Origin of the sequence: Kitasatospora sp. NPDC058243 (assembly GCF_042882025.1) — a bacterium.
Lineage (GTDB): Bacteria > Actinomycetota > Actinomycetes > Streptomycetales > Streptomycetaceae > Kitasatospora.
In genome coordinates this window covers 3,985-61,655 of the sequence record NZ_JBHVWW010000051.1, presented here as the reverse complement: position 1 = coordinate 61,655, position 57,671 = coordinate 3,985, and the positions used below count along the sequence as shown (strand labels likewise).

The 57,671-nt window shown below is 74.7% G+C and carries 13 protein-coding genes and 1 pseudogene (1 of these 14 running past the window's edge); 9 read left to right on the top strand and 5 right to left on the bottom strand.

Translation table 11 applies throughout. The features are described 5' to 3' along the window. Positions 1–1,487: the start of a LamG-like jellyroll fold domain-containing protein gene (locus ACFVX9_RS27775; RefSeq protein WP_387984114.1), read on the bottom strand. The gene continues 2,953 nt to the left of window position 1, outside the view; the window shows 1,487 of its 4,440 coding nt (coding positions 1–1,487); its start codon is at positions 1,485–1,487; its stop codon lies off the left edge, out of view. A gap of 713 nt (positions 1,488–2,200) precedes the next feature. Here ACFVX9_RS27775 and ACFVX9_RS27770 point away from each other — a divergent pair. Then, positions 2,201–9,115, top strand: coding sequence for an RHS repeat-associated core domain-containing protein (locus tag ACFVX9_RS27770; protein ID WP_387984112.1), 6,915 nt, complete (start codon positions 2,201–2,203; stop codon positions 9,113–9,115). Between the two features lie 15 nt (positions 9,116–9,130). Then, positions 9,131–9,535 (top strand): hypothetical protein, encoded by a 405-nt coding sequence (locus ACFVX9_RS27765; RefSeq protein ID WP_380485914.1) that lies wholly within the window; start codon positions 9,131–9,133, stop codon positions 9,533–9,535. Between the two features lie 430 nt (positions 9,536–9,965). On the opposite strand, the gene ACFVX9_RS27760 is transcribed toward ACFVX9_RS27765, so the two are convergent. Beyond that, complete coding sequence (locus tag ACFVX9_RS27760) at positions 9,966–10,088, bottom strand: hypothetical protein (RefSeq protein WP_380485916.1); 123 nt, start codon at positions 10,086–10,088, stop codon at positions 9,966–9,968. Positions 10,089–10,173: 85 nt separating this feature from the next. Continuing rightward, complete coding sequence (locus ACFVX9_RS27755) at positions 10,174–10,473, bottom strand: replication initiator (RefSeq protein ID WP_380485918.1); 300 nt, start codon at positions 10,471–10,473, stop codon at positions 10,174–10,176. A gap of 634 nt (positions 10,474–11,107) precedes the next feature. On the opposite strand from ACFVX9_RS27755, the gene ACFVX9_RS27750 reads away from it, so the two are divergent. Then, complete coding sequence (locus ACFVX9_RS27750) at positions 11,108–11,653, top strand: hypothetical protein (protein WP_387984109.1); 546 nt, start codon at positions 11,108–11,110, stop codon at positions 11,651–11,653. Between the two features lie 112 nt (positions 11,654–11,765). Here ACFVX9_RS27750 and ACFVX9_RS27745 read toward each other — a convergent pair whose 3' ends face one another. Then, on the bottom strand, positions 11,766–13,898 hold the full coding sequence (locus tag ACFVX9_RS27745) for an alkyl/aryl-sulfatase (protein ID WP_387984107.1): 2,133 nt from the start codon (positions 13,896–13,898) through the stop codon (positions 11,766–11,768). A 283-nt stretch (positions 13,899–14,181) separates the two neighbouring features. On the opposite strand from ACFVX9_RS27745, the gene ACFVX9_RS27740 reads away from it, so the two are divergent. From ACFVX9_RS27740 to ACFVX9_RS27715, 6 genes are all read left to right on the top strand, one after another. Further along, positions 14,182–14,781 carry a hypothetical protein gene (locus ACFVX9_RS27740; protein ID WP_387984105.1) on the top strand — a complete coding sequence of 200 codons (600 nt, stop codon included), beginning with the start codon at positions 14,182–14,184 and terminating at the stop codon, positions 14,779–14,781. Positions 14,782–15,804: 1,023 nt separating this feature from the next. Beyond that, positions 15,805–17,154 (top strand): serine hydrolase domain-containing protein, encoded by a 1,350-nt coding sequence (locus ACFVX9_RS27735; protein WP_387984104.1) that lies wholly within the window; start codon positions 15,805–15,807, stop codon positions 17,152–17,154. Positions 17,155–17,325: 171 nt separating this feature from the next. After that, positions 17,326–36,216, top strand: coding sequence for a non-ribosomal peptide synthase/polyketide synthase (locus tag ACFVX9_RS27730; RefSeq protein ID WP_387984102.1), 18,891 nt, complete (start codon positions 17,326–17,328; stop codon positions 36,214–36,216). A gap of 23 nt (positions 36,217–36,239) precedes the next feature. Continuing rightward, entirely contained in the window at positions 36,240–56,456 is a 20,217-nt protein-coding gene (locus ACFVX9_RS27725) for a non-ribosomal peptide synthase/polyketide synthase (protein ID WP_387984100.1), read from the top strand. A 92-nt stretch (positions 56,457–56,548) separates the two neighbouring features. Continuing rightward, a complete protein-coding gene (locus tag ACFVX9_RS27720) occupies positions 56,549–56,752 on the top strand; it encodes an MbtH family NRPS accessory protein (protein WP_063350451.1) in 204 nt (67 codons plus the stop codon). A gap of 45 nt (positions 56,753–56,797) precedes the next feature. After that, positions 56,798–57,310: a GNAT family N-acetyltransferase gene (locus ACFVX9_RS27715; protein ID WP_380377005.1), complete on the top strand. Its 513-nt coding sequence runs from the start codon at positions 56,798–56,800 to the stop codon at positions 57,308–57,310. A 142-nt stretch (positions 57,311–57,452) separates the two neighbouring features. On the opposite strand, the pseudogene ACFVX9_RS27710 reads toward ACFVX9_RS27715, so the two are convergent. Beyond that, positions 57,453–57,671: pseudogene (locus ACFVX9_RS27710) on the bottom strand (hypothetical protein); the annotation flags it as partial.

Sequence of the window (57,671 nt, the reverse complement as noted above, 5' to 3'; positions counted from 1 at the left end):
TTGTCATGGCAGGCGCCGCGGCCGGAACCGGCGACCTGGGCGGTCTCGATCGGGCCGCCGACCGGCTGGGGCCGGTTGCTCCAGTTCGTGCCCGTGTTGATGGGGCGGTCGACGAGGTAGAGGTCGACGCCGTAGGTCTTGTTGCAGTCCCAGTCGGCGGAGATGTACTCGGCGAAGTCCAGCCGCGCGGAGTTGATCGCCGCGCCGTTCAGACCGCGGGTGTCGATCTGGAAGTAGGCCCGCTCGATGTCGGCCGGGTTGCAGCTGGGCGCGCTCGGGTAGCTGCCGCACTTGCCGACGCCCAGGTGGTCGCTGTCCGCCGGGCCGTTGACGTTGTAGTGCGTAGCGCCGGGGTGCGCGGACTGGACGAAGGTGGAGCCGTAACTGCCGTTGACCCAGGGGATCCAGGCCGGGTCGATGAAGTACGGCGCGGTGCCCGTGGCAAGGATGTCCTGGTCCGGGGTGACGTCGATGCCAGAGGACGTGGTGGCCACCGGCATCGTCGCGACCTTCGCGCCGGCGCCGGGGCTCTCCGGGGTGCTCACCGAGGGGACCACCTCGCGGCCGCCCGCGCCGGAGGAGGCGCTGGGGGCCGGTGACGGCGAGTGCGTCGTGTCGGCTGCGGGCATGGCCGCGGCCGCAGCGCGGAAGCTCGCGGCCTTGACACCCGGAGTGCTCGTCCGGGTGGCGTCGGCGGAGGCCGTCGGCGCGCCGGCGGCGGGGGTACTGTCCCACATCCGGGGCGCGGGTGCGTGCCAGCGGGGACCGTCGGCGGCGGAGGCCGTCAGGTCGTGGTTCTCGTCGGACGTGATGGTGACCCCGTCCGTGACGGTGCCGAAGTGGAGGTTCTTCAGCGCCGGGTCCGCCGCTGCCTTGGCGGTCTTGACGATCAGTACCGTGCTGACGCTGCCGGCCTTTCCGACCGTGACCTTCAGATCGGTGTCGGCTCCGAGGACCGCCGGGTAGAGCAGGCTGTCGCCCTGGACCTGGGGTGCGGGCAGCGGGAACGGTGCGGTCAGCGCCAGCCTCTTCCCGTCCGTGCTGGTCATGGTGGCCAGCGGCCCGTCACCGCCGCCGGACAGGACCACACCGGACGGGGTGGCCTTGGGGGCGAAGCCGCCGCCCGGTCGCGCGGTCAGGGTGGCGTCCAGCGGGCGCCATTGGCCGTCGGCCTTCATCCGCTGCTGCTGCGGGTGGCGCGACTCCTGCAGCCGGCCGTCCGGGGTGGCGTAGGTCTCGGTGAACTCGGTGGTCAGACGGTCGATCAGGACGCTCTTGCCGGTCGCCTTGGCCTGGGCGAACGCGGTGTCATCCGCCGGCCGGTCCTTCGGGCGGTCCTTGGCGTGTGCGGCATCTGCGGCCGCCATGAGCTCGGTCAGGGTCTTGCTGTCGGTCCCGCTCGGCGTGGTGCCGGCGAAGGCGGGCATGGCGGAGGACAGGGCGAGGACGAATCCGGTTGCGGCGGCGGCGAAGCGCAGCCGAGACACGGCTCGCCCCCGGGTTCTCGAGTGTTCTCTTGGTGGGCGTTCGGGCATGACGGGGCCTCCCCCGGAAGTGATGGTTGGTGCGGACACCGCCGGGATCGGGCAATGCGCACAGGACATGCGGAATTTCGCCCAGGAAGTGAAGGTTCGTCAAATCATTAACAGGGCGGTATGTCCCTTTAGCGGGGCTGGCTGGCGATTTGTCGGTCAACGTGATGTATGCCACTTACAAAAAATTGATCTTGGGCTCGACGGTGATGTGAACGAGTTCGTAGTGTCGCCGACGTTAATTTCGGCTGTTCCATGCCCAGAGGCATGGTCAATTCCCTTAGGGGGCAGTGGTGGCGTCCACCCGTCGTGCTCGATCAACCAGGGGAAGAACCGCCCAGCGGGCGAGAAAACCCAGAACAGCACTGCTCAGCGCACTGGCTATGATGGCGGGACTCGTCGTGCCGGCGGCTGGGGTTCCCGCATTCGCCGTCGGTTCGGACGAGAACAGGATCTGGTCCCCGACGACCACTCAACTTCCTTCCACGCCATCCGTTCCCGGGCAGGACGCGAAGCCCGGATCTCAGGTTCCGGTACGAATTGCGACTCCTGACTGGGTGCCGCCAAAATCCCCGGCGGTCCCCCCTCATGGTGCGTCCACTGTCGAGCTGGCGGCTGCACCGTCGGCCGGCAGTCGGGCGGCCCGGCTGGACGAGGCCGGCCAGACCGTGATCGAGCCCTCCGCCGGCGCCTCCACCAAGGCAGGCGCCCTCCCGGTGTGGCTGGCGCCCGTGGCCGCCGACGGCCGGGCGGCTACACAGAAGGACGCGCCCGTCGAGCCCGGCGCCAAGTCCTCGGTGCACGTCGAGGTCACCGACGCGAAGACCGCCGCGTCCGCGGGATCGCGCACCAACCTGGTGGCGCTCACGCCGACCGACCCGTCGAACGCGTCCAAGCTGCGGGTCAGCCTGGACGCCTCCGCCTTCGGAGCCGGGCTCGGCGGCGACTGGTCCCAGCGCGCCCGCCTCTACACCCTGCCGGCCTGCTCCCTGACCACCCCCCAGGCTGAGGGCTGCCTGGAGCGCAAGCCCGTCGAGTCGCACTACGACGCCCAGACCGGGAAGCTGGTCGCCGACGTCGATCTGCCAGCCGCCGTTGCCGGCCCGGCCTCCACGGCCGCGGCCGCCCCGAAGGCAGGCGTGACGCAGGCCGTGTTCCGCACCGGGCTCACCGCCGGCGCGGCCGCACCGACCGTGCTCGCCGCCGACGCGCCCGCCACCGGCGGGGCCGGCACCTACAGCGCCACCAACCTGGCACCCAGCCAGTCCTGGACGGCCGGCGAGGCCTCGGGCGCGTTCAGCTACAGCTATCCCGTGCAGGCGCCCCCGAGCATCGGTGGCGGCGCGCCGAATGTCGCCCTGGGATACAGCTCGACCGCGGTGGACGGCAAGACCTCCTCGACGAACTCCCAGGCCTCCTGGATCGGCGACGGCTGGGACTACAGCCCGGGCTTCGTCGAGCGCTCCTTCCGCCCGTGCGCGAAGGACGGCATCACCGGTTCCGGCGACCAGTGCTGGGGCGAGGCCAACCTCACCCTGTCCCTGGCCGGCCACTCCGGCGAACTGGTGCCCGACGACGCCTCGTGCCCGAAGACGGCCGGCCCGGACGAGTGGTCCAGGTGCACCTGGCGGCTCAAGACCGATGACGGCAGCAGGATCGAGTTCCTGACCGGCGCCACCAACGGCACCTGGAACGGCTCGTACATCAAGCTGACCGACGCCGCCGGTGCCGCCTACTACTTCGGCTTGAACCACCTTCCCTCCGCCACCGGCAAGCCCACCACGATCGGCCCGGACACCAACTCCGCCTGGACCGTTCCGGTGTACTCGCCCAACAGCGGCGACCCCTGCTACGACGCGGGCAAGGGCAAGGACTCCTGGTGCCAGACCGCCTGGCGCTGGAACCTCGACTCGGAGGTGGACGTCTACGGCAATCTGACCACCTACAGCTACACGCCCGAGACCAACTACTACGCGCGCGGCGGCGGCCAGAACCGGGGCAAGGGCACCAACACCGCCTACACCCGCGGTGGCGTCGTGGCCTCGATCGGCTACGGGCAGCTGCTGTCCGACCAGCTGAACGCCAACGGTGGCTACCAGCCCGCCGCCCGGATCGACTTCGACTCCGGCGAGCGCTGCGTCACCGGCGCCGCGGCCTGCGACCCGGCCCAGCGCACCGCCGCCAACGCGGCGAACTGGCCCGACGTCCCGCTGGACAAGCAGTGCGCGCAGAACGACGTGTGCGCCAACTACGGGCCCAGCTACTTCACCACGAAGTGGCTGAACACCATCACCACCCGGATCCGCTCCGGCAACGGCTACCGCGACGTCGACTCCTACGCGCTCAACCACGTCCTGAAGCTGGTCCAGAACAGCACCGAGAACACCGCGGTCCCGTGGCTGGCCTCCGTCCAGCGCACCGCCAAGGACGAGTTCAACGGCCAGAAGCCGTTCACCCTCCCGGCCGTCACCTTCGCCGACGTCCTGCTACCCAACCGGGTGGACGGCGCGGGCCCCTCCCGCCCCGCCTACAACCGGCCGCGCATCGCCTCGGTGACCACCGAGACCGGCGGCGCCATCAACGTCGACTACTACCAGGCGTCCTGCTCCCGCACCGCCGGGGTGATGCCGACGTCGGCGGACGACAACAAGCTCGGCTGCTTCAACGTCAAGTGGTACCAGCCCAACTCCACCGCCGACAGCAACCCGGTGGACGACTGGTTCCTGCGCTACCCGGTCAAGACGATCACCGTCGACCCGCGCTCCGACCTCGTCAAGGGCGCGCTCCCGCAGACCACCACGTACACCTACGGCGACGCCGCCTGGCACCGCAACGACGGCCGGTTCGTCGAGGCGAAGGACCGCACCTGGGATGACTTCCGGGGCTTCGCCACGGTGACGACCGTGATCGGAACCGGCAAGGACGGCGTCCAGGGCCAGAAGTCGACCACCTACCACCAGGGCATGGACGGTGACCTCACCGCCTCCGGCGCCAAGCGCTCCCGGACGGTCGCCGGCCCGATGAGTGGACCGGTCACCGACAGCGACTGGCTCTCCGGCCAGGTCCTGGAATCGGACACCTACGCCCAGGCGGGTGCGACCGAACCGGTCGCCTTCAGCGTCAGCACCAGCTCCGGACCGGCCACCACCGCGACCCACGTGCGCGGTGACGGCCTGCCCGACCTCGTCGCCCGCTACACCTCCACCAGCAGCGTCGTCACCGCCAAGGCCCGTAAGACCGACGGCACCTGGCGCACCACCACCGACACCACCACCACCGACCCGGCGCACGCCAACCGGCCCGTCACCGTGCTCAACCAGGCCGAGGGCACCCCGGACGTCTGCGCCCGCACCACGTACGCCACGGGCACCGACCCGATCATGACCGTGCTGGTCTCGGAGGCCATCTCGGTCTCCGGCCCGAACGCCTGCACCGCCGCCCCCACGGCCGCCAACACCCTCACGGGTTCGCGGACCGTCTTCGACGGTGCCGCCTTCGGCAGCGCCGGCGCCAAGGGCGAAGCGAGCAGCATCCAGGTCCTGGAGAAGTTCGACGACTCCGGCAAGGCCCAGTGGACCACCACCGGCCTCAGCACCTACGACACCTACGGGCGCCCGGTCACCGTGACCGACCCCACCACCACCGACTCCGCCCACCCGGGCGGCGCGGCCACCACCACGGTCTACAACTCCGCCAACCCCGGCGAGCTGCCCAACGGGACGACGATCACCTCGCCGGCCCCTGTCGGGGCTCCCGACGCGGCCTCCGGCCGGATCTCCACCGCGACCCTCAACCCCGCCCGGGCCCTGCCGATCACCGGCACCGACGCCAACGGGCGCACCGTCACCCAGGCCTACGACGCCCTGGGCCGCCTCACCGCCGTCTGGCTCGCGGGCCGGACGACCAGCGACAAGGCGAACTACACCTACAGCTACGCGGTCGGCAACGGTGCTCCCAGCAGCGTCACCTCCGGCCGCCTGCGCGCCAACAGCAGCTACGCCCAGTCCGTCCAGATCATGGACGGGCTCGCCCGCGTGGTGCAGACCCAGGCCGACCCGGCGATCTCCGCCTACCACGGCCGGATGATCACCGACACCTACTACGACTCCCAGGGCCGCGCCAACCGCGTCAACAACACCTACTACAACGACCAGGCCGGCCCCGCGACCACGCGGTTCGAGCCCGAGGACGCCAAGGTCCCGAACCAGACCTACAGCGTCTTCGACGGCCAGGGCCGTACCACCAGCGTCCAGTTCCGCGCCTACGGTGTCGCGCAGAACGCCACCACCACGTCCTACCCGGGCGCGGACCGCACCGACGTCACCCCGCCCGCCGGCGCCACCCCGACCACCACGGTCAACGACGCCCGCGGCCGCACGACCCAGCTGTGGCAGTACCGGACGCCCGTCGCCACCGGCAACAGCGCCGACGCGGACGTCACCAGCTACGCCTTCAACCCGGGGGGCCAGGAAGCCTCCCGCACCGACGCCGCCGGCAACACCTGGTCCTACACCTACGACCAGCGCGGCCGCCAGACCGGCGCCAGCGACCCGGACGCGGGCAACAGCTCCACCACGTACAACGCCGCGGGGCGCGTGGCCTCCAGCACCAACGCCGGCGGCCAGACCATCGCCACCGCCTACGACCTGCTCGGTCGCAGGACCGGTACGTACCAGGGCACGGTCAGCCCGGAGAACCAGCTGACCGGCTACGCGTACGACACCGTCGCGAAGGGGCAGCAGGACAGCTCCACCCGCTACGTGGGCGGGGCGAAGGGTGCCGCGTACACCAACGCGGTCGTGTCCATGGACATCGGCTACCGGCCGACCAAGACCACCCTGACGATCCCCGGCAGCGAGGTCGGACAGACCAGCCCGGTCACCTACACCACCAGCGCCAAGTACGACCCGATCACCGGGGCCAAGACCGAGGAGACCCGCCCGACCGTCGGCGACGTCTACTCCGAGACCATCGTGTACACCTACGAGGTCTACGGTCTGCTCTCGAAGTTCGGGGCGTACGGCGGCAAGATGTACGACCTCCAGTCGGACTACGACGCCTACGGCCGCAACATCCGCTCCACGATGAACCCGTGGGGCACCCAGGTCGTCACCACCGCCACCTACGACGAGCCGACCGGCCGCACCCTCAACCAGTACGTCGACAAGCAGACCTCGACCACCGGCACCGTCCAGAACACCACCTACGCCTACAACCAGGTCGGCCGCATCACCGCGATCCGGGCCATCCCCGACAACACACCGAGCGCCACCGACCTGCAGTGCTTCAGCTACGACCACCTCGGTCGGCTGAGCACCGCGTGGTCCGACACCGGACGCCTCGACCAGGCGCCCGACCCGGCGGTGGGCGGCCAGGGGGCCTGCACCAACTCCACGCCCACCAGCGGCGCCCAGGCGCCCACCCGCACCACCGTCGGCGGCTTCGCGCCCTACTGGCAGAGCTACCAGTACGACCTGACGGGCAACCGCACCCAGCTCGTCGTGCACGACGCCGGCGGCGACACTGCCAAGGACACCACGGTCACCCAGACCTTCCCGTCCACCGGCACCCGCAACGCCCCGACCAGCGCGCCCAACAGCGGTGGCGGCACCGGCGGGCCGCACGCCCTGCTGAGCTCCACCAGCAGGACGGGCAACAACGCGCCCACCACCAGCACCACCCAGTACGACGCGGCCGGGCGCACCACCGCCATCACCGACACCAACGGCACTGCCAAGCTCACCTGGAACGGTGAGGACCGGCTGGAGTCGCTGGCCAAGACCGACGGCGGCACCACCACCTACCTGTACGACGCCGAGGGCAACCAGCTCATCCGCCGCAACCCCGGCAAGACCACCATCAACATGGGGGCCGACGAGCTCACCGTCGACACCAGCACCACCACCAAGCAACTCGCCGGCGCCCGCTACTACGACATACCCGGCGGCACCACCCTGGTCCGCCAGGGCGGCGGCAGGCTGACCTACCAGATCGCCGACCACCACGGCACCGGCGTCCTGGGCATCGACTCGGCAACTCTGACCGAGACCCGACGGCCCAATGACCCGTTCGGCAACCCCCGGGGCACCCAGCCGAGTACCTGGGCCGGAGACAAGGGTTTCGTCGGCGGTACCAAGGACGACGTCACTGGACTCACGAACCTCGGGGCCCGGCAGTACCAACCGACCACCGGGCGGTTCCTGAGCCTCGATCCCATCCTCGACCGGGCCGATCCCCAGCAGTGGAACGGCTACGCGTACGGCGACAACGATCCCGTCAACCGTGCGGACCCCAGCGGTCTGTTCTCCATCGTCGACTTCATCAAGCCGCTCATCATCGCGGTCGCCACTGCGGTCGCCTCGGCCATGGGCTGGGCCATCCCGAGCGCTAAACCCGTCTCCCCGAACGTCGTCTCCGTCCCGGCGGTCGACCAGGCGGAAGAGAGCGCACAGCGGGCCGAAGCCGCGAAGCAGAAGGTCGAAGCGGCGCACCACAAGGAGAACCAGGCCAAGCAGAAGGTGATGGGCGCCGGCAAGCAGCTGGCCAAGATCGCCGCCGACGAACTCGGCATCACGGACGCCTTCGACTGCGTCACCAAGGGCGACCTCGGCGCCTGCGGCGAGACCGTGCTCAACGTCGCCACCAGCCTGATCGGCGGCGGTCCGCTCGCCAAGCTCGCCAAGAAGTACGCGTTCCATTGGGGCAAGGCCTACGAGCTCGCCAAGACGATCAAGCGCCTCGCCAACGAGCTCTACGACGGCTTCAAGGCCTGGCGCACGGAGTCCAAGGCCGCCCGCGAGGCCGAGCAGGCGGCCGAAAGCTGCCTCACCGGAGGGAAGAAGCACAGCTTCAAACCCGACACACCCGTCCTACTCGCCGACGGCAGCAGCAAACCCATCAAGGACGTGAAACCGGGCGACGAAGTCCTGTCGACCGACCCGCAGACCGACAGCACCAAGGCCGAGGCCGTCGCCGCCACCATCGTCACTCCTGACGACCGGCAGTTCACCGACCTCAGCCTCAGCACGGACGCGAAGCCGGCCGTCACCCTCACCTCGACCCAGCACCACCCCTTCTGGGACGAGACCACCCAGCGCTGGACCAATGCCTCCGACCTCCACGCCGGCGACCGGGTCCGCGCGGCCGACGGCACTTTCCTCACCGTCCAGGCCATCCGCAACTACGAGACCGATCCGCAGGAAGCTCGCGACCTGAGCGTCGCCGAACTCCACACGTACTATGTGCTCGCGGGGGCCACTCCGGTCCTGGTACACAACTGCGATATTTCGATGGATGAGGCCGTCAACCGTGCCGTTGCACATGTTGGTGACGATGCAACAGTGGTGCGGTCTGGAAGCGGCGGAGTTCAGTTCATGAGCGTGACGACCGGCGAGGACGGGAACGCGATCAGGAAGATTGCGCGGTTCGATGTGAACCCCGATAGTGCTCATGTCCAGAAACTTGGACCACATCTTAATCTGGAAACCCAGATCAATGGAAAGACGGTTACGAGTGGTCCGCTCAAGGATCCCCATACTCCTATCGATCCATCTACGATCCGGCCGGGTGACTACTGGCGGTAGACAACTTACGGAGGTGTGGCGTTGAAGGTCTTGCGCGAAGATTCGACCGGGGAAATGGAGCTCTCTGGAACTCGCTCCGAGCTGCTGGCCTTGGGCCGGGAGCTGCGGAGCGGTCGAGGAGAAATCCGCATTCCGAAAGCATCGAATCCATTCCCGTACGATAGGGCGTTGTCGCGGATCGAATTTCAGCAAGCGAGAGGGAAGGTTCGTATTTCTTCTTCGGGAGACGGCGAAGCTATGGAGGTTCAAGGCGAGCTAGATTCTCTTGCTATTCTTGCCGATAATATCGAAGCGTTCGCCTTGGGGGCGGATCAAGACGACCACCTCCATGTGGATTACTTTCCAGACCATGATTATCTGGTCGAGGGATCAGAGTCGCTGGTTGTCGGCATCGCTGGTGATGCACTCAAGTTGTCGTGAAGCGACTTTGGTGCAACTAATCCGGCAGTGAAATCGCTAAATTTCCGCGGCTTATGCAGCGGCCCCACCGGATCCATCCGGTGGGGCCGCTGTGGCGTCTGACGACAGTAGCTGACGGCAACGTCAGCGGACGGGCACCTCACGAAGCGATGGATCGTTGCCGTCTCCGGGCACGTTGGAGGTCTCGTTGGGGTTGTGGAGGGCGTTGCTAAGGGTGTCGCTGGCTTGGCGCTGGAGGAGGAGCCGGAGCCCCGGAAGCCGAGCATGTGCGCCCACTTCCAGAGCTTGGGGCCGGCAAAAACTCCTAGCGCTGGCCCAGGTTTCAGCAGGTGCGGATCATCTGCCGCACGTGCCGTTCTACGGCCAGGCGGGGCGGCGGGCGGGACTGGCTGGTACCCGGGCAGGTCCGGCACTCCACTGGCGCGCCGGTCTATGCGGACGGGGCCATTCCGTGCCCCTTGCGGTGGCGGCAGAGCAGGGCGCGGTCGAACCCGCCGGGTGATTCGGCGGACTTGGTGGCGTACTTGGCCGCGTAGGCGGCGGTCTCGCGCACGTCGAGCTGTTCGCTCCAGGTGAGTTCGCGTTCTCCCCCGCGACATCGGAGGTGGCGGTCAGGGTGACGTGCTCGGTAGCGGCTTCTATAGCACTGTGAGGACTTCGGCGGTCGCGTACCTGGGCGGCGGGGGGGGCTCGCTGCTATCTTCAGAGCCATCGAATCGGATCACGGTGTGGAAATGGACTGGGCTGCGCTTCTGGTAATCGGCCAGCTTCGCGAAGGAGACCCGCAGCACTGTGTGGGTAGCCTTCTGCGGGTGGCCGAACCGGACCGCGATCTCGCGTCGCAGGTAGATGTGAAGTGCACCTATAGTGTGGAGGCATGGGAGTCGAATATTATGCGCCCGCGTAGTTGTGTATCTTTGGGTCGAGCGGGGTGTCACGCGGCGCGTCTGTGAGTTTCCGTAACGGCAAGGAGGGCACTATGTGCAGAATGGCGCCAGTCGTACGAGAAAACCACCCGGACCATCGTTCGCGTCGAGCCCTGAGCATTGCAGTAAGGCCAGTCGTAAAGTCGGCAAAAGGGGCGATTGGCCTACGCAACTGGCGGCAGTGGCGACGGCAAAAACCACGGACTTAATCTCAAATTCAAGGGATTTGACGGGCTGTCAAATAATTAACGTCGACCCAAAAGTCCGGTAGAGGGGTTTCGTATAGCATGCATACTATATGCCAGAAGGTGTCGATCTGATCCTGGTGTACAACTGTCCGGCGGGCAGTGGTGAAGCACAGGCGCCAACATGGGCGGGCAGAAGATCTTTGGTCGAATGAGGATTCAACTGGCGACCGCGCCGTTTTCGGATGGGGTGAGGATGGCAAGGTCGTGCGCATCAGGCCTGGATCAAGGATGGATGGGCTTTCAGCGGTTGGCGTAAGGGGCTGAGGTTCCGCGGCACCGGAGGCGAGCATTCTGGAATCACACCACCGATCTACTACCCGAAGGGTGGCGGTCGCGGAGTGCCAGGTGCAGACGTTCCGGAGAGCATTCCTCCGGGCTATCTTCCGTAGGGAGTCCACATGAGTCGGAACGAACTATCCCGGCGAATCCTTCACGAGGCATTCCCTGAAGTGGATTCCAGCGATCCGGTCTCGTACTTCAGCGAGACGGGCGATGCGGTGCAGGCCTTGATGTACTCATGGCTCTACTGGCCGAACCTGGTGGAGATCCGCGGCGCCGTCTTTTTTGCGCTCTACGGGAATGACGAAGTTGAGATTGCGAACTGTCTGGCGACTCCGTCGGCCGACGGGCATCCGGATTGGCCTGCCATGGCATGGGGTCAAATGGTGGACAGCTACAACATCTTCGAGATCCCGCACCTCTTCCGGATGATGAAGGGGCCGTCCGAACTCGCTGCGGATGCTTGTCGGCAGCTCGGTGACGCTCTGGTCCAGACGTGGCAGGGGCGACTCCTGGCGGCGTATCCAGAGCGCCGCCTCACGGTGCGGATGATCGAGGGTGATGACTCGATGGACCTGAGGATCGAGGTCTCTCAGCTGACCCCGAGTCTCGTTCCACCGAAGGGCTGGGACGGGCAGCGAAGGGGAATCACTGTGACGTCGTGAAAAGGTCTCCGAACAACCCGTAGCCGGGTGTTCGGATCGATTCGGAAGATCGAAGGCGCCCCCCTTGCCCGGCACGTGAGTGCCGGGCAAGGGGGGCGCTGTTTTGCAAGGTTTACCGGGTGGGCGGGGTGACGATGGGGAACTTCGGGTCGGGGAGGGTCAGGGTGGCGAAGACGGCGTCGGCCGCCTGCTGGGCGTTCGCACCCGTCAGCGCGATGTGCCGGTCCTCGACGGCTTGGTCGAAGTTGTGCCGGAAGCCGGGGGTCTGGGCGAGGTCGTCGAGGGTTTGGCGGCTGAGGGTGATGGTGGCGTCCGGCACGTCGACGAGGCGGTCGCCGCCGGCCACGTAGACCAGGACGCCGTTGCGCAGGGTCGTGGTGCAGGTGTCGCCGGTGTCGGTGAACACCCAGTTCAGGGTGATCGGGAGGCGGTTCCGCTCGGCGGCCGTCGGCCCGTCCACGCTGCGGGCGAGGGCGGAGAAGTACTGGTCCAGGGTGGTGCTGCGGATCAGGTCGGCGGAGGTCTGGCTGGTGATCAGCGGCTGCGGGCCGTCGACGACCTCCCGGGCGCCGGTCAGGTAGGCGTTGCGCCAGGTCCCGTTGGCGCTGCCGTAGCCGAGTTGGGTGAAGTCCTTGGCCTGGAGCTCCTTGGCCCGGGTGACCTGCGGCTCGGCGAGCGGGCTGCCCGAGTCGGCGGCGGCGCCGAAGATGACGTGGTCGAGGAGTTCGGCGGCCCAGCGGAAGCCGTCCGGGGTGTCGGTGTCGTAGGCCCGCTGGGCCGCCGTGACGACGGCCTCGGCGCCGCCCATCGCCTCGACGTACGCCGCGCCGGCCTTGACGGGCGGGAGCTGCCACAGGTGGGCCGGGTTGCCGTCGTACCAGCCCATGTACCGCTGGTGGACCGCCTTGAGGTTGTGGCTCAGCGAGCCGTAGTAGCCCTGGTTGTACCAGTGGTCGTCCAGGCCCGGCGGGAGGGTCTCCAGCTCCTCGGCGATCTCTATGCCGGTGCGGCCGGCGTTGATCAGCCGCAGCGCCTGGTCGTTGAGGTAGCCGTACATGTCGCGCTGGGTGTTGAGGAATTCGAGGATGCGGGCGTTGCCGGGCGCGCTGCCCTCGCCCGCCTCGCTCCACATCGGCCAGTGGTGCGAGGCGAACAGGACGTCGGTCTCCTTGCCGAAGGTCTGGATCGCCTCGGTCAGGTACTTCGACCACGCGTGCGCGTCCCGCACCTGCGCGCCCCGCAGGCTGAGGATGTTGTGCATGGTGTGCGTGGCGTTCTCCGCGATGCACAGGGTGCGGGCGGCCGGGAAGTAGATGTTCATCTCCGCCGGGGCCTCGGTGCCCGGGGTGAGCTGGAACAGCATCTGCACGCCGGCCAGGTCGAACTGGTACAGCCCCGGCCGCCAGGGGATGGCGTAGGCGTCGCTCCACTGGTCCCTGGGGACCGCGGGGTGGGCGGGCCCGCCGATGTAGTCGGTCGGCGGGATGAGGGTCACCTCGCCGGTGGAGATGGTCGTGCCCAGGCCCGAACCGACCTGCCCCGTCGGGCTCTTGTCCAGCTGCGCCGCGTACATGTACTGCGCGCGCCGCGCCATCGCGGGGCCCGCGTAGACGTTCTCGCTGATCGCGTGCTCCAGGAAGCCCTCCGGCGCGACCACGGGGACGCCCGGCTCCAGCGGGTCGCCCTGCTCGGCGAACAGGCCCCGGGAACCGCCGAAGTGGTCGACGTGGCAGTGGGTGTAGACGACGCCCAGGACGGGTCGCTGCTCCCGGGTGAGCTCGGTCCTGTCCCGGAACAGCCGGAGCGCGGCCTGCGCGGTCTCGTAGCAGGCCAGCGGGTCGATGATGACCAGGCCCGCGTCGCTCTCGATGATCGTCATGTTCGACAGGTCGTAGCCGCGTACCTGGTAGATCCGGTACGCGGGACAGCTCGTGACGTGGAACAGCCCGGCGATGGCGGTGAGTTCGCCCTGCCGGTGCAGGCTGCCGTTGACCGTGGGCATCTCGGTGCGCAGGTCCGGCTGGAGGAACTCGTACGCGGTGAAGTCCCAGACCGCCTCCGACGGGTTCTTGCGGGACATGATGACGGGCACGTCCGGCGGGGCGATCATGAACCGGCTGGCGTCGGCGAAGTCCCGGCCGTCCTTCTCGTCGGCGATCCTGGCCGCCTCGGCGGCCTTCCGGTTCGCTTCGGCGATGGCGGGCGTGGGCTCGATGGGCTCGGTGTACTCGGGCGTTCCGGACATGGCGAAACCACCTCCATGGGTAGGTGAGGGAACCGCCGCACTGCGGCGGGGCAGTCGCGCTATGTGTGTATACGACTACGAACAAGGGGGTGATCGAGCCATTTCCTTGACCTGAACCTGTCGACAAATCGTTCGACGGTCGCGCCGTCCCAGGGCGCACGCACCCCCTGACGTGCGCTGTCGTGCCCGCCGTTCGAACCCGGGAGGGGGCGCCGGCCGTGATACCGGCGGAGGCCGGTCGGCGGTCGGCGGTCGGCGCGAGGACGGATGTGGGAGGACAGCGATGGCCTGGTACCAGGGGCAGAGCCGGATCACGGTGACGGCGGTGGAGGGGCAGTGGCCGCAGCGGGCGGTGGTGACGGTGCGCGGCGGCCGTCCGGTCGAGATTCCCGGGACGGTCGGGGCGAGCCACCTGGTGGACGCCGAGCGCTGGGAGCTCGACCTGGAGCACCGGCGCGAGGGCGAGTGGTGCCCCAACATCCGCGCGGTGCAGGGGCGCTGGCAGGAAGTCCGGGGCGTGCTGACGCAGCTGGTGCACAGCCGCAACCGGGACGGGGGCGGTGACCGCAGCGACCGGAACCTGGTGCTGCGGATCGAGCGCGTCGAACCGGGCGACGGCGCGCCCGTGGACGTGGCCGCGCAGGGCCGCGCCACCGCGCCGCGCACCTCGGCGGGCCAGTCGGCGGCGTCCGGGGCGTCGGCCCCGCGGACTTCGGCCGCGCCGGTGGGCAGGACGTCGACCACCTCGTCGGCGCCGACCGTGCGGACCAGCGGTTCGGGGGCCGGGTCCTCCGGGCCGGGCCCGGCCGCTCCGTCGCGCGCGGTGACGTCCACCGGTGTCACGGCGACCAGGCCCTCTACCGGCAGCTCCTGGCAGGGCTGACGGGCGTTCTGAGCTGACGGATGTCCTGAGTCCTGAGTCCGCCCGCGTTCCGGCGCGTGGCGGATCCGCTCGGCCGCCCCGCGCCCCGGGGCGGCCGATGTGAACCAGAGCATGCGTGAAACAGGGCACACGCGCACCACGGCACAAGCGCATCGGGGCACACGCGCATCAGAGCCCTCATTGATTCACTCACAACGCACCTGATCTATTCCGTCGCATTCCTGCACAACCGCCCCAGGCGTCAGGGGAATCACTCGGCTATTCCCCGCGGAAACCCGGCCGGGTGGCCGGGGGGATCGGGGTGTCACAGTTTCGGCCAAAGAATTCACACCCGTCATCAGGCGTTCCGGGCGTGGCCGTGAGTCACACCAGCGATTTTGCGGTTCCGATTCCGGGGAGAGTTGCTTTCCGTTCAATCGCCAGGGGTTGCGAGCGGGTGACCCGCCGTGAAGACTGTTCCGCGTTCGTCGTTCCGAGCGTTCGGGCCGTCAAGGTATTGCCCGGTCCTCGCGACGGTTGTGGCAGGTTCCGCACGGTGGCTGCGGGGAGGGATCGCAGGGGGGACAGGCATGCCGGGCGCAACGATCGCGCAGGTCAGGGCCGTCGGAGCGGCCGACTGGAGCGTTCGGGATTCCTGTCCGGCCCCGCCTGCGGGGTGAGGGCATTCGGCGGTCGGCCGTTCGCCGCGCACCGTTCCCGCCCGCCGTTCCCCCGTTCGCCGTTCCGGGGCGGCGTGGAATTCGGGTCGCATTCGCACCGTCCGGTCGGGGAGCGCCGAAGCGGCCGGGAACGGTTCCCCTCGGGTGGGTGCGGCGCCCTGGCAGGAGCCGTCGGGGATTCCCGTTCACACCCCGCCGGCCGTCATCGGCAGGGCTTCCGTCGATTCCCGTTGTTCCCGCGAGTCTTGAGTCGAGGAGCGCAGGTGGCAGGAAATTTCACGGCGTGCTCCACAGTAATCAGGAATTCATCCGCGGACGCTTGCCGCGCCCGCATCTGAGAACCAGTCAACGGGAGCTTCCGCCCATGCCGTACCCCAGTTCCGCGCCCGTCCGCGAGCGCGCGCCGTTCCTCTTACGCCGCGAACTGCAGCACCGGCTCGACACGCTCGCGCGCACCCACCGGGTGCCCGGCGCCCAGGTGGTGCTGGACACCGGCTCGGAGGTCGTGGCCCTGCACACCGGTGTGGCCGACGCCGCCACCGGTGCGCCCTTCACCGGGGACACCGTGGTGCCGGTGGGGTCGCTCACCAAGCCCTACACGGCCGCCCTGGTGATGCTCCTCGCCGACGACGGCGACCTCGACCTCGACGACCGGGTCGCCGATCACCTGCCCGAGCTCCGCCGGATGCCAGCAGTAACGATTCGCCAACTCCTCAGCCACACCGGCGGACTGCCCACCGGGCCGGACTCCGACGCCGCCGCCCGGACCACCGCGGCGCACTACCTGTCGTCCGTGTGCACGGCCGGGGACGCGCTCTTCCCGCCCGGGACGGACTTCTCCTACTCCAACGCCGGCTACGTCGCCGCCGGGCGCCTGGTGGAGACGGTGACCGGGATGCCCTGGCACGAGGCCGTGGCCGCCCTGCTGCTCGAACCGCTCGGCACCGTGCCCGTGTTCGTCGACGCGAGCGCACCCGCACGCCCGGTCGCCGCCGGGCACGCGCTCAACGCCGCGACCGGCCGGGCCCGGCCGGTCCGGCAGAACCTGGCCCCGCTGGAGGCCCCGGCCGGCGCCCTGCTGGCGAGCGCCGCGGACCTCGCCGCGCTCGGCGGCGCCCTGGTCGGCCGGGCCAAGGCCCTGCCCCCCGCCGTCGCCGAGGAGATGCGCCGCCCGCAGCCCGGCGCCCGGCCGGGTGCGCTCGCGGACGGCTGGGGCCCGGGGCTCGCCCTCTACCAGCAGGACGGCCGGTTGTGGTGCGGCCACGACGGCAACGCCATGGGGACCTCCTGCCACCTGCGGGCCGACCCGGACAGCGGCGTGGTGGTCGCCTTCGCGGGCAACTCCGGCACGGCCACCGCGCTCTGGCGCGAGCTCGCGGCCGATCTGGCCGAGCTGGCGGGTGTCCGGGTGCCCGCCGCGATCGCGCCCGTGGGCGCGGGCGAGCCCGCCCCCCTGCCCGAGTGCGCGGGCACCTACCGCAACGGTTCGATCCGGTACCGCGTCGAGCCCGCGGGCGACGGATCGTCCACGCTCTCCGTGGACGGCGACCTGCCGCTGCCCCTGCGCTGTTTCGCCGACCTCTCCTACGACCTGCTCGCCCCCGACACCGGCCGCCCCGAGCCGGGCGGGCGCTTCCACCGCGATCCCGCCACGGGCGTGATCGACCGGGTGCAGGTGTCCGGGCGCACGGCGCGTCGCGCCGACCCCGCCTGAGGCGCCCGGCCTCGTCCTGGCCGCCTGCGGCCCTCCCGCCGGCGCCGCTCCACCGGGCTCACCCCCGGCTCGTTCCGTTCCCCCGGCCCGGTTCCCCCCGGGCCCGAGGGCCGGCCCCCGCCTGCCCCGGCGCCCGCATCGCCTCCTCCCCGTCCGGAAGGACCTTCCGCCATGACCGACCGGCCTGCCCAGCCCGTGCGTTCGTCCGCTCCGCCGCAGGCCGGCGACACCCCTGGCGCCCCGGGGACCGGTGCCGCCCCGGGGAGCGATGCCGCCCCGCCGCCGGCGCACCGGACGCTCGACGCGCTGTTCGCCGCCCAGGTGGACCGCGCGCCGCACGCGCCTGCGGTGACCGACGGCCGGCGCAGCTGGACGTACCGGGAACTGGCCGACCGGGTCGAGCGCCTGGCCCGCGACCTCGCACGGCGCGGCGCAGGGACGGACCGGACGGTGGCGCTGGTCCTGCCGCGCTCCATGGAACTGGTCGCGGCGGAGCTGGCGGTCGCCCGGACGGGCGCCGCCTTCCTGCCCGTGGATCCGGCCTACCCCGCCGGGAGACGGGCGCTGATGCTCGCCGACGCCGCCCCCGCCGTCGTCCTGGACGATCCGGCCCGGGTCCGCGCGCTGCTGGAGACGGACCCGGCCGGCGCCGCAGACACGCCCGACACCGGCCTGGCGGGCCCGACCGGTACCGCGCTGCCGGGCCCGAGCGGGACCGACCACGCGGCGTACGTGATCTACACCTCGGGCTCCACCGGGACGCCCAAGGGCGTGGTCGTCACCCACCGGGGCATCGGCGGCTTCGCGGAGGCGGCCCGCGCGCACTACGCCGTGCGCCCCGGCGACCGGGTGCTGCAGTTCTCCTCGCCCAGCTTCGACGCCTCCGTCCTCGAACTGTTCATCTCCGTCCTGGCCGGCGCCACGCTGGTGATCCCCCCGCACGGCCCCTGGCTGGGCGAGGAACTCGCCGCCGTGCTCGACGAGCACCGCATCACCCACGCCCTCATCCCGCCGGCCGCCCTCGCCACCGTGCCCGGCGGCACGGGCCGCCACCTGCGCACCCTGATCGTCGGAGCAGAGGCCTGCCCCGCGGACCTGGTCGACCGCTGGGCGCCCGGCCGGCGCATGATCAACTCCTACGGCCCGACCGAGGCGACCATCGTCGCCACCTGGACCGGCCCGCTGACCGCCGGCAGCGGTACGCCCCCCATCGGCGGCGCGCTGCCGTACACCCGGGCGTACGTGCTCGACGCGGCCATGCGGCCCCAACCACCTGGCGTAGACGGCGAGTTGTACGTCGGCGGCGAGGGCGTGGCCCGCGGCTACCTGGGCCGCCCCGGCCTGACCGCCGGGCGCTTCGTCGCCGACCCCTTCGGCCCGTCCGGCGCCCGGCTCTACCGCACCGGCGACCGGGCCCGGTGGACGGCCGACGGGGAGCTGGAGTTCCTCGGCAGGCTCGACCGGCAGGTGAAGATCCGCGGCTTCCGGATCGAACCGGGGGAGATCGAGGCCGCCCTGCGGGCGCACCCCGCCGTCGACCAGGCCGTCGTCGTGGTCCGGGAGGACGAGCCGGGCCGCGAACGCCTGGTCGGCTACGCCACGCCCACCGACCCGCAGCACGCCCCGGACCAGGCGGAGCTGCGCGCGGCACTGGCCGCCACCCTGCCGGCCCACCTGGTGCCGTCCGCCGTCGTCGTCCTGGCCGCGCTGCCGCTCACCCCGCAGCACAAGATCGACCAGCAGGCGCTGCCCGCGCCCGCCCGCCCCGGGGCGGCCGGACCCGTCGCCCCGCGCACCGGGCGCGAACGCGCCCTGGCCGCCATCTGGGCCGAAGTCCTCGGCCTCGACGCGGTGGGCGCGACGGACGACTTCTTCGACCTGGGCGGCGACTCGATCCTCGCCGCCCGGACCCTGGCCCGGGTCGCCGAGCGGCTGGGCGTCCGCCTCACGCTCCGGGACGTCTTCACCGCGCGGACGGTCGCCGCCTTGGCCCCGCTGGTGGACGAGCGGCACACCGCCGCGCCGCCGGAGCCGATCCCGCCCGCCCCGCGCGAGGAGCCGCTGCCGCTGTCCAGCGCCCAGCGCCGCCTGTGGTTCCTCGACGACCTCACCGTCGGGGGGACGGAGTACAACACCGGCGTGGCCCTGCGGCTGCACGGAACGGCGGACCCGGAGGCCCTGCGCCGGGCCCTGGGCCGGCTCGCCGCCCGCCACGACTCGCTGCGCACCACCTTCGCCACCGTCGACGGGCAGCTCGTGCAACGCGTCGCGGCGGCGGGCACCCTGCCGCTGCGCACCGCGGACGTCGGCGACCGGCCGGCCGGGGAGCGCGCCGAGGCGGCCGAACGGCTGCTGACCGAGGAGCTGAACCGGCCCTACGACCTGACGGACGGCCCGCTCGCCCGGGCGCTGCTGGTCCGGCTCGCCGCCGACGAGCACCTGCTGCTGCTGGCGCAGCACCACATCATCACCGACGGCTGGTCGGTGGGCGTCCTCACCCGTGAACTGGCCGCGCTCTACCGGGCGGAGGTCTCCGGCGAACCGGACGCGCTCGCCGCCCCCGCCCTCCAGTACCCCGACTTCGCGCGCTGGGAGCAGCGCCGGCGGACCGAGGGCGCCGGGGCGGAGGACGCGCCGGACCTCGCCTACTGGAGGCGGAACCTGGCGGAGCTGCAACCCCTGCAACTGCCCACCGACCGGCCCCGGCCCGCCCAGCGCACGACGAACGGCGCGGCGCACCGCCACCGCCTCCCGGCCGAACTGGTGGCCCGGCTGCGGCACCTCGCCGCGGGCCGCGGCACGACGCTGTTCACCCTGTTCGCGGGGGCGTCCGCGCTGCTGTTCTCGCGCTACTCCGGCCAGCGGGACGTGGCGTTCGGCACCGTCACCACCGGGCGCGACCGGCGGGAGCTGGAGGAGGTGACCGGCTTCTTCGTCAACACCGTGGTGCTGCGCGGCGACGTGGACGAGCGGGCCACCGTCGACCGGTTCGTGGAGAGCGTGCGCACCACCCTGCTGGACGCCTTCGCCCACGCCGCGGTGCCCTTCGACCGGGTGGTCGAGGAACTGGCCCCGCCCCGCGACCCGAGCCGCACCCCGCTGGTCCAGGTCATGGTCGTCCAGCAGAGCCCCACCACCCCGCCGCCCGCCGGAGGCCTGCGCTTCGAGGACCACCCGCTGCCCCGCCCGGCCGCCCGGTTCGACCTGGTGCTGGAGTTCACCCCGGAGGACACCGACGGCTGCGCGCTGACGGTGGAGTACAACACGGACCTGTTCGACGCCCGGACCGTGGCCCGGATGGCGAGCCACCTGCACCGCCTGCTGGCGGGCATGGCGGACGGCCCGCAGCGCATCCTCGCCGAACTGCCCATGCTCTCCGAGGAGGAGCAGCGCACGCTGCTCGACTCCTGGAACCCGCCCGCGCGCGGCGCCCGCGACCTCCCGGACACCGTGCTGCCCGTGCTGCCCGTGCTGTTCGAGGCGCAGACGGCCCGAACGCCCGGGCGGACCGCCGTCGGCTGCGGCCCGGTGCGGCGGGACTACGCGGAGGTCAACCGGCGGGCCAACCGCCTCGCCCGGCTGCTGGTCGCCCGGGGCGCGGGCCCCGAGCGGCTGGTCGCGCTGTGCCTGCCCCGCACCGCCGACCTGCCGTCGGTGCTGTGGGCGGTGCTCAAGTCGGGTGCGGCGTACCTGCCGGTGGACCCGGGCTACCCGGCCGAGCGGATCCGCTTCATGCTGGCGGACGCCGGGCCCGCGCTGGTCCTCGCCACCCGGGAGACGGCGGCCGCGCTGCCCGAGGGGTGGCCCGTCCTGCTGCTGGAGGACGGCGCCGGCCTCGCCCCCGACCCGGCGGGCGCTGATTCGGCGGACGCCGATCTCACGGACGCCGACCGCCTCCGGCCGCTGCTGCCGGAGCACCCCGCCTACGTCATCTACACCTCGGGGTCGACCGGCCGGCCCAAGGGCGTCGTGATCACCCACCGCAGCGTCGTCGCCCTCGCCCGCTGGGCGGCCGAGCGGTTCGGGCCCGGCGGGCTGGACCACGTGCTCGCCGCCACCTCGCTCAACTTCGACGTGTCGGTCTTCGAGCTGCTCTGCCCGCTGCTGGCGGGCGGCAGCGTCGAGGTGGTCGCCGACCTCGCCGCCCTCGCCGAGGAGCCGGCCCCGCGCCGCGTCGGCCTGGTCAGCGGCGTGCCCTCGGTGATCTCCCGACTGCTCGCCGGGGGCGCCGCCCCGGTCGACGCGGGCACCGTCGTGCTGGCCGGCGAGGCCCTCTCCGCCCAGGCGGTGGGCGACCTGCGGCGCGCCCTGCCCGGCAGCGCGATCGCCAACATCTACGGCCCCACCGAGGCCACCGTCTACGCCACCGCCTGGTTCGCCGGTGACCGGCTGCCGGAGCAGGCGCCGCCGATCGGCAGGCCGCTCGCGCTGACCCGGACGTACGTCCTGGACCCCGGGCTGCGCCCGCAACCGCCGGGCGTGGTCGGCGAGTTGTACCTCGGGGGCGGCGGTCTGGCGCGCGGCTACCTGGGCCGCCCCGGGCTGACCGCCGCCCGGTTCGTCGCCGACCCGTACGGCGTGCCGGGGGAGCGGATGTACCGCACCGGCGACCGGGTGCGGTGGAACGCCGACGGCGAGCTGGAGTACCTCGGCCGGATCGACCAGCAGGTCAAGGTGCGCGGCTTCCGGATCGAACTGGGCGAGGTGGAGGAGGCGCTGCGGCGCTGCGAGGGCGTGGCGGAGGCGGCCGCCACCGTCGCCGACGGCGAGGGAAACCGGCGCCTGGTCGGCTACGTGGTCCCCGTCCCGGGCGGCCGGGTGGAGCCCGAGGCCGTGCGCCGGGCGCTCGGCCTGGCCCTGCCCGACTACCTGGTGCCCTCGGCTGTCGTGCCGCTGCCCGCGCTACCGCTCAACCCCAACGGCAAGCTCGACCGGAGCCGGCTGCCCGACCCGGGGCCGGCCGTGCCCGCCGTACGCCACGTCGCCCCCCGCACCCCCGCCGAACAGGCGCTCGCCACCATCTGGGCGGAGGTGCTGCGGCTGGAACGGGTCGGCGCGGACGACAACTTCTTCGACCTCGGCGGCGACTCCATCCTCGGCATCCAGGTGGTGGCCCGCTCCCGGCAGGTGGGGCTGGCGGTGACCTCCGGGGACCTCTACCGGCACCAGACGGTCGCCGCGCTGGCCCGGTGCGCGGACGACGCCGAACGGCCGGCCGTGACCGCCCGGGTGGCCGCCACCGGGGCGGGCGTCCTGACCCCGATCCAGCGCTGGTGGCTCGACCGGGCCGCCGGGCGCGCCGGGCACTTCAACCAGGCGCTCTCCCTCCTGCTGGGCGCCGACGTGGACAGGGCGGCGCTGGAGGACGCCCTGAACGACGTGGTCGCCCACCACGACGCGCTGCGCTCGGCCTTCACGGCCGAGGCCGGTGAGCCCGACGCCGCAGAGCCCGAGGTCGGAGAGCCCCGCACCGCAGAGCCCCGCGACGGCGAGCCCGGTACCGGCCCCGGCGTGCGCTGGCGGATCGACGACCGGGCGCCCCGGATCCGCCTGGGCCGGCACACCGGCCCGGACGGCGACACCCCGCACTTCGGCCCCTTCGACCTGGGGGGCGGCGACGGCCCGCTGCTGCGCGCCGTGCTGCACGAGCGCGGTGCGGGGCAGCCGCCGGTCCTGCACCTGGCCGTCCACCACCTGGTGGTCGACGGGGTCTCCTGGCGGGTGCTGGCGGAGGACCTCGACACGGCCTACCGTGCCCGCCGCGACGGCCGGGACGGGGCGGCGGCGCTGCCGGCGAAGTCCTCGCCGCTGCGGCAGTGGGGGCAGCGGCTCGGCGCGTACGCGGCGGCCGGCGGCTTCGAGGACGAGACGGAGTACTGGGCGCGGGCCGTCCCCGCGCAGGACGGTGACGCCCCGGCGGACCCGTTCCCGGCCGACCTCGCGGGGGCCGACACCCACGCCTCGGCCCGCTCCGTCACCGTGCGCCTCGACGCCGCCGACACCGCCGCCCTCCTGCGCACCCTGCCCGACACCTACCGCACCCAGGCCAACGACGTGCTGCTGAGCGCCCTCGGCCGGGCCCTGTGCGGGGCGAGCGGGCTGGAGCGGGTCGTGGTGGACGTCGAGGGGCACGGGCGCGAGGAACTGTTCGCCGACCTCGACCTGAGCCGCACGGTCGGCTGGTTCACCACCCGGCACCCCGTCGCGCTGGCCGTGCCCGCCGGGGCCGACTGGGACGGCGTCCTCAAGCGGGTCAAGGAGCAGCTGCGCGCCGTCCCCCGACGGGGTCTCGGTTTCGACGCCCTGCGCCACCTGGGGCGCCCCGGCACGGCCCCCGACGCCCCGGCCGCGCGGATCAGCTTCAACTACCTCGGCCGGATGTCCTTCCCGCAGGACGCGGCCGGGCTCTACCGCGGCACCTTCCGGCCCCTGGAACTGGACGCCGACCCGCACGTCGAGCGCCCGCACGCCCTGGAGGTGGTCGGCCGGCTCGACGGCGACGCGCTGGAGTTCAGCTGGTTCTACTCCGGTGCCGTGCACCGGCGCGACACCGTCGAGGCCCTGGCCCGGCGCTTCGCCGCCGAGCTGGCCGACCTCGCGCGGTACGCGGCCCGCCCGGGCGCCGCCGGGCGCACCCCGTCCGACTTCCCGCTGGCCCGGCTCGACCAGGCGGCCGTGGACCTGATCACCGGCGACGACCCGGGCGCGGTGGAGGACGTCCTCCCGCTGACGCCGACCCAGTCCGGGATGCTCTTCCACGGCCTCGCCGAGGAGGACAGCGGCGCCTACTTCCAGCAGCTGGACTTCGTCCTGGACGGCGTGCCCGACCCGGGGCGGTTCGCCGCCGCCTGGCAGTGGGTCACCGACCGCACCCCGGTGCTGCGCGCCCACGTCCGCTGGCAGGAGGTGCCCGAGCCGCTGCTGGTGGTGCGGCGGCGGGCGGCCGTGCCGGTCACCCACCTGGACTGGCGCGAGCTGTCCGAGCCCGAGCGCCGGGGCCGGCTGGCCGAGCTCCTGGACCGCGACCGGGCCCGCGGGCTGGACCTGGCCCGGGCCCCGCTCCAGCGGCTGCTGCTCATCCGCCTCTCCGACACCCGGGTGCGCGTGCTGTGGTCCTTCCACCACCTCGTCCTGGACGGCTGGAGCCTCTTCCAGGTGCTGTCCGACGTGTTCGCCGTGCATGCCGCGCTGGCCCGCTCCGAGCCGGAGACGGGAGAAGTCCCGTCCGGCACCGTCCCGTTCGGCACCCTGCCATCCGGCACCGAGCCCTTCGGCACCGTCCCGTACGGCACGGTGCCGGAGCGCCGGCCCTACCGCGACTTCGTGGCCTGGCTGCGCGAGCGCGACCCGGCGGAGGCCGAGCGGCACTGGCGCGGGCGCCTGGCCGGGCTGGCCGAGCCGACGCCGCTGCCGTACGACCGCGAGCCGCGCCAGAGCCACCGCGCGGAATCCACCCGGGCCGTGCCGTTCACCCTGCCCGCCGCCGCGACCCGGGCGCTGGAAGGCCTCGCGCGCAGCTCCGGCCTGACCCTGAACACCCTGGTCCAGGGCGCCTGGGCGATCCTGCTGGGCCGTCAGGCCAACCGGGACGAGGTGGTGTTCGGCACCACCTCGTCCGGGCGGCCGCCCGAGCTGCCCGGCGTCGAGACGATGACCGGCCTGTTCATCACCACCCTGCCCACCCGCACGGCCGTGCCCTCCGACGGCACCCTGCTCGACTGGCTCCGCACGCTGCAACGGGAGCAGGGCGAGGACCGGCGCCACGGCTTCGTCCCGCTCACCCGCCTGCGGGCCGCCACCGTCCTCCCCGAGCAGACCGCCCTGTTCGACAGCATCGTCGTCTTCGAGAACTACCCGGTCGAGGACGACGCGGCCGCCGCGCACGGCCTGCGCCTGCGCGACCTGGACGGCATCGAGACCACCAACTACCCGCTCGCCCTGCTGGCCTATCCGGGGCCGGAGCTGGCCCTGCGGCTGTGCTACGACCCGCGGCTGTTCGACGAGGCCACCGTCCGGCGGATGGCCGGGCAGCTCACGGCCGTCCTGACGGGACTGCCCGGGAGCGCCGGGGGCCCGCCCGCGCGCGTGCCGCTGCTGACCGCCGGGGAGCGCCGACGGATCCTCGTCGACTGGAACGCCACCGCCGTCGGACGGACCGAGCGCGACATCGCGGACCTGTTCGCCGAGCAGGTGCGCCGCAGCCCGGACGCCGTCGCCCTGGAGGCGGGCCACGAGCGCCTCGGCTACCGCGACCTCGACGCCCGCGCCGCCGCCCTGGCCGGCCGGCTGGCCGCGCTCGGCGTCGGCGCCGAACGCCCGGTCGGCGTGCTCATGGACCGCTCCGTCGACCTGGTCGTCGCCCAGCTGGCGCTGGTCCGGACCGGCGGGGTCTACGTGCCGCTGGACGGCAGGGCGCCGCGCGAGCGGCTGCACCTGATGCTGGCCGAGGCCGGCGCGGACCTGCTGCTCACCGACGCGCACGGGGACCGGATGGCCCGCGAACTGCGGCCGGACGGGCAAGTGCTTCGCGTCGACGGGCAGACCTTCGCGGCCCGGCCGGGCCCGGCCCCGGCCCCGGCCCCGGCCGCGGCCCCGGCGCTCCACCCCGACAACGTCCAGTACCTGATGTTCACCTCGGGCTCCACCGGCACCCCCAAGGGCGTCGCGGTGCGCCGGCGCGACGTCGCCGCGCTCGCCCTGGACCGTGCCTTCGCCGGCCACGACCGGGTGCTCGTGCACTCCCCGCACGCCTTCGACGCCGCCACCTACGAGCTGTGGGTGCCGCTGCTGCGCGGCGGCACCGCCGTGCTGGCCCCGCCGGAGGACCTGGACGCCGCCTCCGTCCGCCGCGCCGTCACCGAGCAGGGCGTGCAATGCCTGTGGCTGACCGCCGGCCTGTTCCGGCTCCTCGCCCAGGAGGACCCGGGCTGCCTGCGCGGCGCCCGGGAGGTGTGGACCGGCGGCGAGGCGGTGCCCGGCGCGGTCGTGCGCCGGGTCCTGGAGGCCTGCCCCGACCTCACCGTGGTCGACGGCTACGGCCCGACCGAGACCACCACCTTCGCCACCCGCCGGGCCTTCCGCCCCGGTGACCGGCTGCCCGCCGTGCTGCCGATCGGACGCCCGCTGGACGACACCCGGGTGTACGTGCTGGACGGCGCCCTTCAGCCGCAACCGCCCGGCATCACGGGCGAGTTGTACATCGCCGGCGCCGGAGTCGCGCGCGGCTACGCGGGCCGGCCCGGCGAGACCGCCGCCCGCTACCTCGCCGATCCCTTCGGGCCGCCCGGCGGCCGGATGTACCGCACCGGCGACACCGCCCGGTGGAGCGAGGACGGCGAACTGCACTTCGTGGGCCGCGCGGACGACCAGATCAAGATCCGCGGCTTCCGCATCGAACCCGCCGAGATCGAGGCACGGCTCACCGCCCACCCGGCCGTCGCGGAGGCCGTCGTCTCGCTCCACGAGGACGCGGGGCGCAAGCGGCTGGCCGCCCACCTGGTGCCGGCCGGCGGCGCCGAGCCGCCCTCCGCCACGGCGCTGCGCGCCCACCTGGCGGCCGACCTGCCCGACTACATGCTGCCCGCGGCCTTCGTCACGGTCGCCGAACTGCCGCTGACCGCCAACGGCAAGGTGGACCGCCGGAGGCTGCCCGCCCCCGACTGGTCGGCGGCGGGCGACCGCGCCCACCGCGCCCCGAGCACCGACACCGAACGCGTCCTCACCGCGATCTGGGCGGAACTGCTGGGCGTGGAGCGGGTCGGGGTCGACGACGACTTCTTCCTGCTCGGCGGCGACTCGATCCTGAGCATCCAGGTCGTCTCCCGCGCCCGCGCCGCCGGTCTCGCGCTGTCCCCCCGCGACCTGTTCCGGCACCCCACCGTCGCCGCGCTGGCCGCTGCCGCCGGCACCGCAGCCACCGTCGCCGGGACCGAACCGGTCAGCGGCGAGGTGGGCCTGACGCCCATCCAGCACTGGTTCCTCGACCCGCACCCGCCGTACGCCGCGGCCTTCGACCAGTCCGTCGTGGTGGAGGCGCCCGGCGAGGTCGACCCGCAGGCCCTGCGCCGCGCCCTGACCGCCCTGTGGGCCCACCACGACGCCCTGCGCTCCCGCTTCACCACCGGGGCGGACGGCGCCTGGCAGCAGCACTGCGCCCCCGCGGACGCCGCCGTGCCCGAGCTGCTGGAGGTCGTCGACCTCGGCGCCCTGGACCGGGCGGCGGCCGAGGCCGCCGAGGCGCGGGCCACCGAGGCCGCGCACGCCGCGTTCCGGCTGGACACCCTCCCGCTGCTCACCGCCCGCCTGTTCACCACCGACGGCACCCGGCCCGCCCGGCTGCTGCTGGTCGTCCACCACCTGGTCGTCGACGGCGTCTCCTGGCGGATCCTGCTGGAGGACCTGGAGACCGCCTACCGGCAGGCCGTGGAGGGCCGGCCGCTGCGCCTGCCCGCCCGCACCACCTCCGTGCGGGAGTGGACCCGCCGCCTGCGCGAGCACACCGCGGCCGGCGGCTTCGCGGGCCGGCGCGCCCACTGGGCGGCGGCGGCCCGGCACTGCGCGGCCGCGCTGCCGGTGGACGGCGACGGCGGCAACACCGCCGCCGACCTGCGCGCCGTCACCGTCCGGCTGGACCGCGAGCGCACCGGGAGCCTGCTGCGCAAGGTTCCCGGGGTCTACCGCACCCGGATCGACGACGTCCTGCTCACGGCCCTGGGCCGGGTGCTCGCCGAGTGGACCGGACGGCGCACCGTCGCGATCGGCCTGGAGGGGCACGGCCGCGAGGACCAGCTGTTCGAGGACGTCGACCTGTCCCGCACGGTCGGCTGGTTCACCTCGCTCTTCCCCGTCGCCCTCGACGTCCCGGACGGGGACTGGGGCACCGCGCTGAAGGCCGTCAAGGAGCAGCTGCGGGCGGTGCCGGAGCGCGGCCTCGGCTACGGCGCGCTGCGCCACCTCGCCCGGGACGAAGAGCTCGCCGACGCCCCGGCCCCCGGGATCAGCTTCAACTACCTGGGCCGCTTCGACTGGTCCGCCGACGGCGCCGCCCTGGTCCGCGCCGTCCCCGGCGGCCTCGGCGGCGCGGAGGCGCCCGGCACCGAGCGCCCGCACCTGCTGGACGTCGTCGCCCGGGTCGAGGACGACCGGCTGGAGATCGGCTGGTACTACAGCGCCGGCCGGCACCACGAACGGACCGTCACCGCGCTCGCGGACGCCATGCTGCGCGCCCTGGAGGACCTCGTCGCGCACTGCGCCGAGCCCGGCGCCGGCGGCCGCACCCCCGCCGACTTCCCGCTGGCCCGGCTGGACCAGGCGGCGGTGGACCGGATCGCCGGGGACGGCCGCTCCGTCGCGGACGTGTACCCGCTGACGGCGATGCAGGCGGGCATGCTCTTCCACAGCCTGCTGGACCCGGACGCCCACACCTACGTCAACCAGGTCCAACTGGTCCTCTCCGGCGTCACCGACCCGCACGCCCTGGCCGCCGCCTGGCAGCAGACCGTGGACGCCAACGCGGTGCTGCGCACCCGGCTCGCCTGGCAGGACACCGCCGAGCCGCTCCAGGTCGTCCAGCACCGGGCCGCCGTCCCGGTGACCCACCACGACTGGACGGGCCGCCCGGCCGACCGGATCGAGCGGGACACCGCCCGGCTGCTCGCCGAGGACCGCGCGGCCGGCCTCGACCTGGCCGCCGCGCCGCTGATGCGGCTGACCCTGGTCCGGCTGTCGCCGACCCGGGTGCGGGTGGTGTGGACCTTCCACCACGTCCTGCTCGACGGGTGGAGCGCGGCCCAGGTCTTCGACGAGGTGTGCGAGCGCTACGCCGCCCTGGCCGCCGGGCGCCGGCCGAACCCGGTCGTGCGCGCCCCCTTCGCCGACTACCTGCGCTGGCTGTCCGGGCAGGACCCGGCGCGGGTCGAGCGGTACTGGCGCGACACCCTGGCCGGGTTCCCCGCCCCCACCGAACTGCCCCGCGACCGGCGCCCGGCCGAGGCGCACCGCGCCTCCTCCTCGGCATCGGTGCGGGTGACCCTCGACAACGACCTGTCGGAGCGGCTGCGGACCACCGCCCGGCAGGCCGGGCTGACCGTCAACACCGTGCTCCAGGGCGCCTGGGCGCTGCTGCTCTCCCGCTACGGCGGCGGGGACGACGTGGTCTTCGGCACGATCGTCTCCGGCCGGCCCGCCGAACTCCCGGGCGTCACCTCGATGGTGGGGCTGTTCATCAACGCCCTGCCCACCCGGGTGCGGATCGACGCCGGCCGCTCGCTGCTGGAGTGGCTGCGGGAGCTCCAGGACGCCCAGTCGGAGGCCCGCCGGTACGACGCCGTCTCCCTGGCGCAGCTCCAGAACTGGAGCGAACTGCCGGGCGGAACGGCCCTGTTCGACAGCATCGTGGTCTTCGAGAACTACCCGTTCGACGCGCAGGCGCTGACCCGGCACGGCCTGGGCGTCGAGACCGAGCACGTCCTGGAGCCGACCAACTACCCGCTCGGCGTGGTGGTCGCCCCCGGCGACGCCATCGCGGTCAGCCTCGACCACGACCCGGCCGTCTTCGACACCGCGACCGTCGAGGCGCTCGGGGCGGGCCTGCACACCCTGCTGACGGCGATGGCGGCCGGCCTCGACCGGCCGGCGGCGCAGCTGCCGCTGCTCGACCCGCTGCGAGGACGCGAACTCGTCGACCGCTTCGGCGGGGCGGTGGTCGAGGCACCGCAGGACACCGTGCCCGAGGCCTTCGCCCGGCAGGCCGCCCGCACGCCCGACGCCCCGGCCGTCCGCTGCGGCGACGTGCAGCTGACCTACCGGGAGCTCGACGAACGGGCCAACCGGCTGGCCCGGCTGCTGATCGCGGCCGGCGCCGGGCCCGAGCGGTTCGTCGCGCTCGCGCTGCCCCGCACCGCCGACCTGGCCGTGGCGCTGCTGGCGGTGCTCAAGAGCGGCGCCGCCTACCTGCCGGTCGACCCCGGGTACCCGGCCGAGCGGATCGCGTTCCTCTTCGCGGACGTCCGGCCCGACGCCGTGGTCACCGACACGGAGACCGGAGGGCGGCTGCCGGCGGGCCCGTTCACCCGGATCGTGCTCGACGACCCGGGGTGCGCCGAACGGCTCGCCGCCGCCCGCCCCGACGCCGTGCGCGACGACGAACGGCTCGGCGCCCTGCTGCCGCAGCACCCCGCGTACGTCATCCACACCTCCGGCTCGACCGGCCGCCCCAAGGGCGTCGTGGTCGCCCACGCCTCGGTCCTGGCCCTGACCGACTGGGCCGCCGCCGAGTTCGCCGACCACGGCCTGGCCCACGTGGTGGCCGCCACCTCGCTCAACTTCGACGTGTCGGTGTTCGAGATCTTCTCGCCCCTGCTCGCCGGCGGCTGCGTGGAGCTCGTCCGGGACCTGCTGGCCCTGGCCGAGCGCCCCGGGCCGTGGCGGGCCGGCCTGCTCAGCGCGGTGCCCTCCGCCCTGGGCGGCCTCCTCGCGGAGGACGCCGTGCACCTCGGCGCGGACACCGTCGTCCTGGCCGGCGAGGCCCTGCCCGCCCGCACCGTGCGCCGGCTGCGCGAGGCCGTCCCCGGCTGCCGGGTGCTGAACATCTACGGCCCCACCGAGGCCACCGTCTACGCCACCGCCTTCGCCTGCGACCCCGCCGACCCCGACCGCGACCCGCCGATCGGCCGCCCGGTCGGCGGCGCCCGGGCCTACGTCCTGGACGACCGGCTGCGCCCGGTGCCCGTCGGCGCGCCGGGGGAGCTGTACCTGGCGGGCACCGGCGTCGCCCGCGGCTACCTGCGCCGTCCGGGCCTGACCGCCGCCCGGTTCCTGCCCGACCCCTTCGGCCCGCCCGGGCGCCGGATGTACCGCACCGGGGACCTGGTGCGCTGGACGGCCGCCGGCGACCTCTGCTACCTCGGCCGCGCGGACGACCAGGTCAAGGTGCGCGGCTTCCGGATCGAACTCGGCGAGGTCGAGGCCGCGATGGCCCGCCACCCGCAGGTGTCGGCGGCCGCCGCCCGGGTCGTCGACCACGACGGCCACCGGCGCCTGGTGGGCTACGCGGTGGCCCGCGACGGCGCACTGCCCGACCCCGTCGAGTGGCGCGCCTTCCTCGGGAGCACCCTCCCCGACCATCTGGTGCCCGCGCTGGTGGTGCCGCTGGAGCGGCTGCCGCTCGGCGCCACCGGCAAACTCGACCGCCGTGCGCTGCCCGCCCCGGTGTGGGCCGCCCCGGCCGCACGCGGCGAGCGACCGCCGCGCACCGCGACCGAACGCACCCTCGCCGCGATCTGGCGCGAGGTGCTCGGCGTGTCCGAGGTGGGCGCGAACGACAACTACTTCGCGCTCGGCGGCGACTCGATCCTGGGCATCCAGATCGTCTCCGCGGCCCGCCGGGCCGGCCTCGCGCTCACCCCCCGGCACCTGTTCGCCCACCAGACCCTGGCCGAACTCGCCCTCGCCGCCGAGGAGTCGCCGAGCCCGGCGGTCGCCGCCGAACAGGGCGCCGTGGTCGGCGACGCCCCGCTCACCCCCGTCCAGCACTGGCTGCTGGACACCCTCGGCGGGGACACCGCCCAGTTCACCCAGTCGGTCTCCTTCACCCTCGCCCCCGACACCGAGGAGCCCCTGCTGCGGGCTGCGCTCGCCGCCGTCCTGGACCACCACGACGCGCTGCGCCTGCGGTTCCAGCCGCTCGGCGACGGGCGGTGGCGCCAGCACGGCACCGCGCCCGGCGACCTGCCGGAGCTGCGCACGCATCAACTGCCCGCCGCCCCGGCGCTGGAGCGCGAGGCGACGCTGCGCGAGCTGGGCGAGCGCCTGGCCGCAGGCTTCGACCTGGCCGAAGGGCCGCTGCTGCGGGCCGCGCTGTGCCGCTTCGACGGTGAGCGGCACCCCGTCCTGCTGCTGGCCGCGCACCACCTGGTGGTCGACGCGGTGTCCTGGCGCGTCCTCCTGGAGGACCTGGACACCGCCCACCGCGCGCTGCGGGCGGGTGGGCGGCCCGACCTCGGCCCCAAGAGCACCTCCTTCCGGGCCTGGGCCGAACGGCTCGCCGAGCACACCGCGGCCGGCGGCTTCGACGACGAGCACGCCCACTGGTACGGCCTGGACGACGGCGCCGCGACCGCCCTGCCGACCGACCTGGACGGCGCCAACACGGCCGCCACCGAGGAGTCGCTGGACCTCGCCCTCGACGCCGAGGACACCCGCCGGCTGCTCCAGGACGTCCCGGAGGTCTACCGCACCCGGGTCAACGACGTCCTGCTCTGCGCCCTGGGCCGGGTGCTGGCCCGCTGGACCGGCCGGGACCGGGTGACGGTCGCCCTGGAGGGCCACGGCCGCGAGGAACTGTTCGACGGGGTCGACCTCTCCCGGACCGTCGGCTGGTTCACCACGCTGTACCCGGTGGCCCTGGACGTGCCCCGAGGCGCCGACACCGGCACCGCCCTGAAGACCGTCAAGGAGAACCTGCGCGCCGTACCGCGCGGCGGGCTCGGCTACGGCGCCCTGCGCCACCTGCGGCCCGCCGCCGACCCCCGGCTGCCCGACCCGCCGCAGCGGCTGCCCGACCTGCCGCAGATCGGCTTCAACTACCTGGGCCGGCAGGACCGGACCCTTACCCCCGGCGGCCTGCTGCACGCCCCGGCCGGCCCGCTCACCGGCGGCATGGACCGGGCCGCGGACCGTCCGCACCTGCTGGACGTGCTCGGCCGGGTGAGCGACGGGAAGCTGGCGTTCACCTGGTCGTACTCCGGCGCGGTGCACCACCGCGCCACCGTCGCCCGGCTCGCCGCCGAACTGCTGGACGAGCTGCGGGAGATCGTCCGCCACTGCGCCGCACCCGGCGCGGGCGGCCGCACCCCCGCCGACTACCCGCTGGCCGCCCTGGACCAGGCCGCCGTCGACCGACTGGCCGGCACCGGACGGGACGTGACGGAGATCCAGCCGCTCACCCCCACCCAGACCGGCATGGTGCTGCACGGCCTGGACGAGGCCGAACACGGCCTGTACGTCGAGCAGATCACCTTCGTGCTGGACGGCGCCCGCGACCTGCGGCCGCTGGCCGCCGCCTGGCAGCACGTCGTCGACCGCACCCCCGTGCTGCGCACCGCCGTCGTCCTGCGCGACGTGCCCGTACCCCTCCAGGTGGTCCACCGGGAGGCGACGCTGCCGGTCACCGAACACGACTGGAGCGTACTGCCGGAAGCCGAGCGCGAAGCCCGCCTGGAGCGGCTGCTCGCCGACCAGCGGGCCCGCCCGCTGGCCCTGGACCGGGCCCCGCTGCTGCGGCTCGACCTGATCCGGCTCGGCCCGGACGCGGCGCGCGTGGTGTGGACCTTCCACCACGTGCTGCTCGACGGGTGGAGCGTCTTCCACGTCCTGTCCGACGTCCTGGCCGCCCACGCCGCGCTCGCCCGCGGCGACCGGCCGGGCCTGCCCGAGCGCCGGCCCTTCGCGGACTACGTCGGCTGGCTCGCCGCCCGCGACACCGCCGCCGCCACGGAGCACTGGCGCGGCGTCCTGGCGGACCTCACCACCACCGCGCTGCCCTACGACCGCAGGCCCGCCCAGGGCGACACGGCCCGCTCCGGCGCCTGGCTCTCGCACCGCCTGGCCGAGGCCGAGACGGACCGGCTCCAGGAGTTCGCCCGCCGGCACCGGCTCACCCTCAACACCCTGGTGCAGGGCGCCTGGGCGCTGCTGCTGTCGCGGTGGAGCGGGGAGCAGCGGGTGTGCTTCGGCACCACCGTCTCCGGGCGCCCGGCCGACCTGGCCGGCTCCGACGCCATCGTCGGCCTGTTCATCACCACCCTGCCCGCCCGCGTCACCGTCGACGGCGCACAGCCCTGTGCCGCCTGGCTGCGCGTGCTCCAGGAGGAGCAGGCCGAGGACCGCCGGTTCGACCACCTGCCGCTGGCCGCGATGCACGGCCTGAGCGGGCTGGCGCCCGGGACGCCGCTGTTCGACAGCCTGGTGGTCTTCGAGAACTACCCGGTCGGGGACGCGACGGCCGGCGCCCACGGCCTGCTGATCCGCGAACTGGACGCCAGGGAGGCCACCAACTACCCGCTCACCGTGGTCGTCTCGCCCGGCGACCGGCTCGCCGTCGAACTCGGCCACGACCCCCGGTACATCGACCGGGACACCGCCGAGAAACTGGCCGCCCAGCTGCTGCACACCCTCGCCGCGCTGGCCGGCTCGGACGGCGCCGCCCGCCTGGACGACCTCGACCTGCTGCCGCCCGGGGAACGCGAGCGGCTGCTGCGCGGCCCGGCCCGCCCGGCGGGCGGCCCGGTGCCCCCGGCGTCCCTGCCCGCCCTGGTCGAGGCCGCCGTGGACCGCCGGCCGCACGCCCCGGCGCTGAGCGCCCCCGGACTGGAGCTGACCTTCGCCGAGGTCGAGGCGCACGCCAACCGCCTGGCGCACCGGCTCATCGCGCGCGGCGCCGGCCCCGGCGAGGTGGTCGCCCTCCTGCTGCCGCGCTCGGCGGACATGGTGCTCGCCCAGCTGGCGGTGGCGAAGACCGGTGCCGCGTTCCTGCCGGTCGACCCCCACTACCCCGACGAGCGCGTCGAGTTCATGCTGCGCGACGCGGCGCCCGCGCTCACCCTGGACGCCAAGGAGGTCGCGGCGCTGCTGGCCGCCCCGCCGGACGGCGCCCCCGACCACCGCCCCGCCGACCCCGACCGGCTCCGCCCGCTCGACCTGGACGACCCCGCCTACGTCATCTACACCTCCGGCTCCACCGGCACCCCGAAGGGCGTCGTCCTCACCCACCGCGGGCTGGCCGCCTTCGCCGCCGCCGAGGCCGAGCACTACCAAGTCGCCCCGGGGGACCGGGTACTGGCCTTCGCCACTCCCAGCTTCGACGCCTCCGTGCTCGAACTGTGCATGTCCCTGCCGCACGGCGCCCGGCTGGTGGTGCCCGCACCCGGGCCGCTGCTCGGCGCCCAACTGGCCGAGGTGCTCCGGACGGAGGCGATCACCCACACCCTGCTGCCGCCGGCCGCCCTCGCCACCCTGCCCGCCGACACCCCCGGCACGCTGCCCGCGCTGAGGACCCTGGTGGTCGGCGCCGACGCGTGCGGCGCCGACCTGGTGGCCCGCTGGGCCCCGCACCACCGCATGGTCAACTCCTACGGCCCCACCGAGGCCACCGTGGTCGCCGCCTGGTCCGCGCCGCTGGCCCCGGACGGCGCCGCGCCGCCGATCGGCCGCCCGCTGCCCGGCACCGGCGCCTACGTCCTGGACGCCCGGCTCCGGCCGGTGCCCGACGGCGTCACCGGCGAACTGTGGCTGAGCGGACCGGCCCTGGCCCGCGGCTACCTCGGCCGGCCGGGCCTGACCGCCGCCCGCTTCACCGCCGACCCGTACGGGCCGCCCGGCACCCGGATGTACCGCACCGGCGACCTGGTGCGCCGCGACCACCGGGGCGAACTGCACTACCTGGGCCGCACCGACCACCAGCTCAAGCTGCGCGGCCACCGCATCGAGGCGGGCGAGGTCGAGGCCGTCCTGGTGCGCCACCCGGCCGTGCTGGACGCCGTGGTGACGGTGCGGGAGGACGAGCCCGGGCTGCCCCGCCTGGTCGCCCACCTGCTCGCGGCCCCCGGCGCCGAACCGCCGACCGGCGCCGAACTGCGCGCCCTGGCCGCCCGCTCCCTGCCCGGCCACCTCGTCCCCTCCGCCTTCGCCGTCCTCGACCGCTTCCCGCTCACCGCGAGCGGCAAGACCGACCGCGCCGCGCTGCCCGCCCCCGCACCCGAGGAGGAGCAGCGGCCCGGCCGGCTGGCGCCCCGCACGCCCACCGAGGAGGCCGTGGCCGAGATCTGGGCCGAGACCCTGCGGACGGCCGTGGGCGTGACGGACGACTTCTTCCAACTGGGCGGCGACTCCATGCGGGCCCTGCTGATCGCCTCCCGCGCCAACGATGCCTTCGGCGTCACGCTCACCCCCCGCGACGTCCTGGTCTCCCGCACCGTGGCCGCCCTGGCGGAACTGGTGGAGGACCAGGTGCTGAGCGAACTCGAGGACGCCGCGTCCGGCGGCCCCGACGATGACGAACGATGACGAACGGTGAGGATCCGACGACCATGACGCCTTCGAAGCGAGACCGCGCCGAGGCCCTGCCCGCCGACCTGCGCGAAGCGCTGCGCCTGCGGCTGGCCGGGCGCTCCGGCGGCGCCCGGGCCGCCGCCGACCGGTCCATCCCGCACGCCGACCGCAGCCGACCGCTGCCGCCCTCCTTCGTCCAGCAGCGCCTGTGGTTCCTGGACCGGCTGCGCCCCGGCGACCCCCGCTACAACAGCGCGGTCGCCGTACGGTTCACCGGCCCGCTGGACCGCGCGGCGCTCGCCGGGGCGCTGGCCGCCGTCGTGGCCCGCCACGAGGGGCTGCGGACCACCTTCGACGAGGCCGACGGCCGCCCGGTGCAGACCGTGCGGCCGGCCGGTCCGGTGCCGCTGCCCGTCCGGGAGCCGGCCGACGGGGAGAGCCTCGACGCGATCCTGCTCCAGGAGTACTCCCGCCCCTTCGACCTCCGGCAGGGTCCGCTGCTGCGCGCCCTGCTGGTGCGCGAGTCGGACCGCTCGCACGTCCTGCAAGTGACGGCGCACCACATCGTCACCGACGGCTGGTCGATGGGCGTCGTCCTGGACGAGCTGTGCACCGGCTACGAGGCCCTGGCCCGCGGCGCCGCCCCGGACCTGCCCCCGGTGGCCGTCCAGTACCCGGACTTCGCGGTGTGGCAGCGCGAACAGCTCTCCGGCGCCCGGCTGGAAGGCCAACTGGCCCACTGGAAGGCGAAACTGGCCGGTGCGGCGCCGCCGGAGCTGCCGCTGGACCACCCGCGGCGCGGCGAGGAGGCCGGCCCCGGCGCCGTCCACGCCTTCACCGTCCCCGCGCCGCTCACCGCCCGGCTGCGCGAGCTCGCGGCCGAGCGGCACGGCACCCTGCACACCGCCCTGGTCGCCGCCACCCAGGCGCTGCTGGCCCGCTGGTCCGGCCAGCAGGACGTCACCGTCGGCTCCCTGACGCCCGGGCGCTCCCGCACCGAGCTGGAACGGGTCGTCGGCTGCTTCGTCAACACCGTCGTCCTGCGCACCCGGGTGGAGCCCGCCGGATCCTTCCGCGACCTGCTCGCGGCCGCCACCGAGACCGGCAACGACGCGCTCGCGCACGGCGACACGCCCTTCGAACGGCTCGTCGAGGCGGTCGGCGCGCCCCGCCAGGCGGGCCGCAACCCGCTGTTCGACGTGCTGGTCCTGCTGCACCCCGCGCCGCCCGAGGCCACCACCCCGCACGGGCCGGCAGCCGTCCCGGTCGCCGTGCCCCGGCAGGCCGCCACCTTCGACCTCAGCGTCGAGTTCGTCCCGGACGGCGAGGCGCTCACCGGCCTGCTGGAGTACCGCGCCGACCTCTTCGACGCGCCCACCGCCCGCCGGATGGCCGACCAGCTCCTGCTGCTGCTGGCCGGCGCCGCCGCCGAACCCGACCGCCCGCTCGGCACCCTGCCGCTGCTCTCGCCCCGGGAGACCCGGCAGGTCACCCGGGACTGGAACGCCACCGCGCTCCCCGTCGAGGACACCGGCTACCCCGAGCTGTTCGAGCGCAGGGCCGCCCTGACCCCGCACGCCCCGGCCCTGGTCGCCGGAGCCGAGCAGCTCGACTACGCGACCCTCAACACCCGCGCCAACCGGCTCGCCCACCAGCTCATCGCCCGCGGGGCCGGCCCCGAACGGCTGGTCGCGCTGCGGCTGCCGCGCACCGCCGACATGATCGTGGCGATCCTCGCCGTCTGGAAGGCCGGCGCCGGCTACCTGCCCCTGGACCCGGCCCTGCCGGCCGAGCGCCAGCGTTACCTGCTCGACGACGCCCGCCCCGCCCTGGTCCTGGACGAGCAGGCGCTCCGGGAGCTGCCCGACACCGGCCCGGACACCGACCCCGGCGACGCCGACCGGACCGCCCCGCTGCACCCCGCCAACACCGCGTACGTGCTCTACACCTCCGGCTCCACCGGCCGCCCCAAGGGCGTCGCCGTCCCGCACCGCGCGGTGGTCAACCTGCTCGCCGCCCACCGGGCCGGCTTCGTCGCCGACGCGGGCGGCGGGCCGCTGCGCGTGGCGCTGACCGCCTCGTTCTCCTTCGACACCTCCCTGGAGGGCGTGCTGCTGATGGCCGACGGCCACCCGCTGCACCTGGTCGACGAGACGACCCGGATGGACCCGGCCGCCCTGGTCGAGTACGTCGTGCGCCACCGCGTCGACTTCCTCGACCTGACGCCCTCCTACCTGCGCCAACTGCTGCCCGCCGGGCTGCTCGACGACCCGCGCCACCGCCCCCGGGTGCTGATGCTCGGCGGCGAGGCCGTCGGGCCCCGGCTCTGGCGCGAACTCGCCGGGCACCCGGACGTCGCCGCCTACAACTACTACGGCCCCACCGAGTGCACCGTCGACGCGCTCGCCTGCCGCATCGCGGGCGGTGACCGGCCCTTGGTGGGCCGCCCGCTGCCCAACCTGCGCGCCTACGTCCTCGACGACCGGCTCCAGCCGGTGCCGCCCGGGGTGAGCGGCGAACTCCACCTCGCCGGCGCCCAGGTCGCCCGCGGCTACGCCGGCCGCCCGGGGCTGACCGCCGCCCGCTTCACCGCCGACCCGTACGGGCCGCCCGGCGCCCGGATGTACCGCACCGGCGACCTGGCCCGCTGGACGGCCGACGGAAGCCTGGAGTACCTCGGGCGCGCCGACGACCAGGTCAAGGTGCGCGGCCACCGGATCGAACCCGGCGAGATCGAGGCGGCGCTGCTCGACCTGCCGCAGGTCGCCGCGGCCGCCGTCGCCGCCGTGCCCGACGCGCGCGGCCACACCCGGCTGGCGGCCTACCTGGTCTTCGCCGACGGCGCGGCCCGCCCGTCCGCCGACCTTCGCGCCGCCCTGCGGCGGGTGCTGCCGGACCACCTGGTGCCGTCCTCGTTCACCGCGCTCGACACCCTGCCGCTCACCACCAGCGGGAAGCTGGACCGCCGCGCACTGCCTGCCCCCGACCCCGAAGGCGAAGGACGGGAAGGGGAGTTCGTCGCCCCGCGCACCCCCGAGGAGGAGACCCTCGCCGGGATCTGGGCCGAGGTGCTGGGCGTGGCGCGGGTCGGCGTCACCGACAACTTCTTCGAGCTCGGCGGCGACTCGATCCTGAGCATCCAGGCCGTCTCCCGCGCCCGCGCCGCCGGCCTGCGGATCGGCTCCCAGGACGTCTTCCGCCACCAGACCGTCGCCGACCTGGTCGCCGCCGCCCGCCCGGCCGCCGCCCCCGTCACCCGGCCGCGCCGCGCGGACGGACCGGCCCCGCTCACCCCGGTCCAGGAGTGGTTCTTCGCCGCCCACGGCCCGCTGCGCCACTTCACCATGTCGATGCTGCTCGACCTGCCGCGCGACCTCGACGAGCCGGCCCTGGACCAGGCGCTGCGGGCGGTCCTGGCCGCCCACCCGGCGCTGCGCACCCGCTTCACCCGCGCCGGGGGCACCTGGCGCCAGGAGCCGGTCGCGGACCCGGGCACCGGGCTGCTGGCCAGACTCGACCCGCCCGCCCCGGGCGCCGCCCCCGTGGCCGCCCTTGAGGCCGCTCGGGTCGAGGCCGCCGAGGCCGCCCGCGCCGCCCTGGACCCGGCCACCGGCACCCTGCTGCGCGCCGTCCTGTTCCGGCCCTGCGGCGACGCCCGGCCCCAACTCGTCCTGACCGCTCACCACCTGGCCGTCGACGGCGTCTCCTGGCGGGTGCTGCTCGCCGACCTGGAACAGGCCTACCGGCAGGCGGCGGCCGGGGACGCCCCGCACCTGGAGCCCGAGCCCACCCCGTTCACCGACTGGGCCCACCACCTCGCCGAACTGGTCCGGGCCGGAGGCCTCGACGACGACCTGCCCTACTGGAGCGCCGAGACCAGGGCCCCGGCCGCCCCGCTGCCCGTCGACCACCCCGGCACGCCCACGGCCGGCTCCGTGCGCACCCTGCGCACCCGCCTCGACCGCGCCACCACCGAGGCCCTGCTGCGCAGCGTCCCCGAGGCCTACCGGACCCAGGTCAACGACGTGCTGCTCAGCGCGCTGGGCCGGGCCCTCGCCGACTGGACGGGCACCGAGCGGGTGACCATCGCCCTGGAGGGCCACGGCCGCGAGGAGCTCGTCGACGGCGTCGACCTCTCCCGGACGGTCGGCTGGTTCACCACCCAGTACCCCGTCACCCTCGCCCCGGCCGGCCCGGCCGGCGCCCCCGACTGGGCCGCCACCCTCAAGCAGGTCAAGGAGCAGCTGCGCGCCGTACCCCGCCGGGGCCTCAGCTACGAGGCCCTGGCCCGGCTCGGCCCGCCCGCCGCCGGCGCCCTGAAGGGCCGTCCACTGCCACAGGTCTGCTTCACCTACCACGGGCAGTGGACCGCCACCGGGACCGGCGACTTCGCGCCCGCCGGCCAGGCGCCGGGCCGGGAGCTCGCCGCCGACGAGCCCCTGGACCACCTGCTCGACGTCTCCGCCGTCGTCGCCGACGGCGAGCTGGAGCTCACCTGGCACTACAGCGACCAGGCGCACGAGACGGCCACCGTCCGCGCACTGGCGCAGGCCACGGCCGCGGCACTGACCGGCATCGTCGAGCACTGCGCCCGCCCCGACGCCGGCGGCCGCACCCCCTCCGACTACCCGCTGGCCGGACTGGACCAGGCCGGGGTGGACCGGATCGCCGGAGCCGGGCGGCACGTCGAGGACCTGCTGCCACTCACCCCGCTCCAGGAGGGCATGCTCTTCCACCGCCTGGTCGGCGGCCCCGACGACATCTACGTGGACCAGGCCGGCCTGCTGCTGGAGGGCGTCGGCGACCCGCAGGCCTTCGCCCTGGCCTGGCAGCGGGTCGCCGACCGCACGCCCGCGCTGCGCACCTCGGTGGTGTGGGAGGGCGTCCCCGCCCCCCTCCAGGTCGTGCGCCGCGGCGTCCGCCTGCCGGTGACCCACCTGGACCTGCGGGCGGTCGACCCGGCCGAGCGCGCCGACCGGCTGGCCCGGCTGCGCGCGGACGACCTCGCCCACGGGCTGGACCTCGCCACGGCGCCGCTCACCCGGCTCACCCTGGTCCGGCTGCCCGAGGCCCGCCTGCACCTGCTGTGGACCTCCCACCACCTGATCCTGGACGGCTGGAGCCTGGCCCAGGTGCTCACCGACGTGTTCGAGGAGTACGCGGCCCTCACCACCGGGGGCGTGCCGGCACCGGCGGTGCGCCGGCCCTTCGCCGACTACGTGCACTGGCTGGCCGGTCAGGACGCCGCGGCCGCCCGCGCGCACTGGCGGGGCGTCCTGGACGGCTTCGCCACCGCCACCCCGCTGCCCGCCGACCGCGCCCGGCGCGAGGCCCACCGGGCCCGCTCGGCGCTCGCGCACACCGCCGGCCTGTCGCCGGAGGCCTCCGAGCGGCTGGCCCGCACCGCCCGGCAGGCCGGGCTCACCCTCGGCACCGTGGTGCAGGGCGCCTGGGCCCTGCTGCTCTCCCGGTACAGCGGCGAGCCGGACGTGCTGTTCGGGACGACCGTCTCCGGACGCCCCGACGAACTGCCCGGAGTCGAGTCGATGATCGGCATGTTCATCAACACCCTGCCCACCAGGGTCCTGGTCGACGGCGGCCGCACCGCCGCCGACTGGCTGCGCGAGCTCCAGGAGGCCCAGGCCGAGGCCCGGCGCCACGCCGCGGTCTCCCTCGCCGAACTCACCGCCTTCAGCGGCGTGCCGTCCGGCGGCACGCTGTTCGACAGCATCGTCGCCTTCGAGAACTACCCCTTCGACGACGCCCGCACGGCCGGCAGCGGAGTGCGCCTGGTGGAGGTCACCTCCCGGGACGCCACCAACTACCCGCTCGTCCTGCGCGCCTACCAGGGCGGGCACTTCGGCTTCGACCTCGCCTACGACCCGGAGCTGTTCGACGCCGCGACGGTCCGCACCCTCGCCGAGCGGCTCTGCCTGCTGCTCACCGACCTGGCCGCCGGACTGGACCGGCCGCTGCGCGCCCTGGAGTGGACGACCGCGCAGGAGCGGCGGCTGCTGACCGAGTGGGACGGCACCGTGAAGGGCCGCCCCGACCGGACCCTGGTCGACCTCTTCGAGGCGCAGGCCGCCCGCACCCCGCACGCCGAGGCCGTCACCTGCGGCGACGAGCACCTCGACTACGCCGCCCTGGACGCGCGGGCCGGCCGGCTCGCCCACCGGCTGGCCGGACTCGGCGCCGGGCCCGAGCGGTTCGTGGCCCTCGCGCTGCCCCGTACGGCCGACCTGGTCGTGGCCGTCCTCGCCGTCCTCAAGACGGGCGCGGCCTACCTGCCGCTCGACCCGGGCCTGCCCGCCGAGCGCCGCGCCCAACTGCTGGGCGACGCCGCCCCGGTGGCCCTGGTGACCCACGGACCCGGCGGGCCGCCCGAGAGCTTCGAGCACGGGGTGCCCGTCCTCTCCCTCGCCGACCCGCAACTGCGCGCCGACCTGGCCCGGGGCCCGGCCGCCCCGCTCGCCGCCCGGCACCGCCCGCTGCCCGACAGCCCCGCCTACGCCATCTTCACCTCCGGCTCCACCGGCCGCCCCAAGGGCGTCGTGGTGCCGCACGCCAACGTGGTGCGGCTGTTCGAGCAGACCAGCGGCGTGTTCGGCTTCGGCGCCGAGGACGTCTGGACGCTGTTCCACTCCTACACCTTCGACTTCTCGGTCTGGGAGCTGTGGGGCCCGCTGCTGCACGGCGGCCGGCTCGTCGTCGTGCCCGAGGACACCGCCCGCTCCCCGGAGGACTTCCTGCGGCTGCTCGTGGACGAAGGCGTCACCGTCCTCAACCAGACCCCGTCCGCCTTCCACCCGCTGGCCCGCGCCGACGCCGAACACCCCGAGCTCTCCCGCCGGCTGGCGCTGCGCACGGTGGTCTTCGGCGGCGAGGCGCTGGACGCCGGCCGCCTCGCCGACTGGTACGACCGCCACCCGCAGGACGCGCCGCGCCTGGTGAACATGTACGGCATCACCGAGACGACCGTGCACGTCACCCACGCCCCGCTGGAGCGCGCGACCGCCGCCGCCGGCGGCCCCGCACCGATCGGCACCGGCCTCCCGGACCTGCGGCTGTACGTCCTCGACGCCGACCTGGCCCCGGTGCCCCCGGGCGCCGTGGGCGAGCTGTACGTGGCGGGGGAGGGCCTGGCCCGCGGCTACCTCAACCGGCCCGGCCTGACCGCCACCCGCTTCCTCGCCGACCCCTTCGGCGCCCCGGGCACCCGGATGTACCGCACCGGCGACCGGGCCGGCCGACAGGCCGACGGCACCCTGCGCTACCTGGGCCGCGCCGACCAGCAGGTCAAGATCCGCGGCTACCGGATCGAACCCGGCGAGATCGAGGCCGCCCTCCAGACCCACCCGGGCGTGGGCGCCGCCACCGTGGGCGTGTACCAGGACGCCTCCGGCACCCGCCGGCTGGTCGCCCACGTCGTCGCCGGTCCGGGCGCGGCCCACCCCCCGGCCGCCGCCGACCTGCGCGCCCACCTCGAACGGCTGCTGCCCGCCTACCTGGTGCCCGCCGCGTACGTCCCGCTGGCGGCCCTGCCGCTCACCCCCAACGGCAAGCTCGACCGGCGCGCGCTGCCCGTGCCCGGCCCGGCGGGCTTCGCCGCCGGCCGGCAGCGCACCGCGCCCCGCACTCGTGCCGAGCGGCTGGTCGCCGCGGCCTGGACGGAGGTCCTGGACACCGGGGAGATCGGCGCCGAGGACGACTTCTTCGCCCTGGGCGGCGACTCCATCCTCGCCGTCCGGGTCACCGCCCGGCTGCGCGCGGCCTTCGGGTCGGCGGAGCTCTCGCCCCGGCTGCTGTTCACCCACCCGGTGCTGGCGGACCTGGCCGAGGCCCTCGGCTCGCCCGGCTCCCTCGGCTCCCTCGGCTCGCTCGGCGAGCCGGGCGGGGCGTCCCCTGGACGAACCGTCATCCCGGCCGCGGACCCGGCGGCCGAGCCGCCGCTGTCGTACGCCCAGCAGCGGCTCTGGTTCCTCGACCGGTTCGAGCCGGGCAGCACCGAGTACACCTCGCTGTCCGTGCTGCGCCTGCGCGGAGCGCTCGACCGGGCCGCGCTGGGCACCGCCCTGGACGCCCTGGTCGCCCGGCACGAGGCGCTGCGGACCACCTTCGCCGAGCGGGACGGCCGCGCCCGGCAGGTGGTGCGCCCGCCGCAGCCGGTCGAGCTGCCGTGCGAGGACCTCGCCGGGGCGCCCCCGGCGGCCCTGGACGCGCTGCTGGAGCGGATCGCCGCCACCCCGTTCGACCTGGCCGCCGGGCCCCTGCTGCGCGCCCGGTTGGTCCGGACGGCCGCGGACGAGCACGTGCTCGTGCTGGCCGTGCACCACATCGCCACCGACGGCTGGTCGATGGGCGTCCTGGGCCGCGACCTGGGCGAGCTGTACGCGGCGGCCCGCGAGGGGCGCCCGCCACGGCTGCCCGCGCTGCCCGTGCGCTACACCGACTACGCGGCCTGGCAGCGCGCGCGCACCGACCTCGCCGAGGCGGACCTCGCCCACTGGCGCCGGGCCCTGGACGGCCTGACCCCGCTGGAGCTGCCCACCGACCGGCCGCGCCCGGCCGTGCGCACCCGGGACGGCGCGCTGGTCGCCTTCACCCTGCCCGCCGGGCTGACCGCGCGGCTGCGCGAACGGGGCCGGGAGGCCGACGGCACCCTCTACACCACCCTCCTGGCGGCCTGCCAGGTCCTGCTCGCCCGCTGGTCCGGGCAGCAGGACATCGCGGTCGGCACCGTCACCTCGGGCCGCGAGCAGGGCGAACTCCACGACGTGGTCGGCATGTTCGTCAACACCCTGGTGCTGCGCGGCGCCGTCCGGCCGGAGCTGTCGTTCCGCGAACTGCTGGCCGCCGCCCACGGCACCGTCCTGGAGGCGCTCGCCCACCAGGAGGTGCCCTTCGAACGGCTGGTGGACGCCCTCCAGCCGGAGCGCGACACCAGCCGCACCCCGCTCTTCCAGGTCATGGTGGCCCTGCACAACCTCGGCGCCGAGGTGCCGGACCTGCCGGGCCTGACGGTGGAGCCGGTCACCCCGCCCGTCCACGGCGCCACCTTCGACCTCTCCTTCGACTTCGTCGAGCGCGACGGCGGCCTGACCGGCTACCTGGAGTACAACACCGGGCTGTTCGACGCGAGGACCGCCGAGCAGCTGGCCGGCCGGCTGGGCACCCTGCTGGAGGCCGTGGCCGAGGCGCCGGAGACGGCCGTCGGGGCGCTGCCGCTGATGACGGCCGACGAACGCCGCCGGGTGCTGCGGCAGGGGCGGGGCGCGCCGCTGCCCGCGCCGGACACCACCTTCCCCGCCCTGTTCGAGGCGCAGGCCGCCCGCACCCCGGACGCCACCGCCCTGGTCGCCCGGGACGCCACCCTCGACTTCGCCGCCCTCAACGCGCGGGCCAACCGGCTCGCCCGCCACCTCGCCGCCCTCGGCGCCGGCCCGGAACAGGTGGTCGCGGTCCGGCTGCCGCGCACCTCGGACCTGCTGGTGGCGCTGTTCGCGGTGCTCAAGGCGGGCGCCGCCCTGCTCTTCGTCGACCCGGACCTGCCCGAGGAGCGGGCCGCCCTCCTCCTCGACGACACCCGGCCCCGGGTGGTGCTGACCGGGCAGGCCCTGCGCGAGGTGCCGTGGGCGGCGCTGCCCGCCCACGACCTGACCGACACCGAGCGGACCGCCCCCCTGCTGCCGCAGCACGCCGCCTACCTCGTCCACACCTCCGGCTCGACCGGCCGCCCCAAGGGCGTCGTCGTCGAACACCGCCAGCTGGTCAACCTCTGCCGGGACCACCAGGAAGGCCTGGTCGCGCCGCACACCGCCGACGGGACGCGGCTGCGGGCCGCGCTCAGCGCCTCCTTCTCCTTCGACACCAGCTGGGAGGGCCCGCTGCTGCTCGCACTGGGCCAGGAGCTCCACCTGATCGACGAGGACGTCCGGCTGGACCCGCAGGCGTTCTGCGCCCAGGTCGTCGACCGCCGCCTGGACCTGGTCAACGTCACCCCCTCCTTCCTGCGCGAACTCACCGCCGCCGGACTGCTCGCCCCCGGCCCGCACCACCCGCGCCTGCTGCTGGTCGGCGGCGAGGCCGTCCCCGCCGCCACCTGGCGGGAGCTGTGCGCGGCGCACGCGGACCTCGGCGTCACCGCCTACAACATGTACGGGCCCACCGAGTGCACCGTCGACGCCGCCTACGCCCGGTGCGCGGACCACCCCGAGCGCCCCGTCATCGGCCGCCCCGGCCGCAACCTGGGCGCCTACCTGCTCGACGGCGCCCTGCGGCCGGTGCCGCCCGGCATGCCGGGGGAGCTGTACCTGGCGGGGGACCAGGTCGCCCGCGGCTACCTGAACCGGCCCGGACTGACGGCCGCCCGCTTCCTCGCCGACCCCTACGGCCCGCCCGGGGCCCGGATGTACCGCACCGGCGACCTGGCCCGCTGGGACGCGAACGGGCAACTGGAGTTCCGGGGCCGCGCCGACGAACAGGTCAAGGTCCGCGGGTTCCGGATCGAGCCCGGGGAGGTGGAGGCCGCCCTGCTCGCCCACCCGGACGTCGCCGACTGCGCGGTCGCCGCACGCGAGCACGCCGGCCGTACGGTGCTCGTCGGCTACCCGGTGCCCGCCGGCCGCCGCGTGCCGACCGCCGAGGAACTGCGGACCTGGCTGCGGCGGGCGCTGCCCGACCACCTGGTGCCCGCCGCGTTCGTCCCGCTGGCCCGAATACCCCGGACCACCGGCGGCAAGACCGACCGGCGCGCGCTGCCCGCGCCGCCTGCCCAGCCCGACCGCACCACCCCGTACGTCGCGCCGCGGCCCGGTGTCGAGGAACGGCTCGCCGCGATCTGGGCCGAGGTGCTGGGCGTGGAGCGCGTCGGCACCCGGGACAACTTCTTCGCGCTCGGCGGCGACTCCATCCTCAGCATCCAGATCGTCTCCCGCGCCCGCGCCGCCGGGCTCGCCCTCACCACCAAGGACGTCTTCCGACACCAGAACATCGCCGAACTCACGCTGTGCGCAGGAGATTTGGCAGAGCATCAGATAGTCGGCGAAGCCGAGCCCGGCGAGGCGCCGCTCACCCCGATCCAGCACTGGTACCTCGACGGCCGCCGCCCCGGCGACACCCTGCGTTTCACCATGACCCAGCGCCTGGAACTGGCCCCCGGCACCGATCCGGCGGCCCTGCGCCGGGCGGTGCTGGCCCTGGTGGAGCACCACGCGGCCCTGCGCACCCGCTTCCACCGCACCGAGGCCGGCTGGCGCCAGGAGGTGCTTCCCCAGGGGGCGGACGGCGTCTTCACCCGGCACGACGTCAGCCACCCGGACCTCACCGGCCATGACGTGGAGGCGCAGGTCCAGCGCGCCACCGACGAGGCCCAGCGCTCCCTCGACCCCGTCGAGGGCCGGGTGCTGCGCGCCCTGTTCTTCGACCCCGGCCCCCGGCAGCCGGGCCAACTCGTCCTCACCGTCCACCACCTGGCCGTGGACGGCGTCTCCTGGCGCATCCTGCTGGCCGACCTCGAAGCGGCGTACCGCACGGCCCGCGCCGGAGCCCCCGTCGCCCTGCCGCCGACCGGCACGTCCTACGGCCGCTGGGCCACCCGGCTGGAGCGGCACACCCGCGCCGGCGCCCTGGACGGCGACCTCGGCCACTGGACGCGCACCTGCGCGGCCCCGGCCGACCTGCCCGCCGGCCGCCCCGCCCCTGACACCGACGCCCCCAACACCCACGCCCCCAACACCCCCGCCCCCAACACCCACGCCCCCAACACCCACGCCCCCAACACCCACGCCACCGCCGCCACCGTCCAGGTGACGCTGGACGAGCGGACCACCGAGGCGCTGCTGCGCCGCGTCCCCGAGGTCTACCGCACTCAGGTCAACGACGTCCTGCTCAGCGCCCTGGGCCGCACCCTGGCCCGCTGGTGCGGCCGGGACACCGTGCTGGTCGGGGTGGAGGGGCACGGCCGCGAGGACCTCTTCGAGGACCTGGACCTCTCCCGGACGGTGGGCTGGTTCACCGCCGAGTTCCCGCTCGCCCTGCGCGTCGACCCCGACGCCGGGTGGCACGACACCCTGCGCTCGGTCAAGGAGCAGCTGCGCGCCGTCCCGCTGCGCGGACTCAGCCACGGCGCGCTGCGCCACCTGCGGCCCGGCGGCCCGCTGACCGGCGCGGCGGCGCCGCAGATCGGCTTCAACTACCACGGCCAGTGGGACACCCGCGGCGGCGCCGACGGCCTGGTCCGCGGCGCGCTGCCCCCGGCCGGTCGCGACACCGACCCCGACGAGCCCCGCCCCTACCTGCTGGACATCATCGGCGCGGTCCAGGACGGCCGCCTCGAACTGGCGTGGACCTACCCCGCCGCCGTCTACGACGAGGCGACCGTCCGCGGGCTCGCCGAGGAGATGGGCGCCGCGCTGCACGAGCTGGCCGCGCACTGCGCCCGCCCGGACGCCGGCGGCCGCACCCCGTCGGACTTCCCGCTCGCCGGCCTCGACCAGGACCGGCTGGACCAGCTCGTCGGCGACGGGCGCGAGACCGACGACGTGCTGCCGCTGACGCCGCTGCAGTCCGGCATGCTCTTCCACGGGCTCGTCGACGCCGACGGCGCCTACGTCGACCGGATCGCGGTGCGCCTGGCCGGCGTCGCCGACCCGCGGGCCTTCGCCGAGGCCTGGCAGCAGGTCGCCGACCGCACCCCGGCACTGCGTTCCAGCGTTCACTGGCGCGGCCTGCCGCACCCCGTCCAGGTGGTCGCGCGGCACGCCGCACTGCCCGTCCGCCACCTCGACTGGCGCGGCCTGACGCCCGGGCAGCGCGCCGACCGGACGGAGCGGCTGCTCGCCGAGGAGCGCGCCGCCGGGATGGACCTCGCCACCGCGCCGCTCACCCGGCTGACCCTGGCCGCGCTGCCCGGCGACGAGGTCCTGCTGCTGTGGTCCACCCACCACCTGATCCTGGACGGCTGGAGCACCGGGCAGCTGCTCACCGAGGTGTGCGAGGAGTACGCCGCGCTGACCGGCGGCCCGCAGGCGCCCCGGCCGGTCCGACGGCCGTTCGCCGACTTCCTGGGCTGGCTGCACGACCAGGACGAGGCGGCGGCCGAGGCCCACTGGCGCGGCCTGCTGGCCGGATTCACCGGCCGGACCCCGCTGCCGTACGACCGCCCGCCGACCCGGGCCCACCGCGCCCGCTCCAGCGCCGCCGCCCACCGCGAACTGGACGAGACGCTCTCCCGCCGGCTGCGCGAGAACGCCGCCGCTGCCGGACTGACCGTCAACACCGTGGTGGAGGGCGCCTGGGCGCTGCTGCTGGCCCGCTACAGCGGCGGCGACGACGTGGTCTTCGGCACCACCGTGTCCGGGCGCCCGGCCGAACTGCCCGGCGTCGAGTCGATGATCGGCCTGTTCATCAACACCGTGCCGACCAGGGTCCCGATCCCCTCGGGCGGCGTGCTGCCCTGGCTGCGGGAGCTCCAGGAACGCCAGAGCGACGGCCGCCGCTTCGACCACCTGGCCCTGCCGCGCGTCCAGGCCCTGAGCGACCTGCCCGCCGGGGAGCCGCTGTTCGACAGCATGGCGGTCTTCGAGAACTACCCCGTCGACGAGTCGGCCGCCGACCGGACCGGGGTGCGGGTGGTCGAGGTGCGCGCCGACGACGCCACCACCTTCCCCTGGTGCCTGCGCGCCCACCTGGCCGAGCGGCTCGGCTTCGACCTGGCCTACGACCCCGCGCTCTTCGACCACCGGACGGCCCACGGCGCGGCCGACCGCCTGGTCCTGCTGCTCACCGCCCTCGCCGACGGCCTCGACGGCGACCTCGCCGAGCTGGACCAGCTCACCCCCGCCGACCGGGAGCAGCTGGCCTCCTGGCACGGCACCGCCCGCCCGGCGGCGCCGCGCAGCCCGCTCCAGGTCTTCGCCGAGCAGGCCAGGCGCACCCCGGGCGCGCCCGCCGTGCGCGACGGCGACCGCGAACTGACCTACCGCCAGCTCGACGACTGGTCCGACCGCCTGGCGGCCCGGCTGCTGGCCGACGGCCTGGCCCCCGAAGGCCGGGTGGCGCTGCTGATGGACCGCTCCGCCGAACTCGTCGTCGCCCAGCTGGCCGTTCTCAAGGCGGGCGGCGCCTACCTGCCCGTCGACCTCCGGGCCCCCGAGGAGCGCCGCCGCGCGCTGCTCGACCAGGTCGGCGCCGCCCTGCGGCTCACCGCCGAGCAGGTAGCCGCCGAGCAGGTCGCCGCCGCGCGCACCGGCGCGGCCGGGCCGGTGGCGGCGGCCCTGCCGCCCGCCGACCCCGACCGGCTGGCGTACGTGATGTTCACCTCGGGCTCCACCGGGGTGCCCAAGGCGGTGGCGGTACGGCACCGCGACGTGGCCTCGCTCGCCACCGACAGCCGCTTCGCCGACGGCCGCTGCGCCCGGGTGCTGCTGCACTCGCCGGTCGCCTTCGACGCCGCCACCTTCGAGGTCTGGGCGCCGCTGCTGGGCGGCGGCTGCGTGCTCGTCGCCCCCGCCGGGCCGGTGGACGCCGCCCTGTTGCGGCGGCTCGCCGGACCGGACGGGCCGACGGCGCTGTGGCTCACCGCCGGGCTCTTCCGGCTGCTCGCCCAGGACGCGCCGGACTGCTTCGCGGGCCTGCGCACGCTGTGGACCGGCGGGGACGTGGTGCCCGCCGCCGCGGTGCGCCGCGTCCTGGCGGCCTGCCCCGGGCTGACCGTGGTGGACGGCTACGGGCCCACCGAGACCACGACCTTCGCCACCGCCCACGCCGTCGCGGAGGCGGCGGCGGTGCCCGACACCCTGCCGATCGGCCACCCCCTGGACGACCGCCGCGTGCACGTCCTCGACCGGCGCCTGCGGCCCGTCCCGCCGGGCTGCGCGGGCGAGCTGTACGTGGCCGGCGAGGGCGTGGCCCGCGGCTACCTGGGCCGGCCCGGCGAGACCGCGGCCCGCTTCCTCGCCGACCCCTCCGGACCGCCCGGCGCCCGGATGTACCGCACCGGCGACCTGGCCAGGCGGCGCCCGGACGGCACCGTCGAGTTCCTGGGCCGCGCGGACGACCAGGTGAAGATCCGCGGCTTCCGGGTCGAACCCGGCGAGGTGGAGGCCGCGCTCGCCCGCCACCCCCAGGTCACCGACGTCGCCGTGGTCACCCGCGAGGACCGGCCCGGCGCCCGGCGCCTGGTGGCCTACCTGGTCGGCCCGGCGGGCGACGAACCCGAGGAACTGCGGGCCTTCGCCGCCCGCGCGCTGCCCGACTACCTCGTCCCCGCCGCCTTCGTCCCGCTCGCCGCCCTCCCGCTGAGCCGCAACGGCAAGGTCGACCGGGCGGCCCTCCCGGCGCCGGACGAGGAGCACGGGAGCGGACACCGCGCGCGGGTCGAGCCGCGCAGCGAGGCCGAACGCCGCACCGCCGAGGTCTTCGGCGACGTCCTGGGCATCCGGCCGCCCGGCGTGGAGGACGGCTTCTTCGAGCTGGGCGGCGACTCCATCCTCAGCATCCGGCTCGCCGCCCGCCTGGCCGAGGCCTTCGGCGCCGACCTCACCCCCCGCGCCGTCTTCGACCACCCCACCCCGGCCGGCCTGGCCCGCCTGCTCACCGAGGAGCAGGGCCGCCCGGGCGGCCAGGGGCGCCCGCCCGTCCTCCCGGTCGCCCGCGACGGCGCCGCGCCGATGTCGTACGCCCAGCAACGCCTGTGGTTCCTGGAGGAGTTCGCGCCCGGCGGCGCCGAGTACGTCACCGCGCTCGCGCTGCGCCTGCGCGGCGCCCTGGACACCGACGCCCTCGGCGCGGCCCTGCGCGCCCTCGCGGCCCGGCACGAGTCGCTGCGCACCACCTTCGACAGCGTCGACGGCCACGGCGTCCAGCTCGTCCACCCGCCGCAGGACGTGCCGCTGCCGCTGCACGACCTGTCCGGCCTGCCGTCGCAGCCGCGGGCGGAGGCCCTGCGCGGCCTGCTCGCCGCCGAGCGGGCCCGCCCCTTCGACCTGCGCCGCGGACCGCTGCTGCGCACCGCCCTGGTGCGGCTGGGCGAGGGCGACCACGTGCTGGCCCTGACCCTGCACCACATCGTCACCGACGGCTGGTCGACCGCCGTCCTGCTCACCGATCTGGCCCACCTCTACCGCGCCGAACTCGGCTCCGAGGAAGACCGGTTGGCGCCGCTGCCGGTGCAGTACGCCGACTACGCGCACTGGCAGCGCACGGTCGGCGCCGCCGGGGCCGACCAACTCGCCTACTGGAAGGAGCAGTTGGCCGACGTCTCGACGCTGCGCCTGCCCACCGACCGGCCCCGGCCCGCCGTGCGCACCACCAACGGGGCCACCGCCCGCCTGGAACTGCCCGCCGACACGGCCCGCCGACTGGCCCGGGTCGGCCGGGAGCGCGGCGCCACCCTGTTCACCACCCTGGTCGCCGCCGCGCAGGCCTACCTCGCCCGGCTCGGCGGCGACCAGGACATCGCCGTCGGCACCGTCACCTCCGGCCGCGAGCAGGCGGAGACCCAGCGCCTCGTCGGCTTCTTCGTCAACACCCTGGTGCTGCGCTCGCGGGTGGAACCCGGGCAGCCCTTCGGCGACTTCCTCGGAGAGGTCCGGCAGACCGTCCGGGACGCCTTCGCCCACCAGGACGTGCCCTTCGAGCGCGTGGTCGACGAGGTGCAGCCGGTGCGCGACACCAGCCGCAGCCCGCTCTTCCAGGCCCTGGTCGTCCTCCAGAACACCCCGGCCGCCGACCTCGACCTCCCGGGCCTGCACGTGACCGACGTCGAGACCGACACCACGCAGGCGGCCTTCGACCTCGCGCTGGAGTTCGCGGAGGCCGACTCCGGCGCGCTGCACGGCCTGATCACCTACAACACCGACCTGTTCGACCCGGCCACGGCCGAGCGGATGGCCGGCCAGCTCGCCACCCTGCTGACCGCCGTCGCCGAGGACCCGGATCGCGCCATCGGCGCGCTGCCGCTGGCCGGCGGCGACCAGCTGGCCGCCGAACTCGACCGGGCGCGCGGCACCTTCCGGCCCGTCCCCGAGGCGACCCTGGCCGAACTCTTCGAGCGCCAGGCCGCCCGCAACCCCGACGCGGTGGCGCTGCTCGACGGCGGTCGCGAGCTGAGCTACGCCGAGGTGGAGCGGGCGGCCAACCGGCTGGCCCACCGGCTCATCCGGCGCGGCGTGGGGCCGGAGCGGCTGGTCGCCCTCGCCCTGCCCCGCTCGGCGGCGGCGGTGGTGGCCCAGCTCGCCGTGGCCAAGGCCGGCGGCGCCTTCCTTCCGGTGGACCCGGACTACCCGGCGCCCAGGCGGGAGTTCATGGTGCGCGACGCGGGCGCCCACCTGGTGCTCGACGACCCGGCCGAGGTGTGGTCCGCCGACGGGCCGCAGACCCCGCCCACCGACGCCGACCGCGCCACCGGTGCCGACCGCGCCACCGCGCCGACCGACGCCGACCGCGCCGCCGTGCTCACCCCCGGACACCCGGCCTACGTCATCTACACCTCCGGATCGACCGGCACGCCCAAGGGCGTCCTGGTGACCCACGCCGGACTCGCCGCCTTCGCGGCGGCCGCCGCCGAGCAGTACACCGCCGGCCCCGGGGCCAGGGTGCTCCAGTTCGCCTCGCCCAGCTTCGACGCCTCCGTCCTGGAACTGTGCGTCTCCCTGCTCAGCGGGGCCACCCTGGTCACGGGGGAGGAGGGGCCGCTCGTCGGCGAGCGGCTGGCCGAGGTCCTGGCCGAACGGCGCATCACCCACGCCCTGATCCCCCCGGCGGCCCTGGCCACCGTGGACCCGGAGACGGCCGCGGCGCTGCCCGCCCTGCGCACCCTGGTCGTCGGGGCGGAGGCCTGCCCGGCTGACCTGGTCGACACCTGGGCCCCCGGCCGCCGGATGATCAACGCCTACGGCCCCACCGAGGCCACCGTGGTCGCCACCTGGACGGGCCCGCTGTTGCCCGGCACCGGCGCACCCGCGATCGGCCGCCCCGGCGGCGCCGCCCGCAGCTACGTCCTGGACGCCGCCCTGCGGCCGGTGCCGCCCGGTGTGACCGGAGAGCTCTGGCTGGCCGGCCCCGGCCTCGCCCGCGGCTACCTCGGCCGCCCGGGGCTGACGGCCGGGCGGTTCCTCGCTGACCCCTTCGGCGCGCCGGGCGAGCGGATGTACCGCACCGGCGACCTCGCGCACCGGGACGCCGACGGCGAACTGCGCTTCGCCGGCCGCGTCGACGCCCAGATCAAGCTGCGCGGCTTCCGGATCGAGCCGGGCGAGATCGAGAGCGCGCTGCGCCGCAGCCCCCTGGTGCGCGACGCCGTCGTCACCGTGCGCGCCGACGCCCCCGGGAGCGGTACGGGCTCCGGAGCCGGCCGGCTGGTCGCCTACGTCGTCCCGGCGGTCGGTGCCGTACCGGAGGACGACGGCGAGGGCGGGGCCACTGCGGGCCTGCCCGCCGCCGAACTGCGCGCCCACCTGGCCGGGTTGCTGCCGCCGCACCTCGTCCCGTCGGTGTTCGTCCCGCTGGAACGGCTGCCGCTCACCCCGAACGGCAAGCTCGACCGCCGGGCCCTGCCCGAGCCCGGGCCCGCGCAGACCGCGGCCGGTCCGCGCCGGGAGCCGGGCACCGACACCGAACGCCGGATCGCCCGGATCTGGGCCGACGTCCTGGGCATCGAGGAGGTCGGCGCCGACGACAACTTCTTCCTGCTCGGCGGCGACTCCATCCTCAGCATGCAGGTGGTGTCCAGGCTGCGCCGGGACGGCCTGTACCTCGCCACCCGGGAGCTGTTCACCCACCAGACGGTGGCCGAACTGGCCACCGTGGTGCGCACCGCCCCCGACCGCGAGGACGACGGCCCGGTCACCGGGGACGTGCCGCTCACCCCCATCCAGGAGTGGTTCCTGACCACCCCGCGCGCCGCCCACCACCACTTCAACCAGTCGACCCTGCTCGAACTCGGCGCCGACCCCGATCCGCGGGCACTGCGGGCCGCGTTGGACGCCCTGCTCGAACACCACGACGCCCTGCGCCTGCGCTTCACCCACGACGAGACGGGCTGGCACCAGTTCAACCCGCCGCCGGCCCCCGCCGAGGACGTCCTCGTCCGGTACGACCTGACCGGGCAGAGCGCCGAGGCCGCCGACGCGGCCATGGCCAAGGCGGCCGACGAACTGCACGGCGGCTTCGACCTGGCCCGGGGCCCGCTGCTGCGGGCGGCCCTGTTCACCGGCGCCCCGGACCGCCCGGCGCTCCTGCTGCTGGTCGCCCACCACCTGGTCGTCGACGCCGTCTCCTGGCGCCTGCTGCGCGACGACCTGGAGAGCGCCTACCGGCAGGCCGTCCTGGGCACGCAGATCACGCTGGGGGAGCGCGGCACCTCCTACCGGGACTGGGCGCTCCGGCTCGCCGCCCATGTCGCCGACGGCGGCCTGGACCACGAACTGCCCTACTGGGACGAGGCGGTGAGCGCCGCCGAGGCCCTGCCCGGCCGACCCACCGAGCCCGGTGCCGCTGACCCCGGTGCCGCCGAGCCCGGTGCCGCTGACCCCGGTGCCGCCGAGCCCGGTGCCGCCGAGACCGCGACGGTCACCGTCGAACTGGACGAGGAGGACACCGAGGCACTGCTGCGCGCGGCCCCGGCGGCCTACCGCACCCGCGTCAACGACGTGCTGCTGACCGCCCTCGCCCTGGCACTGGCCCGCTGGACCGGCCACGAGCGGATCCGGCTGGACCTGGAGGGGCACGGCCGGGAGGACGTCGTGGAGGGCGTGGACCTGTCCCGCACGGTCGGCTGGTTCACCACCATGCACCCGGTCACCTTCCACGTCCCCGACCCCGAGGACCTCGGCCCGGACCGCGACTGGCGCGCCCTGGTGAAGTCGATCCGCCGCCAGCTGCGCGCCGTGCCGGGCAACGGGCTGGGCTTCGGCGCCCTGCGCACCTTCGGTCCGCCCGAGGTCCGCGAGCGCCTCGCCGCCGGCGCGCACGGCCAGGTGGTCTTCAACTACCTCGGCCAGTGGGACGCGCGGCCCGAGACCGCCGGCGACGGCCTGGTCCGCGCCGAGCACGGCTCCTTCGGGCAGGACCACGACCCCCGCGACGGCGGCTCGCACCCGGTGGAGGTGGTGGGCGCGGCGCAGCACGGGCGCCTCGCCTTCACCTGGCACCACCGCCCCGCCCTCCACGACACGGCGACCGTGCGCCGGGCGGCCGAGGAGTTCGCCGTGGCGCTGCGGCACATCGCCCGGCACGCCCGGGGAGGACGGTGACGGCCGCCCAGCCGCCGCTGAAAAGACCACCGCCGCAAGACCACCGCCGCAAGACCACCGCTGGAAACCCGACAACGACGAAGGAGCACGACATGGACGAGAACACCCGCTACCAGGTGCTGCGCAACGACGAGGAGCAGTACTCCCTCTGGCCGGTCGACCTCGACGTGCCCGCCGGCTGGCAGCCCGTCGGCCAGGAGGGCACCGAGGCGGAGTGCACCGCCTACGTCGACGAGGTGTGGACCGACATGCGGCCGCGGAGCCTGCGCGAGCGCATGGAGAACGCCGGATCCTGACCGGCCGCAGTACTTCCGTCCCACGACAACCCCGAGGAGCTGACCGTGACCCCTTCGCTGCGCACCGAACACCTGGAGTTCATCCCCTACCGGGCCGAGGACGAGGACGCCTTCGTCTCCCTCCTCCGCAACGCTGACGTGTGCAGCTGGATGGGCCAGGACCTGGTGCCCGAGCCGCAGATCCGCGCGCTGTTCCGCGCGATCCTGACCGACGTGTACCCGCAGCAGCTCTTCGACGTGTGGGGCCTGTGGCTGGACGGGAGGTACGCGGGCCACGCCGAGGTGAAGAAGACCGGGAACGTCGACGGCCACGAGCTGGTCACCGCCCTCGCCCCGGAGTTCTGGGGCCGGGGCCTGGGCACCGAGGTGGTCCGCGGCCTGATCCGGTACGCCGCCGACGAGTTGGGCCTCAAGGAGGTCTACGGCATGGTGGGCGCGGAGAACGCCCCGAGCCTGGCGATGTCCCGACGGCTGGGCTTCCGGCACCTGCGCGACGTCGTCGGGGACGACGGCTCGGTGACGAAGGTGGTGGCGCTCTCGACGACCGGCCAGGCCTGACCGGGCCCGGCCGGGTATGACCGCGGCCCGCGGCGCGTCCGGTCGCGCCGACACCTGGCCGGCCTCTCTCGTCCCCGGCGGGGTGCGACCGCTTCCCGCGCTTCTTCCTTCCCCACCACGGGCCGCTGACGTGCGTGCCCGCTCAGCGGGCCGGTACCGCTCCGTTCGGCGCTCCCGGCCCGCTCGGCGTCCCCACCGCGCCGCGGCCCAGCAGCAGGGCGAGGTCGTCGGCCTGGCAGCGGATCTCCGGGATGGCGGTCGTCTCCAGCAGGTTGCCGCGTCGCAGCGAGCCCAGCGTCCACAGCGGCGCCGGCGCCCGGCCACCGGTGGGGAGGAGCCGGGAGTCTGCGGGCGTGTTGGA

Excerpts from the sequence above, each read along its gene's own strand:
- ACFVX9_RS27750 (WP_387984109.1), top strand. The coding sequence starts at position 11,108 with ATGAGTCGGAACGAACTATCCCGGCGAATCCTTCACGAGGCATTCCCT.
- ACFVX9_RS27745 (WP_387984107.1), bottom strand. The coding sequence starts at position 13,898 with ATGTCCGGAACGCCCGAGTACACCGAGCCCATCGAGCCCACGCCCGCC.
- ACFVX9_RS27740 (WP_387984105.1), top strand. The coding sequence starts at position 14,182 with ATGGCCTGGTACCAGGGGCAGAGCCGGATCACGGTGACGGCGGTGGAG.
- ACFVX9_RS27735 (WP_387984104.1), top strand. The coding sequence starts at position 15,805 with ATGCCGTACCCCAGTTCCGCGCCCGTCCGCGAGCGCGCGCCGTTCCTC.
- ACFVX9_RS27730 (WP_387984102.1), top strand. The coding sequence starts at position 17,326 with ATGACCGACCGGCCTGCCCAGCCCGTGCGTTCGTCCGCTCCGCCGCAG.
- ACFVX9_RS27725 (WP_387984100.1), top strand. The coding sequence starts at position 36,240 with ATGACGCCTTCGAAGCGAGACCGCGCCGAGGCCCTGCCCGCCGACCTG.
- ACFVX9_RS27720 (WP_063350451.1), top strand. The coding sequence starts at position 56,549 with ATGGACGAGAACACCCGCTACCAGGTGCTGCGCAACGACGAGGAGCAG.